This window comes from Nostoc sp. DedSLP04, from assembly GCF_034530775.1.
In the GTDB taxonomy this organism is placed as follows: Bacteria; Cyanobacteriota; Cyanobacteriia; order Cyanobacteriales; family Nostocaceae; genus Nostoc.
Genome location: NZ_JAVRCL010000070.1, coordinates 1 through 41397 on the forward strand (window position 1 = coordinate 1; position 41397 = coordinate 41397).

The window sequence follows — 41397 nt, forward strand, 5'->3', positions numbered from 1 at the left end:
AATGACCAATGACCAATGACCAATGACCAATGACCAATGACCAATGACCAATGACTAATGACTATAAATAAGAAATCCAATCACTCCAGCTACCAGCATAAAGTTTACCCTTGCTAATACCAGCTAATTCTAAAGAAAGTAAATTCACACAAGCAGTAACGCCAGAACCACAATATACTAATATTTCTTCGGCTGTTTTTAGCTTTTCCCACCGACGGCGTTGTTCTTCTTGAGGAAGTAGGTAGCCGGAAGAATCTGTAACTTCTTGCCAGGGATAGTTGACTGCACCGGGAATATGTCCGGCAATGCGATCGATTGGCTCTCGTTCGCCTTGGTAGCGATCGCTCTCTCTTGAATCTACCAATACTACCTCGTGGCTATCTTTCCGGCTTTTCACCGCTGTAATATCTACCACCTTTTCTGTTTGTACTTGAGGGACAAACGTACCCATTTGGGGGGAAGGAATAACATCTGTAACAGAATAGCCAGCTTCTTGCCATCCAGCCAAGCCCCCATCTAGTACTGCTACTTGCTCATGTCCTAGATAGCGCAACAGCCACCATAGACGAGATGCAAAAGCAAAGCGCGAATCATCATAAGCTACAACTAAACTTTTTTGATAATTTACCCCAATCGCTGCCAATTTGTTAGCTATATCATTAGGGTTAGGTAAAGGATGTCTCCCACCATGCTTACCCACTGGACTGGAAAGATCCTGATTCAAATCTAAGTAATATGACCCATCTATGTGACTGGTTTGATACTGTTGCTGTCCTAGTTGTGGATCGGCTAAAGAAAAGCGACAATCCACAATAACGACTTGCGGATCTTCTAGATGTTCAAACAGCCAAGCTGGCGAAACAACAAATTGGGAATTGGGCATTAGTCATTATTTAGTTTTTTTGTAAGATGTCAGACTTAGAGAATTTTACACCTAAGTTAACAGCAGATGGTTCTTTTACCTTTGTCTCTCAAGAGTTTGGTGAATCCTTTCACAGCCATTATGGAGCTACGCAGGAAAGTTTTTGCAAGTTTGTAGAACCTACTCAACTGGCTACAGCAGCGCAAAAACCTGTCTTGCGACTATTGGATGTTTGTTATGGTCTGGGATATAACACAGCTGCTGCTTTGCAAACAATTTGGGACGTGAATCCTAGTTGTTGTGTTGAAATAATCGGTTTAGAACTGAATCCAGCAGTGCCACAAGCGGCGATCGCCCATCAGTTGTTCGACAATTGGAACTGTAACTATATTGAAATTTTGAAAAAGCTAGCTTTTGAGCATCAAGTACAAACACCTTGCTTGAAAGCGAAGTTACTGATTGGTGATGCTAGAACTACAATTGCGCTAGTACGTCAGTCGGGTTTCTGGGCAGATGCAATTTTCCTCGATCCCTTTTCACCACCACAGTGTCCTCAATTATGGACTGTTGAATTTATTAAACAACTCTCATTGTGTTTACATCCAGATGGTTTATTAGCCACCTATTCTTGTGCTGCTGCTGTACGTACAGCACTTTTGTCTGCTGGCTTGGTTATATCTTCTACCCCACCCGTAGGAAGGCGATCGCCTGGTACTGTGGCAACACATTCTCAAAATGCTGAGTCTAAAGACGACTCCCTATTCACTACCCTTTCAGAAGTTGAAAAAGAACACTTGCTAACTCGTGCTGCTATTCCCTATCGCGATCCTCAATTGAGCGATCCAACTGAAGTCATAGTCAGGCGGCGACAACAAGAGCAAGAAACCTCTTGCCTAGAACCTTCCTCTCATTGGCGAAAAAGGTGGTTATTGGGAACACAAGGTAGGGATTTTATGGGAACTAGTTTGTAGTTTGATTACAATATCATACAATATGCTACGTCTATGGACTGCAAGCCTAATTCAACGAGTTTTTACGAGTCAAATAGCTTAACTATATGTTAGTATTCAATATCACATCATATTTTACGGTACTAGATTATTCCTATAACTGAGTAAAAAAATTATATCTAAATGATTACTATAAAGACTTGAAACTCAAAATCCGATATTTTGATATAAATTGTTCAATTACAACGGTTTCTGACGCCACAAGGCTAAAAAATCTCCGTAAAAAACCTGATTTAACATTTGTGATAATTTATAATACTGGAATTAAAAGCAAAAAATTTGACAACAAGATACATCTTGTTCGTAACATAAAAGATACATGCTGCGAAAAATTCCATCCGCAGCTTGACATCATCCATAATCCATATCGAAATTCTGACTCAGATACAGTCAAATCTTAAATTTGTTTTTAAAATCTAACGCTGTTAACTAACTTGTGCAAAAACTTGGAGTGCCTTTGTGATTCAATGGAAATCCAACCATACAGGCTTTACAGAAAAAATTGTTAATGGGTCAAACCCCATTAGCACAGTGAAGAGTATCGGTTCAAATCATGCTGTAGAATCGCAAAATGCGGAGGGTTATTCTTTAGGCTTATCTCAAGGAGACCTTATGCTTGAAGATAGGCAAGCAATGTTTTCTTGGATAAAATCTGATGTTAATTGTGATGAAGATTCATTGGTCTCTAGAACACTACAAGCCAAAGGTTCTAAAGTGAATGGGTTTGATTTAGATCCGCCGAAGGTTTTAGTTGTTGACGATCATGCCGCCAGCCGGATGACTGCTGTTGCCCTCTTGGGGATGGAAGGATATGAGGTGATTGAGGCGGACACTGGGTCTATTGTTGTGGGATTGGTAACTCAAAAACAACCAGATTTGATTTTGCTGGATGTCATGATGCCAGGAATGGATGGATTTGAAGTGTGCCAATTGCTTAAACAAGATGAGCAGACTAGGCTAATCCCAGTAATTTTTATTACAGCGTTAAATGACAGGCGATCGCGCATTCGGGGAATTGAAGTTGGGGCAGATGATTTTCTCACTAAACCCTTCGATCGGGTGGAACTCGCAGCGCGTGTAAAGTCCTTGGTGCGGCAGAAGCGTATGAACGAAGATTTAGACCATGCCGAACAAGTACTGTTTTCCATTGCCATGTCTATCGAAAGTCGCGATCCCAATACAGGCAACCATTGCGAACGTCTAGTAAAACTGGGACAAGTTTTTGGTGAATACCTCAACCTCACACGCTATCAAATTCGAGATTTGATGTGGGGTGGTTATCTCCACGATATTGGTAAGGTGGGTATTCCCGATGCTGTGCTGCTAAAAAAAGGCAAACTCACCCCCGAAGATTGGCAAATTATGCAGCAGCACGTTTTGATTGGAGAAAAAATCTGCCAACCACTACGCAGTATGCGCGGTGTAATTCCGATTATTCGTCATCACCACGAACGTTGGGATGGTTCAGGCTACCCCGATCGACTCAAGGGAGATGATATTCCTTATCTTGCGCAAGTATTTCAGTTAATTGATATTTATGATGCCCTGACTAGTGAACGACCTTACAAAAGAGCTTTTACTTCAACAGAAGCCCTTTTAGTGATGCAAGAAGAAGCTGATTCTGGTTGGCGTAACCCCAAACTAATGCAGCAGTTTGCAGAGTTTATTTGCTCTTTTCAGGAAAATGGGAAGACTGAGGAATAGGGAGTAATGATTTGTAGCTGCTGTAATGAACGCTAATTTGCATTATTATAATCTCTGCTTTTTATGAGTAAAAGTTATACCGACTCCTGAATTCTGAATTTTTTGATATTTTCAGTCTTCTATGATTAGCTGGTATGATTTGAGCCGAGATTTTAAAGTACTAACAGCACTAATCACAATTTCACTGATAGCTGATAGCTAATTATGGTAGTTGTAGCAATTCTAGCGGCGGGACGCGGCACACGGATGAAATCACGCTTACCCAAGGTTTTACATTCTTTGGGTGGGCGATCGCTAGTAGAGAGAGTTCTCGAAAGTGTAGAACCACTTTCGCCCTCACGGCGAATCGTGATTGTGGGATATCAATCTGAGGAAGTCCAAGCCGCCATGCATTCAATTCCCAGTTTGGAGTTTGTCGAACAGACTGTGCAATTGGGGACAGGTCATGCTATCCAGCAATTACTTCCTCACTTGGAAAATTACACAGGAGATTTACTGGTACTTAACGGCGATTTACCGTTAATACGCAGCGAAACTCTTAAGCAGATGTTACAAACTCACGTCCAAAATCAAAACTCTGCCACTATTCTCACCTCGCACCTACCCGACCCCACAGGCTACGGGCGCGTTTTTTGTAATGATCAAAATATTGTGCAGGAAATGGTCGAACACAAGGATTGTACGGCTGCTCAACGAGAAAATCAGCGAATTAACGCTGGAGTTTACTGCTTTCGCTGGCCAGATTTGGCAAAGGTGCTTCCCCATCTCCAGGCAAACAATGCCCAAAAAGAATACTATCTTACCGATGCTGTAACTCAGGTAGGACAAGTAATGGCAGTGGATGTGGAAGATTATCAAGAAATTCTTGGTATCAACGATCGCTTGCAACTGGCAGCAGCATCCGAAATTTTGCAAAAACGAGTCAAGGAAAAATGGATGCTGGCGGGTGTCACTCTCATCGACCCTACAAGCATCACCATTGATGAAACAGTGGAATTGCAAGCGGATGTAATTATTGAACCCCAAACTCACCTGCGGGGAAATACGGTAATCCAAACAGGAAGTCGGATTGGGCCGGGGAGTTTAATTGAAAATAGTCAGTTAAGTGAAAATGTCACGGTGCAATATTCAGTAGTTATAAATAGCACCGTGCAGGCCGGAAGCCGAATTGGCCCTTATACTCATTTGCGCGGTCAGGTACAGGTGGGTGCTGGTTGCCGTGTGGGAAATTTTGTGGAGTTGAAAAATACGCAATTAGGCGATCGCACCAATGCAGCCCATTTGTCATATATAGGTGATACTGTTGTCGGTAATCAGGTGAATATTGGTGCTGGTACAATTACTGCCAACTATGACGGCGTAAAGAAACATCGTACCAAAATAGGCGATCGCACAAAAACTGGCGCCAATAGCGTTTTAGTGGCTCCACTCACTTTGGGAGATGATGTCTACATTGCAGCTGGTTCTACTGTGACAGAAGATGTGCCTGATGATTCTCTGGTAATTGCCCGTAGTCGTCAGGTGGTGAAACCAGCTTGGCAAAGGAAAAATGTTGAAAATGAAACCACAGATCGACATAAATAATTCATCGGTGTTAATCGCGCTCGATCTGTGGCTTTAGACTATAAACCACAATTTTTGCTAGATGTCTAATCTAGCTAGATTAGTAATATAGCCAAAATCTCAACATATAACATGCATGGAAGAACTGCTAGAACTTAGGCAATTTCTAGAACAAGGCAAAATCCATGAGGCGTTGCTGTTGGTGGATGAGTTAGAAGAAATGAGCCTCAATGACAAAATCAATAAAATTGATAGTTATGGTGTGATTCTGCTCATCCATTTAATTAAACAAAAGGCCGAAAAACGTTCTACTCGCTCTTGGGATGTTTCAATAGAAAATACAGTGCGGGAAATCAACAAAATAAACAAGCGCCGCAAATCCGGTGGCTTTTACTTGAATCAGGCAGAATTAATCGATATTCTGGAACAAGGATATCAAGTGGCACTGAAAAGAGCGGCGCTAGAAGTTTTTGAGGGGCGTTATGAAGCCCAAGAATTGGCCGCAATGGTTGACCAGCAAGAAACTTTAGCCGAAGCCCTGAAACTGATTCAACAATAGCCAATCAGTTCGTTGCCAGTCCATTCCAAAGTGTCACCAACTTTTTCGCCATCGTGGTAGGCGGCGAGTAAGATTTCGCTAGTTTTCCCCCAAGCGATCGCTCCACTAGCATCTAAGGCGATCGCTCCCAAATCGCGTTTGTTCTCGTGAGCTTCCCCAAAGGAACGCTGCATCGCCTCCTTCAGTGACATCCCATCAGTGACACGCACTACAATCCGTGCGGCTAAACACTCATCGATGATATCTTCACCAATGCCAGTACAGCTAACACCAGCATTACTAGTAGCATAATTACCTGCTGGCATCGCCGAATCACTTACCCTGCCAATCCGCTCAAATCCCTTACCACCAGTAGAAGTGCCAGCAGCTAACTTACCAGATGCATCTAAAGCTACTACACCGATGGTACCGCGTCCGCTATTGCTGGTTTCGAGCAGTTCGGGTTCTGCTACTACGCCAGCCATTGCGCTTTTAAAATTATCCTGGCGCTCTTGTATCCACTCTTGTAACCGCAAATCAGTTAAAGCGTTATAGCTGGGAATTTGCATTTCTCGCGCCAACTCAGCCGAACCGAAATCTGATAGCACTCGGTCTGGGGAGCTTTGTAAAAATTGCGCTAAATCAATCGGATTTTTCACCCGCGAGATATTAATCACACCACTAAACCGCCCTGATGCACCATCCATCAGGGAAGCACTCATACGGATTTGTCCATCAGATTGCAATACTGAACCAGTACCAGCATTAAAACGGGGGTTGTCTTCGAGCATTAGGCAACCCCGCACCACTGCCTCAGAGGCAGTTGCTCCTGACAATAGCAGAGAATAAACTTCTTCTATTACTGTATGGAGCGATCGGCGCACCGCCTCTAATCCGCCTTTACCGTGGAGAGAACTACCAGCCCCACCATGAATAATTAATTTAGGTTGCACCTGTAACTCCATTAATCTCTTGCGCTATTTGCGTCTGTATCGCGGTTGGTTTCATTTTGAGCTTCAGAACGGCGACGACGACAACGTTCTGAGCAGTATTTCACATCGTCCCAGCAATCTTGCCACTTTTTACGCCATGTGAAAGGACGTTGACATACCGGACAGATTTTTGTAGGTAGGTCAGATTTAGAACGAACACGTCCCATATAAATACTGTGTAAATGAGAATTTAATTTCTGAGGGAGATGGAAGATAATTATAACTAGTTTGCTATGAAGGCAGGATAAATTCGACGAACAAATATATTGTCAATCTATCCTTAGAGTTATTTGCAATATCTATTCTAAAAAGAGAGAGGCTTTAAATCTTACTATCCTTCTCTTTTAAGGACTTGCAAAAAATAAATTATCCCCAACTATTTTTAGATTTGTAGAGGTGCAAGGACTTACATTGGTGTCAACTTAAGGTTAAAGCTTTTAGCGGTTTATCTCATTGCCTGTCGGAGCAGGGGAATGTTTAATGGGAGGCAGTATTTCTAGCCTCTGACTGGAAACGAGATATTAAAGGAGTTTTAGCTTAAGTTTACTGATACCAATAAAGGACATGAAAGACCCCTGACGACGTTAGGGCAAGGAAAGCTGTTTCATGTCCTAAAAGGTGCTGATTTACAAGCGTTTCAAGCAAAAAATCAGGTGAATAAAAAATCTGATTGCACAAGAAAATAGTGATGCCCTCTCCTGTCAAAGACGCTTTGCGTAGCTTGCTTCCCCGTAGAGGTACGGCAAGGCTTCTCTACGAGAGGCTACGCCAACGCTAACGCACTGAAATTGACTCTTTGAGATAGTAATTTTTCGATTACTAACTTCCCCGCATTTACTGTCTATGTTGTTGACAATATCCTTAATAGATCGAATGAAATAGACTTGGAGGTTAGGGGAATTAAAAGTCCTTAAACTCATATCGAAACACATTTAAAACAACCTCTAAATACTAGACGTTGTAAATAACTTGATAGTACATAGCAAAGTACTTTTCAAACAATTTTTAAATACTATATAGGGTCAGTAACTTGATAGTAGAATGTTTTTTCCTTCATAAAAGAAAATTTACGTAAAACTACTGTTCATCGAATTCTAATAGTGCTATTCTTTGTATGCCACTAAAAAACAAGTTGTAGTGGCACGACAACAAACCAGTTGACCTTACTAATTCTTAGGAAAGTAAAATCATGATTATCAACGATCTTTCTCATGTAGAAACCGTTCTTGAAAATGACAATGTTCAAGGTGGAATAGCTTTTGCAGATGCTAATTCAAAAGCATTCGCTTTTGGTAAAAACATCGCTATCACCAGCATTGCTACTAGCACCGTTGCTGTCTCCAAGAAATACAGCCTATCTGCTAGTGTCGGTTCATCTAGTTCTTCTGCCGGCTAAATATGCCTTAGTCCTACAGTGTACTACAGTGCATTTTAGATAGAAAAATTGCTGAAAGTTATCAAAAACTTTCAGCAATACATTCGTTTTTCAAAGAGAGCTTTTTTATGGAACGATTAAGAATTTCCGATCTCAGTTTTTGTGAAGATGAAACTTCCGATCTTAGTCAAGTACAAGGGGGAGTTGCATCTGCTTACGCACGTAGCTATTCTACTGCTAAGAAAAGCAGTTATAAAGTAGACAAATTCGGTATTTCCGCTGAGATTTCAGGTGCTCTTGCTGGTGCTCTTGCTGGCGCTATTACTGATGGTGATAAAGCTATTGCATCTGCCAATACATCTGCAACAGCTTCCTAAAGCTTGCATAACCACATTGTAGGTAACTTTTATGGGCAATGTCCATAAAAGCTTCTTATAAATATTTCTATACCTCTATCTTATACCACATAGTAGTATAAGACAGTAGGTAAAAGTGACACTTCAACGTCGCTCACTGACCATGCTTGTTTTTGAGTTCAAAGCTTATGAAAAGTCAGCCCAGATAACAGCAGTAGATAATGCAATTCTGCCTGTAAAAATTCATTAAAAATAGCTGTATTTGGCTATAGATTAATGTTAAAAATACAGCTAAAAAAGATTTGCATAAATTCTTGAATTGATTGTGCTGTATTTGCAGCTAACTTTCCTTTTACTAATGAACTTAACTCAATGGTAAGACTTACCAGTGGAAAACAAGCATGGTCTTTCTTCTATCTCTTGGTTTTATGACAACTGTAAAGAGGGTACTCTGGGTTTCAAACCACTCATTTTTATAGCTATTTATTTGTATTTATTTAATGCTTATCTGTCAGGGTGCAAAATCACAAAATCATTTGCATACCTAATGACTTAAGGTTTCCATAAATCAATTTTGTACCGATCTGAGTGGAATACTTAAGTAGGCGAGAAACCCGAAGAAATAAAACCTCGTTCTGCCAGAACTCGATCGATTTGATTTGTGATAGTAAGGGTAACTATTACTTGCCCCATTTGCTTACCCTGAGGACTTGGTAGTATCAGCTTACCCGTTTCAGCAAACTCCTGAAAACAAAATATTTTTGAGAGATGCATTAAAACACAAAGACGCAAAAGCACTCTTTGCGCCTTTGCGTCTCTGCGTAATATATTCCCTACTACACCATCTCAGACGAAGCCTGCACTACCGGTTGCGGCTGTGGCTGGAACATGAACAACGAGTAAACAACGTCTCGGCGGATGTTAACCATCATATCCAAGAACAATTCATACCCTTCGCTCTTGTATTCAATGAGCGGGTCTTTTTGCCCATAACCACGTAATCCCACCGATTCGCGCAAGGCATCCATTTGTTGCAGGTGTTCCCGCCACAAGGTATCAATGCGTTGCAAGATAAAGAAACGTTCCGCTTGGCGCATAAGTCCCGGTTGAACTTGGTCAATCTGCGCTTCTTTGAGGTCGTAAGCAATTCGTACCTGTTCGTGGAGGAAGGCTTTAATCTCGCTGACTGTAATATCTTCTAATTGACTAGCTTGTAAATCCGCTAGCAGATAGACGAATTCTTTGACTTTCTCAACCAACTTTTCTAACTCCCACTCTTCCGAGGGTAAGTCTACGTTGATGTAGAAGTCAACGATGTCATCCATCGTTTTTTCAGCGTATTTAATCACCTGTTCTTTCAAGTCTTGACCTTCTAAAACTCGGCGGCGTTCAGCATAAATAGCACGACGTTGATTATTCATCACCTCGTCATACTCAAATACCTGCTTCCGAATGTCATAGTAGTAGGTTTCAACTTTTTTCTGTGCACCTTCCAAACTCCGGGTAAGCATCCCAGATTCGATGGGCATATCTTCTTCCACTTGGAAGGCATTCATTAACCCAGCGACGCGATCGCCACCAAAAATCCGCAATAGGTTATCCTCTAAACTGAGGAAGAATCTCGTGGTTCCAGGGTCGCCTTGTCTTCCTGCACGTCCGCGCAACTGGTTATCAATCCGCCGTGATTCGTGGCGTTCTGTACCAATGACGTGCAAACCGCCGATACCCACTACCTCTTCATGTTCGCGGGTAGTAAATTGTTCGTATTCCTGTTTGACGCGGTTGTAAGCTTCCCGCAATTTCTGAATTACAGGGTCATCAATGGGGGCTTTTTCTGCGGCTACAGCTACCTTTTCTTCAGCTTCCAATTCTGGTAAACTGCGATCGCCATACTCACGCACGGCAATTTCTACTGCATCTTTGAGTAGTTTTTCTGTTTCTTTTGTCAATTGAGTCGGGAAAATTTCTGGCGAAGCCCGCCAAGTTTTGACTTTTTTACCAGGGACAAAGCCTTGACCACCACCATGTCCTGTAGGCAATCCAGTTGCTCTTTGCACGCCAAAGGCGTCTTCATCTTCTGGCATGACAATTCGGGGCATGAAGTATTCCCGCAGCTTCAGACGTGCCATGTATTCGGAGTTACCACCCAAAATGATGTCTGTACCTCTACCAGCCATGTTAGTAGCAATGGTAACAGCACCTTTTCGTCCAGCTTGGGCGACAATTTCCGCCTCACGCTCGACGTTTTCCGGTCGGGCGTTGAGTAATTCGTGAGGAATCTTCAAATCCTTCAATAGGCGGCTGAGAAGTTCGGATTTTTCTACACTAGTGGTTCCTACTAAGACAGGTCTGCCGAGTTGGTGCATTTCGGCACATTCTCCGGCGATCGCCCCCCACTTGCCTGCTTCTGTCTTAAACACCATATCAGACAAATCTTCGCGTCTGCGATCGCGGTTGGTGGGAATTACCGCAACTTCGAGTTTGTAAATTTTTTCAAATTCTGGTTCTTCGGTTTTTGCCGTTCCTGTCATTCCACCGAGTTTTGGATACAACAAGAACATATTTTGATAAGTAATGGTCGCTAGAGTTTGAGTTTCTGGCTGAATCTCTACGCGTTCTTTCGCTTCAATGGCCTGGTGTAATCCATCACTCCAACGCCGACCGGCTAGCACCCGACCAGTAAATTCATCCACAATTACTACTTCACCATTGCGGACGATGTAATTTACATCTTTGAGGAAAAGTTCCTTAGCTTTAATTGCATTGAAAATGAAGTGCGCCCAAGGATCTTCTGGGTCAAATAAATCTGTAACTCCCAAAAGATTTTCTGATTCCGCAAACCCTTCATCTGTCAATAGAACGTTGCGAGCTTTTTCATCCACATCGTAATGCTCGTCTTTTTTGAGTGTGAATGCTATTTCAGCGGCTTGCAGATATTTTTCTGTAGGTCTTTCCACCTGCCCAGAAATAATCAGTGGTGTCCGCGCCTCATCAACTAAAATCGAGTCCACCTCGTCAATTACGCAATAATTAAACGGGCGTTGTACCACATCTGCCATTGATGTCGCCATGTTATCCCGCAGATAGTCGAAGCCGACCTCGCTGTTGGTAACATAAGTGATATCGCAGTCGTAGTTTTTCTGACGTTCACTAGGAGTCATGCTTGACTGAATTAGCCCCACACTCAGCCCCAAGAAGCGATGCACCTGTCCCATCCATTCAGCGTCTCGACGAGCTAGGTAATCGTTTACGGTGATGACGTGTACACCTTTACCAGTAAGGGCGTTTAAGTAACTTGGCAAGGTAGCGACTAGTGTTTTACCTTCACCAGTTTTCATCTCGGCAATTTGCCCCACGTGCAAAATAATACCACCAAGGAGTTGGACATCAAAATGCCGCAAGCCTAATACTCGCCGTGCTGCTTCCCGAACAACGGCGTAAGCTTCTGGCAATATGTCATCTAGGGTTTCGCCTTTAGCGAGCCGTTGTTTAAATTCGACGGTTTTACCTTTTAACTCATCATCGGAAAGAACCTTAATTTCTTCCTCTAAAAGGTTAATTTCAGTAACAGAAGGTTGGTATTTTTTAAGCTTACGAGCGTTGGGGTCGCCCAACAAAAGTTTTAGCATGGCAGGTTATAGAACTGAATCAAGGGGGATGAGAATTAAAGGATCGGCATTGATTATAAACATTTAACCCAGCCCAAACGTCTTGGTCGTGGATGGGTGTGAAATGAGAATTACCTCAAAAGCGGGATAAAAACTAGCCAATCATTTAATAAACTGATTGGTTTTAACTCTTATCTTATATTTACTCTTTCTTCATAGTATCATTTTGCCCCCAGATGGGGCCAGAGAGGGTGTGGGGGAATAGAGTTAGGAGTTAAGAGTTAGGAGTTATGAGTTATAAGTTATGAATTTTTCAACTCCTCACTTCTCACTCCTCACTCCTCACTTCCACTCTGCTGTCAGGCGGCGGAAATTGTAATCATTAGCACTGGGATGACAGCTGACACAGCTGCCAATCTGGACGGGACGTGATAACTCAACTCCTGGATGCAAAGCTTTGAAATAACGCGAGTTGTTGAGGCGATATGGTGTTTCTTCGTCATCTAGCTGCACGCGGGAGAAAGTCGAAAGATATTTCCACACCAAGATGCGTTGCGGATCGACTAAAGGCTGGAGTTGTGCGCCGTAGTGCTGCGAGTCTTGCAGGATATTTTTCCAAGTTTGGGTAGGTAAAACGGCTGGCGGTATGGCAATGTGACATTTGGAGCAGTTTTCTAAATAAAGTTCTTGCCCCAATTGGTATTGTGCAGGTACTACATCAACAGTGCCAATTTCAGCGGGAGGAGTTGCACTTTGGGCGTTAGTTGCCAAGGCTAGAAGCCAACCCATAGCTAAACTCCACGTTATAATTACCAGAAGTAAACCGAAAAATTGGCGTTTGAACTCACGTTCGGCGCTTGGCTGTAGCGCTTGGCGTTGGCGTAGCCCGCCGTAGGCATCGCGGATTTTCCCCTTAACAAAAATTGACATTCCTCACATTCCCAAATATTTAAAAGTGGCGCTTGTGCTAATCATAAGACTTACGCAGTATTGACAGTGTTTCAAATTTTGTGTAAGTAGTTTTGTCAGCAACACATCTTTTATATTGACAACAGTAATATAAATATCTATTCAGCACACCACTGACTATGCAAGGAAAAGTATTCTAGTAGTTTTAACCTGACTCACTATAAAAATCAGCCACAATATCTCCGATTTCATTTGCACCAATATCTTTTCGGACAGATTTGGAATAAATCGTTAGTAGCAAAATGCTTGTAGGTGACTTAACTTGATAAATCAATCGGTATCCAGCACTCTTACCTTTTTGGATACTACTGTTACGAACTCTCACCTTATAAACAACATACTCCTCACCAATGCCCGCAATTCTATCTCCTACAATATTTCCTTATTGTAATTGCTCAATAATTGGTTGAACATCAGAGCGAATATTGCGAAATTTTTTTGAAAGGTCACGCAAGTTTTATTTATATTCAGGAGTTAAATCGATGAATACCGATAGCTGTTCATTCGGCATCAATTCCCTCCCACATTTGAGATAATGGCAAGCGTTGCCCTGTTTTGGCTTGCTGCAACGCTCTCCTCAAACTAGCTTTAATCTCCTCAACGGGCGTATCATCAGGGTCAAGCTCTTCTGCTTCTGCTTGTTCTGGAACCAACACAATCACCCGAACCTGATGAGGATAAGTGTTTCCCTGAATCGGCTCATCTAAAATTAGGTTTCCTTGAGAATCAATTTTGCCAGTAACTTCGATCGCTTTCATCTGTTATCCACCTTTTTTGTAAGAGATTTTAACACGCCCAAATTCCGGCAGGTTCAAGAAACTTAAGTTCATTCAAGTATGACTATTATGAGGTATTTACTAAAATGAAAAATATTTTTCCCAGCAAGAAATGCAGTTACCGCTACCTTGGATAGCTGTTTTTTAGATCGTTGAAGTCACTTTGCATTAAGGAATAGAAACCGATCGCAATAATCGCTCAACAACAGTTCTTGAATTGCGCCCTCCTCTAGGAATAAGTCGATGGCACAGAACATAAGGGACAAGAAATTTCACATCATCGGGAATGGCATAATCACGCCCTAATAGAAAAGCTAAGGCTTGAGCAGCCCGTTGTAATGCTAATGTGCCACGGGGACTGACACCAAGGGCGATTTCCTCGTCTTGACGTGTTGCCCGTACCAATTCGAGAATGTATTGTTGCAAGGAAGTTGCTACTTTTACTTGAGAGCAGAGATAACGCAATTCCTGCACTTCTGCCAAGGTAATACAAGGCTGCAAATTAGCAACTTTGATACCATTTTGGAGATTTTGTAGCATCAGGAGTTCTTCTGCCTCAGAAGGATAGCCCAAACTCAGCGACAACATAAACCGATCCATTTGCGCTTCTGGCAGAGGAAAAGTACCTTGATACTCGATAGGGTTTTGAGTAGCAATTACAAAGAAGGGCTGAGGAACTGCACGAGAGACACCATCAACTGTTACCTGATGTTCCTCCATAACTTCCAATAAAGCTGACTGAGTGCGAGGTGTGGCGCGGTTAATTTCATCAGCTAATAACACATTGGTAAAGACTGGCCCAGGCAAAAAAGTAAATTCGCCGCTTTTTGGGTTCCAGATGTTGGTGCCGGTAATATCAGTTGGCAGTAAATCGGGAGTGCATTGTAGCCGTTGAAACTTGCCATCCAGCGAGCGAGCTAAGGATTTAGCGAGTAGGGTTTTACCAACACCAGGAACATCTTCTAAGAGAGCATGACCACCACCTAGCAATGCTACTAGCACTAAGCGTATTGCCTCAGCTTTGCCAACGATGGTAAGAGCCAGATTTTGTGTTAAAGCGTCGATTTTTTCTCTCATGCGTTGTGGGGAGTGAGGAGTGTGTAATGGGGAGTTGGGAGTTAGGAGTTAGGAGTTAGGAGTTAGGAGTTATAAGAATTCTTCCCTAATGCCCAATGCTCAATTTTCCTAAATACATTGTTCCCACTTAGAACTCGTAACTCTGCCAATTTTAGATTTTGAATTTTGAATTTTGGATTGAAATAAAAATCTAAAATCTAAAATCCAAAATTGAATGACTCCAAACTCCTAACTCTTAACTCCTAACTTTTAACTTTCCGCTCCAGCACTCAAAACTTCTCTAGCAACAACGCAGTCAAGTTGAATTTGTGTTTTCAGGGCTTCGAGAGAAGGAAATTTTTGTTCGGGGCGCAAAAATTTAACTAGTTGCACAACCAGTTTTTTGCCATACAAATCGCCAGACCAATCGAATAAATGTACTTCCGCAGATGAATAAGTACCGTTTATAGTTGGACGATTACCGATATTCATGACACCCAAGTTCTCACTAGGAGCGGTATCTGTTGTTTCATTGAGAGTGAAAACACGGACAGCGTAGACTCCTTGGCGGGGCAAAAACTTTTCTTTTGGTAGTTGGAGGTTAGCGGTGGGAAAGCCAATTGTTCTGCCCAATTGTTGACCTTGAACGACATCACCAAGAAGGGCGTAAGGGCGTCCTAGTAACAGATTTGCGTTTTCGATGTCTCCCTGCTCAAGGGTTTGGCGGATCAATGAAGTGCTAATGCGAGCATCCTGAGTCGGAGTAGTACTGACGCAACTGGTTTGGGTGGACGAATCACCTGTATAAGTTTGTAAAGGAACGATGGTAACGGGAATATTGTGCTTGGCGGCGAGTAATTGCAAATCTTGAGCAGTACCACTGCGCTTTTCGCCAAAACAAAAATCCTGTCCAATGCTAATTCGTTCGCATCGTAGTTGTTGCACGAGAATTTTTTCGACAAATTCTTCGGGGGTCAACGCAGACAATTCTTTGTCAAAGGGTAGTAATACCAGTTGTTCTACCCCAAGCGATCGCAATTGTTGGACTTTTTCATCCAGTGGCGTTAACAAAGTCCTGGGTTGCCCTGTAAAAAACTCCTGTGGATGGGGGTCAAAGGTGACAACTGTTGAATAAGTATATTCTTGATTTGTCAGTTGATTTTCCTTTGAGTGCGGACTACTAGCTACTGATAAGTGACCACCAGCGTGCAAGACTGGTTGAATTACCCTTTGATGACCAAGATGAACGCCATCAAACTTGCCAAGGGCAACAGCAGTCGGCGTTAGTAGCCCAACGCTAGAAAAAGCAACCCGCACAGAACACCCATTTTTAGACAAATTTAGCACGTGGATTCTGAGATTTTAGGTTTATTTTAGCTCTCAGCAGGAAGCTACCCTATGGTAAACCGCCTTCAGGAGCGCTGAAAGCCTCTGATCACCAATCTAATCTAAAATCTCCAATTCCTCCGATCGCAATCTTTAGGTAGAAAACTTGCTAACAGGAAAAGATTCTGATAAGACAACTGAGGTCGGAACCTGAAGTACCAATCCTTCCCGTGCCATAATCGCACCAGGAAATTTTTCAGCGGCTTCTTTGCCGACACGATCCAAAAAGTCGTCATCGTGCGCCGGATCGTGGTGGTAAATCACTAAAGTTTTGACGTTAGCGGCTTGTGCCACTTTTACAGCTTCTTGCCAGGTAGAATGTCCCCAGCCAATTTTCGGGGATTTTGGCGAGTGGTATTCCTCGTCTGTGTAGGTAGAATCGTAAACCAGAATGTCAGCATTACGAGCTAACCACAACACATTGTCATCGAGTCGATCGGGAAAATGTTCGGTATCAGTGATGTAAGTAGCTGCACCACCACGCCAGTTGACGCGGTATCCAACAGCTTCACCTGGATGGTTTAAAGGTGCTGTTTCTACGGTAAGGTCATCAATGTGGATTGGTTGCCCTGGACGAATGTCGTAGAAATTTAAATTAGCTTGCATAATCTGCAAGGGTACGGGAAAGTTCGGGTGCAACATTTGATCGTTGAGGCGCTGTTCTATGGTAGAACCATCAGGTGCGATCGCGCCGTAAATATGAAAGTCATTCCCCTTTACAAACCCTGGCGTAAAGAAGGGAAAACCTTGCATGTGATCCCAGTGAGAGTGGGTAAAAAATATGTGAGCTTCTAACGGCATTTGGCGCAACAGAGATTGCCCCAAAACATGTAGTCCCGTGCCAGCATCGAAAACTAAGCGTTTATCGCCCGCTTGCATTGATATGCAAGGGGTATTACCGCCGTAACGAACAGTGTGTGGCCCAGGGCTGGGGATGCTGCCACGAACGCCCCAAAATTGTACGGTAAATTGATTCTCTATCCTAGACATGGGTGTTGCTTGCTGGACTGAGCGGGCGATAAATGAAAGAATTGTTACTTCTTTTGTTGAAGTTTATGCTGTCTCACTGATTTTGCTTGAGGAAGGATTTCTTGGTAAAACAGCATATCCTGTTTCTGGCTGATTGTGTAAATGTGAATGAAAGACGTCAGTTAGAACTTTTTAGGTTTGGGGGTGAATGTGTATCGCTTATTTCAAGAGTGCCCCTACGTTATAGCCTACATTTTTCGTGATGTATTTGAATAACCCCATTTTTGTCCTGATAAATCAAATGATTCCAGGAAAATTGAATTCCCAATCTGATAATTTATCTAATCCAGTTGCGTAAGTAAGATTGTATTGTAATGGAGTAATACTGATGTAGTTTTTACGTACAACTTCCACATCTGTAGGTACATTTTGAGGCAGATTTAATCCGCTTGGGAGTTCCACATCCTCAACTACCTCTCCGGTTAACCAGTAGTACGTTTTTCCACGAGGATCGACTCGTTTATTAAACACATCAATGTAATGCCGTAGGCCTTGACGGGTGAGAGCAACTCCGGCAATTTCTTCCCATTTGACCGCAGGAATATTGACGTTGAGCAACATTAAATCTGGCAGCGGTTTTTGGGCTAACTGGTCTACGAGAACTGTGGCAAACTTAGCAGCAGCTTGAAAATCTTTAGATGTGTGACTCATCAGACTCAGCGCTACGCTGGGTATGCCTTCAATTAGACCTTCCATTGCCGCAGAAACAGTGCCAGAATACAGAATTTCAGTTCCCAAATTCGCACCTTGATTAATACCAGAGAGAACTAAATCCGGGGGAGTTTCCAGCAAAGCCCACAGCGCCAATTTGACGCAATCTGAAGGCGTGCCATCACAAGCCCAAGCTTTGACAGTAGGATGAAAAATCTCTTCAACAATTTCGGCGCGAATCGGTTGGTGTAAAGTTAACCCGTGTCCAGTTGCCGATCGCTCTCGATCGGGACAAACTACACTCACATCATGACCAGCCTCTGCCAAATAGTTGGCTAGGGTACGAATCCCCAAGGCAGAAACGCCATCATCGTTGCTAATTAGTAATTTCATGGTCATTAGTCATTGGTCATTGGTCATTGGTCATTAGTCATCGATCATTAGTTATTAGTTATTTGTTATTAGCCATTTGTCAATGTCTGAGGTCACAATCAGCAAAAAAATATTTATACTCACTAGAGTGTGTGGCAAAATTTTGCCTACTTTTAAGACAAGTTGCTCAATCTCTAAGTCTGGTTAAGTGAGATGTTAGCTGGATTTACACGACCGCTGTACTAGCCCAATCGTCTATAACTGATAAACAGAGGTTTGGTTTCAACCCTCACCTTTAGCTGATGTTAATGCTATGACTGTAAGTTTATTTATCGACCAGTTCACAGCTTTTGACTATAGACTAATGACTAATGACCAATGACTAATAACTAATGACTAGCAATTTAGAAGCTCAACTTTTAGCACTGCGGCAAGAAGGAGAAAAAGCGATCGCAGCCGCCGACACCTTAGAACGTCTGGAGGAACTCAGAGTTAACTATCTGGGTAAAAAAGGCGAATTGGGGGCACTGTTGCGAAGTATGGGGCAGATGAGTGCAGAGGAACGACCAAAAATTGGAGCGATCGCCAATACAGTCAAAGAATCCCTGCAAACTAGTCTAGACCAGCAACGTGCTGCCTTAGAAGCTGCGCAAATTCAAGCTTTGCTAGAGGCGGAAACTCTGGATGTAACTATGCCGGGAATTTACAGCCCCCAAGGTCGGATTCATCCTCTCAATGGAATTATCGACCGGGCGCTGGATATCTTTGTCGGTATGGGCTATACCGTGGCTCAAGGGCCAGAGATGGAAACAGATTACTATAATTTCGAGGCTCTCAACACCCCGCCTGACCATCCCGCCCGTGATATGCAGGATACCTTCTATCTGCCAGATGGGAATCTTTTACGGACTCATACCTCATCAGTGCAAATTCGTTACATGGAAAGAGAAGAACCACCGATTCGGGTTGTGGCTCCAGGGCGAGTTTATCGGCGAGATAATGTAGACGCGACTCACTCAGCAGTTTTCCATCAAATAGAACTTTTAGCCATTGATGAGGGACTAACTTTTACAGACCTCAAAGGCACAATTAAGGTATTTTTACAAGCAATATTTGGCGATTTACCAATTCGCTTCCGCGCCAGTTATTTCCCGTTTACCGAACCTTCGGCTGAAGTAGATTTGCAGTGGAATGGGCGCTGGCTGGAGGTGATGGGCTGCGGTATGGTCGATCCAAATGTACTTAAGTCTGTGGGTTATGACCCAGAAGTTTATACAGGGTTTGCTGCCGGTTTTGGTGTAGAACGCTTTGCAATGGTGTTACATCAAATCGATGATATTCGTCGGTTGTATGCTAGTGATTTGCGGTTTTTGCAGCAATTTTAGGCATACGTAATAGTTATGTACTGCAAACAAGGTAAGAATAAATAATGACTTCAGTTTCCAGGTTAGATCAAGTTCTAGAAAGCATCGAAGACTTATCAGTAGATGAACAAGAAACATTAATTGATCTGATAAGTCATAGGTTGGCAGAACGGCGGCGATCTGAAATTGCTGCTAATATCGCTCAAGCACAAGTAGAATACCAGTCGGGAAAAGTGTTCCGTGGTACAGTTACTCAAATAATGGATGAGTTACGCAAGTGATAACTGTAGTTTTGGCATCATCGTTTAAACGAGCATTTAAGCGATTGGTACGACGACAGCCAGAATTACAAGAGCGGATTGGAGAGCGGTTAGCACTACTAACCGCCGATCCATTTGATCCATTGTTGCAGACTCATAAACTTAAAGGCAAACTGTCTGGAGCTTGGGCGTGTTCAGTGGACTATGATTGTCGCATTGTCTTTAACTTCGTGCAAAATATAGAATCTGGGGAAGAGGAAATTTTGCTAATTGATATTGGCACTCATGACGAAGTGTACTGAGTTTTAAATGCTGTTCTAGTATTTTCCTACTGACAAATTTTGGATTTAGGATTGAATAATTCAATGACTGCGATCGCTGGCAAAGGTCTAACGCTTGAGGAATATTTGAAGTGTGATGATGGCACGGATAGCCAATATGAACTTGTGGCAGGTGAGTTAGTTGCAATACCACCCGAAAGCCCAAAAAATGCCCAGATATCTCTCTTTTTGCTGATCAATTTCCTCAAGTTTGTCCCAGTTAATCAGTTAAGTAACAAAGTTGAAATTGTTGTTGCTGGTTCTCGCGCGACAACTCGCATTCCTGACTTAGTTGTGCTGACGGATGAACTTGCAACAGCCTTAGAAGGTGCAACGCGATCTACAATCACTTTGGATATGCCTCCTCCAGCATTAGTTGTCGAAGTTGTTTCTCCTGGCAAAGCTAATGAAGATCGAGACTATCGCTACAAACGTTCCGAGTATGCCGCAAGGGGAATTGCTGAATATTGGATTGTCGATCCACAAATAAATGTAGTTACCGTACTGATATTAGTTGACGGGTTTTATGAAGAAACCAGATTTACAGGAAACAGTGCGATCGCTTCTACTATTTTCCCAGAATTACAATTAACCGCAGAGCAAGTACTCAACGCTGGAGAAAGCAATGCGGGTAATGCCATTTCTTAGTTTAAATGTAAAAGGCAGACAGAATAAATGATTTTAGAGGTGCGATTTCGCAGTTTTCTTACTTAGTTGCGGCTGAAGGAGCTACTTTATTGTACAAAAACCTTGCTTGAGTACAGTTACTCCATTCATTAACTGCAATTACGATTGCTTTCATCTCGATTTCAAGGCAACATATCTTATAGTAAGTTATGTAATCCTAAAATACTAAAGATGAATAGCAAAGATTTAATAGCTAGAGGATATTTCCCAAAAGAACTGCCTCCTCCTTTTAATACTATTTCCCTCGCTGACTTTGCTACATCTGGAAAAATAGATTTTCCACGTTACCCTAAGAGAACTGCAAAAATTTATAGTCACAATCATGTTAGATACAACTCATTAAGAAGAAACTTAGGTATTCCAAACCCAGTATTTTTCTTAGAAATTTCTAATTTATTAGATACTAATTGGTCTACAGTTAATCAAATAATCAAACGTTCTAATTTTTCAAAAAGTAAGCCTACTCATACTCCTCATCCACAACGTGAACGTTCTATTTCGCCTGTACTTGATTTCTACTTAATTCCTGTTGAAAGAGCTAAAAATAGAATAGCTGGGCGATATATATTACATACAGATATTTCTCGATTTTATCAATCTATTTACACTCACAGTATTCCCTGGGCAATACATGGAAAATCATTAGCTAAACAACAGAGAAATGATATGAATCTTATGGGAAATAATCTTGATAAAATTTTGAGAAATAGTCAAGATGGTCAAACACTAGGTATCCCTATAGGCCCAGATACTTCATTAGTCATTGCCGAACTGATACTTTGTACAACAGATATAGAACTAGAAAAGCGATTAAAAAATACTTGTAACTATCCATTTAAAGGCTTTCGTTATAGTGATGATTATGAGTTTGTATTTCAAAATATTTCAGATGCTGAATCAGCTTTAAGCCAAATTCAACAGGTACTTTCAGAGTTTGAATTAACTATTAACTTTGAGAAAACCAAAATTCTTGAGTTACCATGTTCTTTGGATTCAATATGGGTTTTAGAACTATCTGACTATAAATTTAGCGAAAATGGGCTTGCACAAATGCAAGATATTATTCGTTATTTTGATAAAGCATTTCAACTTAGAAATGAATTCCCTGGGGAACCAGTACTTAAATATGCAGTTGCGCGAATTAGTAATATTAGCAATCTTGATATAAATAATTGGTCTCTTCTTGAAAGTCTTCTTTTACAGTCAATTACTATTGAGCCTAGTACTTTACGTGATTCTCTTTCAATAATTCAAGAAAAGAAGATAAACAAATATAACATTAACTTATCCTTGCTTGAAGAAGTTATTAACTTTCAAATCTACAGAAATGCAATACTTGGACATAGCAGTGAAGTTGCTTGGGCTATATGGTCAGCAATGGTTTTTAACTTATCAATTAACAAGCTAGCTACAGAGTCTATTTCTAAAATGGAAGATTCTATAGTAGCAATTTTAGCTTTAAATGCACGAAAGCAAGGGCAGATTAAAGAAAGTTTAGATACAAGTACATGGGAACAATTTTTAAATGAAGATGAACTTTATGGTGAGCAATGGCTCCTTTGTTATGAAGCTAATCTACAAGGGCATTTATCTAAAAAAGTCGATTATGTATCAAAAGATCCTTGGTTTTCTCTACTCAAGGATAATGGTATTACTTTTTATGGAAGTAAGACTCCTTTAGTTATTCCGCCAAACTCTACTAGTGGCCCCTCTGGTAGATTCTGACTTTGGCAATTTAATTTAACCTGTTAAAACTAGTATTTGGCGAGAAAATCTTCTGCGATCGCAAAAAAGTGCAAGCGATTTTCTGGTCTGGCAAAACCATGTCCTTCATCTGTATAAAGTGCATATTGCACAGGTAAACCAGCTTGCTGCATTGCGTTGACAATTTGATCGCTTTCTGATTGTTTCACTCGCGGATCGTTTGCACCTTGACCGATAAGTAAAGGTTTTTGAATCCGGTCGACAAAGAATAAAGGCGATCGCTGTTTCTTGACGGGTATCTAAGTCAGGGGAGCAGGGGAAACAAAAAAGGACTTTGCACAACAGTGGGATGAATTGGGGCAAGTTCTTGAAACTGGCGTTGTAGGGGGGAATTTTAGAAGTTGCCAAATCATCCCGCTTTTGTAGTTGCGGTTTATAACCGTCCTTTTAACTTAGCGGCAATTGTCGCAATGTCCGCAACGCAGGTTAGCTGCTTCTTTATCAAAACCAAAGGCATTTAACAAAAACTGCCAACGACACTGCTTAGTTGTTAGGTATTGCTGCATCTGTTTAGCAGCGTGTAATTGCGTCGGTGGCTGATTTCCGGCTTTTTGCCCAATGCTGTAATGGAAAGGATCGAGCCAGTTTAGCTGACCATTGCTATGGAGTAAAGCTAGCGCCGTTGCACCTTCGGGAAATTGTCGAGTTACTGCATTCACTTCTCCCTGTTTTGGTAATTTTTTCACAAGTTGCTGCGCTATTTGTTGTTGCGATCGCATTTGTTCTTGAAAAAACTCCTGTCTTTGCTTATCCCCTGAATCTAACCACCCTGTAGGTTCACTCACCAATGTCAACGCTTCTGCTGGTTTCCCATCCCTTCCAGCGCGGCCAATTTCTTGCACATATTCAGATAGCAGATGCGGCGCGTGAAAATGTGCTACCCAGCGAACATCGCTTTTATTTATCCCCATGCCAAACGCACAGGTACATACAACAAAGGGAATTTTGCCACTTAACCAGCTTGCTTCTACTTCACGGCGTTCTGTTGCACCCAATCCCGCATGATAACTAGCTGTAGCGTAACCCATCTCTGCTAACCATTGGGCTAAATCTTCGCTATCTCTCCGAGTGCGAACATAAACTAATCCCGATTGTTGCGGTCTATTTTGAATAAACTTTAATAATTGTTGTTTCCTACCTCGTGGTGTCCAAGCGATGCGAACGCTGGGATGCAAATTCGGACGGTAAGGATTCAAGCGGAAAATCTCTGGTTGCTGTAATTGTAAAACTGTTTGAATAGTTTTTTGGGCTGAGGGATCAGCAGTAGCAGTAAAAGCGGCGATACTAATTTTTGTTCCTGGTGGTTTTGATTTGAGCAATGCCGGACGCACCGCCCCTAATCTGCGATAAGCTGGGCGAAAAGTATCACCCCACTGCACTAAACAATGAGCTTCATCTAAAATCAAACCATTAATTTGCAATTGCGGGTGGCATAATCTTTCCCACACTGGGACACTGAGCAAAGTTTCGGGCGATAAATAAAGTAATCTTAGCTGTTGACGTTCTAAAGCTTGCAGAGTTGCACGGCGTTGAGATGAAGACAATTCACTATGTAAAAGCGCTGCTTTTTGGTGGCTTTGTAGTAGTTCCTGAACTTGATTTTCCATCAACGCCACCAAGGGCGAAACTACCAAGGTTAATCCTGTTTGTAGCAGTGCGGGAAGTTGAAAACAAATCGACTTACCGCCACCTGTAGGCATAATAATCAGCGCATCTTTTTGTGACAATAAACTGCTGACAATTTCTCCCTGTGGTGGACGGAAATCTTCATAACCCCAGATTCTTTTAAAAGCAGCGCGGACTTCTTGCCAAGATTTTGTTGTAAGCTGATTCATAATCAATAACTATATGCACCCATATCCTTGAATGCTGAATATAGCTTTTGTTATCCAGCTAATGGTTCAGTAATTTCATCATTTTAACTGAACTGTATTGAGGTAGAAAGCGGGTTTCTCCTGTCTTCTGAACTATTTATTATATCTCCACTGATAATCCTGGATTAAAGTAATTATTTGGTTCATCTGGATAACCACGCGGATTACAAATAACGCGAGTCAAACCGATTTGATAATCTAATTGATTGTGAATGTGGCCATGAATCCATAATAATGCTCCAGACTCCTCAACTAAGGTATCAAGATTTGAAGCATAAGCAGCACTTAAAATATCTTCTTTATATTGAAAAGGTATAGACTTTGCACTAGGAGCATGATGACTGATAATTACATTTTTATTAGACAAGCCAGATAATGTATTTTTTAACCAATTAACTGAGTTTTTACAAATTATGGCTGTGTCAGTTGTTCTTAATTTTGAGTATTGAGGACTTAATCTAATTTTTTTGTAATCGTTCATGACTTGACTAGCTTCTACACCTGCCATACGTGGTTCACCAAACAGTTTAAAATCAGTCCATAAGGTACAACCTAAAAAATTTACATCTTCAATGGTAACTAAATCATTCTCTAGAACATGAACATTAGTTCCTAATGAATAATCTTTCAGTTTCTCAACAAGTCTTGGATAAGCACTTCCATAGTATTCATGATTACCTAATACATATATCACTGGTTTATTGGGAATATTTTGAATTGCCCATTTTATTCCTCTTTCTCTTAAATCAATATCTCCAGCTAAAACAACAATATCCGCATTTATATCAGGAGTATTAAAGGGTTTAAATTCAAGATGCAAATCACTTAATATGTGAATTTTCATGCTAATTCTATAATTGCATTGACAGAACGAAAGAAAATCATGATGCGTTTAAATCCCAATGCTATAGCAGCAGTCAGTAATTTTGTGACCATTACAAGAGTGGTTGATTTGGTAAGGCTTTATAATCTCCCGTGCTGACTTTTCGTTGAAGCCAAAGGTTGATTGTATTTCGACTGATTTGAAAAACTTGAGCCGCTTTACTCTTGTTCATCCCGTCTAACTCAATTGCCTGAATTACCTTCTGACGTAAGTCGTAACTGTAGGGTTTTGGCACGATCTGTTCTTGTACTGAATGTTTAGTCAGTATCCAATCGTACTTTAATCAGAGATTATACCGTTTGTCCTAACCATCTTGGCGGTTGCTATACCTCTACTTTCTGCAAAATTGAAAATCTAAAATTCGGTAATGACAAAATCAAATAATTGATGCGCCATTTCTAATTTAGAACAAGGTGCAATTTTTACCTGATTTCCTTGACTATCTAAAAATATCGCTTGATTATTATCGCTACCAAAACCACTATCAGCTCGATCGATAGGATTGGCAACAATAGCATCGAGTTTTTTATTGTGTAACTTTTCTAATGCCGGTTTGACAATATCGCCAGTTTGTGCAGCAAAACCAATTAATCTTTGATGCGGCTGTTTGAGTTGTGCTAACTGGGCAACTATATCCGGTACTGCTTCCAAAGGTAAAGCTTGGGGAAGCGATCGCTTGGGCAATTTCTCTGTACTATAATCTCGTGGCTTCACATCTGCCACGGCTGCTGACATCACAATGACATCAGCATTGGGCAAACATTCCACCATGACGTGCTGCATTTGCTCGGCATTAACAACAGGAATCGCTTGTACTCCCAATGGTACATTCCAATTAGCTGGGCCATGTACCAGAGTGACGTTTGCGCCTCGATGAAATGCGGCTTGCGCTAAAGCTAATCCCATTTTACCTGTAGAAGGATTACCAATAAACCTCACTGGATCGAAAAACTCTCGCGTTCCCCCAGCACTAATTAAGACTCGTTTACCTACTAAATCTCGTTTGCCTTGAGTGTGTAACAGCGATTGGATGTGAGCCAAAATTTCTGGAGGTTCTGCTAATCTACCAGCACCAACGCGATCGCACGCTAACAATCCTGATGCTGTATTCATCCCATGATATCGGCTATCGATTAATAGCTGTTGCCAATTTCGCTGCACCGATCGCTGTTCCCACATATCAGTATTCATTGCGGGTGCTAACAGCACCGGACAAGTAGAAGCCAGCACAGTATTTGTGAGTAAATTATCTGCCATCCCGTAGGCTAGCTTTGCTAATGTATTAGCTGTCAAAGGGGCAATTACCATAATATCTGCCCATTCACCCAACTCAATATGCAACGGACGAGAGTGAGTTGGTTGCCAAAAATCATCATCTGTGTAAGCGGGATGACGAGATAGGGTGGATATTGTCAGAGGCGTGATAAATTTTTGCGCCGAACGGGTGAGGATGACTCGGATTTCCACCCCAGTTTTAAACAGTGTCGAAACCAATTCACAGATTTTGTAGGCGGCGATACCGCCACCTACACCAATGAGAACCCTGTTCAATTTTAGATTTTGGATTTTGGATTTTGGATTTAAAGGAGATTGCATTGGTACTTTCGGATTAAGCAAGTGAGACATTAACCCCTGATAATCTCTGATTGTAGCCAGTTGACCCCAATCTAAAATCTAAAATTTAAAATCCAAAATTGTTACGCTTCATCGTAGGGTTCCAAGTCTAAGAGGTAGATATAGGGTTCAACTAACTCTGGACGCTGAAATGCGATCGCTCGCAATAGATGCCAATCATTTAAACCCTCAAAAGCATTACTATAATTATCCAGTTCCAGACGTGTAGCTAGTTCTTCTACTTCTACTGCACTCATGGCAGCAATTTCTTTTTGGGAAATGCTTAGAGTTGTCATAATACTTGCCCCTCCCTTATGCAGCACTCGCCTTCAGCATGGGTTAAGTTGCGCTCTTTCGCAGCCACCCAATATATATTACTCATTAGAAGTCATTAAGTTCGTGAAAATTGTCAGAATTTGTACCAGAATTTATAAAAAATTCGTAATCCTGACTAAGCAATTGTATTTACAACGAAATTTCGTAGCACCTCTAACGTTTTTGGATCTATTTCATGCCCCATATCAAATTCGTGGTATTCTACCGCCACTCCAAGAGACTTGAGAGTTTCTCGTGCCTTCAAAGCAGCTTGCAGGGGCACAACTTCATCATATTTACCGTGAGTGATTAAAGTCGGCCCAATCCCACTTTTAGCTGCCGTTAGCGCGTCAGGATGTAAATACCCACTCATGACAACTAAACCTGCTAAGGGCAATTTTGAGCCGACATCTAAAGTCATTGCTCCGCCTTGAGAAAATCCACTCAAAATGGTACGTGACAAAGGTATGCCAGTGGTACTTTCTAAAGATTCCAAGAAATCTGTTAGCAGTTGCCGACTTTCTGCCAAACCTTGATACATATTTTCCCCCCGCAGCTCATACCATGCCCTCCCTATCGGGGAATAGGGATAAGGATAAGGTGCATTGGGCAATACAAACTGGTAATCGGGTAAGTTGAGCAATGGTAACAAAGATGCTACATCCTCAGCATTAGCACCCCAACCATGCAAAGTGACAATTAAGCCTGCTGCGGGTTGAGAAGTTGCTGTGGGAACGGTAATGGCTTGTAAAGACAGAGGTTTACTCCTAAAATTCTACTTTTATACATAGATCCTATCTCTTTAAGCAGACTTAGTATTTAGTGGCATTTGCTGCTTTACATTAACTATTTGTTCTCTGCTTCATCTTCAAGTAGGATCGTATTGAGAAGATTCAGTTCGCTAGATGCCATAAAGTAGCGATCGCTAAAAACTGTTGATTCCTAATGAAACTTTAGGGATTTAATCCAGCTTGTTGAAAGATTGCATGAGGCGTAATTTCCAATTCAGGTAGTAAATCATTAGTAATTATTTGATGAGATCGATAAGTAATCGGTAAGGAAGATGGCGCAAATACAGTTACAGTTCTAGCTTTTGTATCAACCACCCAAACACGAGAAACACCAGCTTTCAGATAATCAGTCGCTTTTTCGGCAATTTCACCAAAAGTTTGACCAGGTGAAATGATTTCGATAACTAATTCAGGTGCGACAGGACAAACTTCGTCTAATAGCCAATCAGCAGGAAGACGGTTATGAGAAATATAGGTCAGATCGGCTACAGGCATCCAATCTTGTTGATTTCGTGTTAGTTTAATTGCCCATTCAATCACAACTCGACCCTTTGCTTGTGCCCACGCAGACAGTAGTATAAATAAAGCACCAGTAGTCGAGCCATGAAAAAATTTTGGTGACATCTCATTATCTTTATATTTAGGTACAGCTTCACCATTAACAAACTCGTATGTAATATCTCCTTCGGGAAGTGCGAGAAATTCTTCTAAGGTGAGGCGTTGATTAGAAGACTGAACCATAGGTGTTATGTAGGGAAAAGATGCTTACTTTTAGTTTAGGCGATCGCAAATATTAGAGACTAAGCCTACTTAGTCCTTATTTCCAGCATTTTCGACAGTGCTAACTGGGGGGGATGTAAGCAGATAAATTACACGAGTCAATATTATTCCTCATGGTCTTGAAGTGAACCAAGGCTTATGCAAAACTTGAGATCCTTCGCTTCTAGCCTACTTTTAAGGAATCGATCAATGGCGCGTCTAGCCCTGCTGAGTGTATCTAACAAAACTGGTTTAATTGACCTCGCCCGTAGCTTGGTTGAAGAATTCGACTTTGATTTAATCAGCAGTGGGGGAACAGCCCAAGCACTCAAAGATGCTGGACTCCCAGTTACTAAGGTTGCTGATTATACAGGTTCGCCAGAAATTTTAGGTGGTCGAGTTAAAACGCTACATCCCCGAATTCATGGCGGAATTTTGGCACGGCGGGATGTTCCTCAAGATATTACAGATTTGGAAAATAACCAAATTCGCCCGATTGATTTAGTGGTGGTGAATCTTTATCCTTTTGAGGAAACGATCGCTAAACCAGGGGTAACATTATTAGAGGCTGTTGAACAAATTGATATCGGTGGCCCGGCTATGCTACGGGCATCATCGAAAAATTTCGCCCATTTGGCTGTATTATGCGATCCCGCACAGTATGACGAGTATTTAGAGGAATTGCGGCAAAATAACGGCGAAGCATCCCTAGAGTTTCGGCAAAAGGCGGCATTAAAAGGATTCTCGCACACTGCTAGCTACGATCGCGCGATCGCATCTTACCTCGCAGAGGCACAGCAGTACACCCTTAGCGGCACACAATTGCAATCTCTGCGTTACGGCGAAAACCCTCATCAACCCGCCAGCTGGTATCAAACTGGTACTACCCCAACAGGATGGGCAGCTGCTACAAAATTGCAAGGCAAAGAACTTAGTTACAATAATTTAGTTGATTTAGAAGCTGCACGCCAAATTATTGCGGAATTCACTGATACCCCAGCAGCAACGATTATCAAACATACAAATCCCTGTGGTACGGCATTGGGAAGTACTATTTCCGAAGCGTATCAAAAAGCTTTCAACGCCGATTCTACTTCTGCCTTTGGTGGAATTGTCGCACTCAACCGTCCGATTGATGCGGCTACAGCTAGCGAGTTAACTAAAACATTTTTAGAGTGTGTGGTTGCACCAAGTTGTGAAGCTGAAGCTCAAGAAATCCTAGCAAAGAAATCTAACGTGCGGGTTTTAACTCTAGCTGATTTGAGCAGTGGCCCTAAGGATACAGTGAAAGCGATCGCAGGTGGTTTTCTTGTCCAAACTAGCGATGATATAATTGCTGACACCAGTCAATGGCAAATAGTTACCGAACGTCAACCCACACCCGACGAATTAGCGGAATTGCTGTTTGCGTGGAAAGTTTGCAAACACGTTAAATCGAATGCCATTGTTGTCACAAGCGATCGCACTACACTAGGAGTAGGTGCTGGTCAAATGAACCGCGTCGGCTCAGTTAAAATTGCTTTAGAACAAGCTGGAGAAAAAGCCAAAGGTGCGACTCTCGCCAGCGATGGATTTTTCCCCTTTGATGATTCAGTCAAAACAGCCGCAGCCGCAGGAATTACAGCCATTGTCCAACCTGGGGGAAGTTTGCGCGATAAAGATTCTATCATTGCTGCCAACGAACTGGGTTTACTGATGGTCTTAACTGGTGTACGTCACTTTTTACACTAAATCATTGCTTATTAGGTGTGCAGTTTACAAAGTGTCACACTAAATACTTTCTTTATAATTGAAGCAATGATATTATCTAATCGTGTGTGAGGAGCAAGTTAAAAATAAAAAGCGCCTGGGGTGGAAACACGGCAACACTCCCAAGCGCTTTTTAATTTGTCAAAAATTGGATTTCCTGTGGGGTTTTAGAATTGTCACTCAATATACTTGCCATTTGATAGAAGTAGTGATATTATCTATTTGTGTGTGAGGAGCAAGTTAAGAATAAAAAATGTCTGGGGTGGAAACACGGCAACACTCCCAGGCATTTTTTAATTTCTATATAAAAATTATAGAAATTAACGCTTCCAAAATAATTTCATATTTTTACTTCCAGTTAAAGACACGAATATTGTTAAAGTTAATCACGTCGACTTCTACACTCGGAAGATAATTTGCTAGCTTGAAGTCATCAGTTAGGACAAGATACTTACTTTTAGATAAAGTTAGGATTCCACTGTCAGTAAGTCCAAATTTGATAAATTTTTCAGTATTAACAGCATCTAAACTCTTTATATAGTATTCATCCAACATATCAGCATTTTGAACAAATAGAGCAAATATTGTAAAGCACTGAGAACGTTCAGGTTCAACAAGTTTATCGACAAAGTTAGAGACTTCAGTCAAAATATTTGGGGTTGTTACAAGTTTCCGAAATTTGCTAATGATTCCTACCAGAAGATCGTAATCTTCTGGTAGGAATTGCTGCGTTCGATTAAATCGGGTTATTCTTTCTCGATTGACCATCCCAACAAAGTAAAGAAGTAGGATATTTGTATCAATTAAAATTCCCTTTTGGTGATAACGACGAATTAGGGAATTAATCATATCTTTCATACTTGTCTAATTTTCATTGCTTCTACTTCGCCAGTTTGAGAATTCACTTTAAAAAGTTTATATTCTCGTTCATACAACACAGGGGTAGAAGCAAGAGAAGAAGGAATTAAGTCTTCCAATCGGCTTTTAGGAGCTTTTTTAGGAATATCAAACCCTAGAGTAATCAACCAGAAGCTTTTATCCTCAGAAAGTTCAACTTCTTCAAGTCTCAAATCTCCTAATGAAGAACCCATCATGTCTTGTATGGATTTTATGTATCCATAGGCAGCATTTACTGCTGTTTTGACATCAATCATAATTTGAGTTGCTCCCTACCATAATTTCCTAATTTCATACTTTATTATAGTAATTTAACCTTGGTTGATGTTACTCAATCGGTACATAATCAACAATATATACTTTACTTACTTTTCAGATATTTTTAATAAAAATCAATTGAATAAATCTGAATTGTGGGAAATATTTTGCAAAAACTCTCTAACTTCTATTGGTTTGCAGAGAATAATAACTTGCTGGTTCGGTGTTACTTGACTAAGTTTTTCTAAAATTCCAGGGCGATGAGTAATTGGGTATGACCAGATATACTTGAGAAATTCCCAATTCAATCTTTCAAGACAATCTGATGCCATATCAAATCGAGATTGTCCTGCATATATAAAGCGAGGTTTAATTACTCGCGATAAACATAAAAGCCGGGGAAAGTCCAAAAAAATTACCGTATCTGCAACCGACAAACGAAGGTCGAGAGTAGCGCCATAATTACCATCCATAATCCAAGATTCTCGTCGGGTTAGGTCTTGGATAATACTTTGTCATTCAGTTTTTGGAGTCTCAACCCAACCAGGATTCCAGTACCAAGCATCCAAGTGAATCACTTCTAAACTTAATATGGTTCCCAATTCGCGGGCTAGGGTAGATTTACCAGCACCTCCAGAACCAATGATTAAGATTTTCTTCACTTTAGATGTGCATCTCCCTTTTCAAGCCCAAAAGGTAAGCATTGCTCACCCAAATAACCGTCTTCAGAGCAACTCAATACGCCGCTACAATAGTACCACTACAAGGATTATACCCAAATTATTGATATTATGACCACTGCTACGACTGTAAAAACTGAGTATGAAGCGATTATTGGTCTAGAAACCCATTGTCAACTGAGTACCAATACCAAGATTTTCTCTAATAGCTCTACGGCATTCGGCTCTGACCCCAATACTAACATTGACCCGGTTTGTATGGGTTTACCTGGGGTTTTACCTGTACTCAATCAAAAAGTATTAGAATACGCCGTCAAAGCTGGTTTGGCACTAAATTGTCAAATCGCTAAATATAGCAAATTTGACCGTAAGCAGTATTTTTATCCAGATTTACCGAAAAATTACCAAATTTCTCAATATGACCTACCGATCGCAGAACACGGTTGGTTAGAAATTGAGTTGGTAGATGCTGAGGGTAATCCGATTCGCAAACGCATTGGTATCACGCGTCTGCACATGGAAGAAGATGCAGGAAAATTGGTACACGCAGGTAGCGATCGCCTCTCCGGTTCTTCCTATTCTCTGGTAGACTACAATCGCGCAGGTATCCCATTAGTAGAAATTGTTTCCGAACCCGATCTGCGTTCTGGACTAGAAGCGGCTGAATATGCCGAAGAATTGCGTCGGATTGTCCGGTATCTCGGCGTGAGTGACGGCAACATGGAACAAGGATCTCTGCGTTGCGATGTCAACATTTCTGTGCGTCCAGTGGGACGAAAGGAGTTTGGCACCAAGGTAGAAATTAAAAACATGAACTCCTTCAGCGCCATCCAACGGGCGATTGACTACGAAATTGAACGCCAAATCGCTGCCATCGAAGCAGGCGATCGCATTATCCAAGAAACTCGGCTGTGGCAAGAAGGCGCTCAATGCACAAGTAGTATGCGCGTGAAAGAAGGTTCTAGTGATTACCGCTACTTCCCCGAACCAGATTTAGCACCAATTGAGGTGTCAAATGCACAATTAGAGCAATGGCGTAGCGAACTACCAGAATTACCAGCCCAAAAACGCCATCATTATGAAAATGAGTTGGGGCTTTCCGCTTACGATGCGCGAGTGTTAACAGAAGATCGTTCAATAGCCGAATATTTTGAAACTGCGATCGCATCTGGAGCAAATCCCAAAGCTGCTGCCAACTGGATTACTCAAGATATTGCCGCACACCTCAATAAGCAAAAACTCACTATTAGTCAAATCGGGCTGACTCCCACCAATTTAGCAGATATTATCACTCGCATTGAAACGGGTAAAATTAGCAATGCTCAAGCTAAACAAAAGTTGCCAGATTTGCTTAGTGGTATTTCTCCTGAAAAAGCCTTTGCTGGTCTTGAGTTAATCACCGATCCTAGTGTACTGGAACCCATTGTCGATGAAGTCATAGCCGCCAATCCCAAAGAACTAGAAAAATATCGCAACGGTAATATCAATCTCAAAGGCTTCTTTGTCGGACAAGTTCTCAAAAAGACAGACAAACGTGCCGATCCTAAGCTGACTAACGAATTGGTCGAGAAAAAACTGAACGCTTAGAGTTTCGGTCAAGCTAGCTTTGCTGGGTGAGGAAGTAGGAGGAGCAGGGGAGCAGGGGAGCAGGGGAGAAGTTTCAGTAAGGTTTTTCCCCTCTGCCTCTTCTGCCAATCCCCCATGCCCAATTCCAAATTCCCCGACTAAGTATTTTCCCGGTCTTGCTTCACACAATCTTCATATAAAAGCTGGTGACAACCCTCATACGTAAAATGATATGCTGTGGTAAGTAGATGCACCCTGATGATCTGGAGAGCTGCCTAAGTAGCTCTCTTTTTTATTTTATTTTCGTGGTATTTACGGATAAATTTCAAAATTTTTAGAAATAGCCTCAATAAATAAGTATTAACCCTTAAAAAGTAAATGAGAGAGATTAGTAAGTAGATGTATCCTAACGATCTACAGAGCAACCCAAGTAACTCTCTTTTTTTTGTTTTAGTTTTTCGTCATAAGAAAGGTAAAAACAATTATGCCAATCGCCAACTGGTGCATTATTATTGCCATCAGCAAATAAACTCACAATAAAAAGGACTGGGGACTGGGGAAGTAGGGCAAAACTAATAACTCTTAACTCCTAACTCAGCACTGAGAACTTTTCCAAGGCACTTTTGTAAAGTACATATTGACCTATCTAACCTGATAGTTGTAAAGGAAGAATGATGGCAGATTGGCAAAAAATCACAGGTGGTATCACAGCACCAAGGGGGTATCAGGCGGCGGGAATTACCGCAGGGTTGAAACCTTCGGGGTTGCCAGATTTAGCTTTGATATTCTCAGAGGTGGAAGCGATCGCAGCTGGTGTATTTACCACCAGCCAAGTGAAAGCTGCCTGCGTAGAATATTGTCGCCAACGCTTGCAAGCCAAACAAAGCGCTCGTGCCATCCTCTGCAACGCTGGACAAGCAAACGCCGCGACAGGAACTCAAGGCAACCTTGATACCCTAGAATCTGCTCTAGCAGTAGCCCAAGCCCTGAACATCTCGTCTGAATCTGTGTTATTGGCTTCCACTGGTGTGATTGGTCAAAGAATTAAGATGGATGCTTTGCGAAGTGGAATTCCTAAAGTAGTAGCAGCACTATCAGCAACAGGTTCAGATGCTGCTGCTGGGGCGATTATCACTACAGACTTGGTAACAAAATCCATTGCTCTACAGACAACTATAAGCGATCGCCCGGTAAGAATTGGCGGCATTGCCAAAGGTTCCGGCATGATTCACCCTAATATGGCAACCATGCTGGCATTTGTGACTTGTGATGCCGTGGTTTCGCCTCATCTTTGGCAGCAGATGTTAGCAAGGGCAGCTGATAGAAGCTTTAATTCCATCACTGTGGATGGTGACACCAGCACCAATGACAGCTTAATTGCCTTGGCAAACGGTCAATCTCGCACCCCAGCAATTACAGAATGGGGCGCAGAAGCAGAGAAATTAGAGGCGATGTTAACAGCAGTTTGCCAGCATCTAGCCAAAGCGATCGCTCGTGATGGTGAAGGCGCAACCTGTCTCATTGAAGTAGAAGTGACTGGCGCTCATGACGAACTCTCAGCCCGACAAATAGCCAAAACCATCGCTGGTTCATCCTTAGTTAAATCTGCAATCTTTGGACGCGATCCAAATTGGGGACGCATCGCCGCCGCCGCCGGACGTGCAGGTGTGCCCTTTGAGCAAGAAAACCTGCAAATTAAGCTAGGGAATTTCTTAATGTTAGAAAATGGACAACCTCTGCAATTTGACCGTGCAGCAGCAAGTGCTTATTTGAAAAAAGCATCAGTGGGTGCTTATCTGCAACAGGATACAGTGTTAATCTCCGTTAATGTTGGCAATGGTTATGGTGTGGGTAAAGCTTGGGGTTGTGATTTGAGTTATGACTACGTAAAGATTAACGCCGAATACACTACCTGAACTACTCCAATTGTTTGCCTTGTAGAGACGCGATTCATCGCGTCTTTGGCCAAGGATGTGTTGCAATCATTAATTGAATTGGTATCAGAATAGTCTTACAGTCTCTTATGCTGTGGCTGGACGGGGAAAATGCTTAAGAAGCATATAGAACTTAGAAGGAAGAGATAGTTTCTTCGTGGTGTTTGGAAACGGCAGATAGTTGCGATCGCAAGATAATAAATACACCTATTTGGGGTATTTGCTTAGGTCTTCAACTTTCTCAGCCTTACCATCTTGCTCTCACCGCAGTGCGTTCCTAAATTATAGGGATAACATAATGGTTGTGATAAATAAAAACTTATATATGACAAATAACTATTAAAATTAAGTTACAAAAGAAGTGAAGACAGGAAATCATAAGGTAAACATAATACTCATCATAAATAAGAGTTTATATATTAGAAATTCTTCCTATAGTTAACTAAAATAGATAAACTTTTCCTTATACATCCAATCTAATATTTATTTAATAATCTCGACTCCAAGTTAACAATTTCGGCTTCAAAGGCTGTAAACTGATTTCAACAAGGTGAATGACACCTCTGCATCACACTAGAAAAGCAGAGCCAATAATTTAACCGAGTTTTTATATAGCTAGCTATTTCATTAATGAGATGGCTGCGATCGCTTGGCAAAATATAGCTTGATTAATCATGAATAATGCAAGAAACACAAGGTTTTTTGCCTAAATTGTCATAGCTATAAAAAATAACATTCACGTTTTCAGGAGATATTTATGACAGAATTTTTTAATCAAATTTCTCGCCGCAAATTCATCTTCACAGCCGGAGTATCTGCGAGTGCTGTATTGCTCAAAGGCTGTTTGGGTAATCCTCCTGAAAACCTGACTGGTGGAAGCTCTCAAGCACAGCCAACTGCTCAAACGGTTGCTAATATTAGCCCCGAACAAACACCAGAAACTACTACAGTTAAGTTAGGATATATTCCCATTGTAGAAGCGGCTCCTTTAATTATTGCTAAAGAAAAAGGCTTTTTTGCCAAGTATGGGATGACTAATGTTGACCTTTCCAAACAAGCTTCTTGGGGTGCAGCAAGGGACAACGTAGAAATTGGTTCTGCTGGTGGTGGTATAGATGGCGGTCAATGGCAGATGCCAATGCCACATTTAATTACAGAAGGTTTAATTACCAAGGGGAATCAAAAAATTCCCATGTATGTATTATGTCAATTAATTACGCATGGAAATGGAATTGCGATCGCAAACAAGCACCAAGGCAAAGGTATTAGTTTACAACTCGCCAGCGCTAAGTCTTTGCTTAAGGAATTAAAATCTTCAACACCCTTCACAGCTGCATTTACCTTTCCCCATGTCAACCAAGATTTGTGGATTCGCTACTGGTTAGCAGCAGGCGGCTTAGACCCGGATGCAGATGTCAAATTGCTCACAGTACCAGCAGCGCAAACTGTGGCCAACATGAAAACAGGAACAATGGATGCCTTTAGTACAGGCGACCCCTGGCCTTATCGTCTTGTTCAAGAAAAAATTGGCTATGTAGCAGCATTAACCGCAGAAATTTGGAAAAATCATCCTGAAGAATATGTTGCCATGAGAGGCGACTGGGTTGATAAAAATCCCAAGGCTACCAAAGCAATTTTAAAAGGAATCATGGAAGCCCAACAGTGGTTAGATAATTTTGACAACCGCAAAGAAGCGGCTGAAATTCTGGCTGGACGAAATTATTTCAATCTTTCGTCACCAGAAATACTGGCAGATCCATACCAAGGCAAGTATGACATGGGCGATGGTCGCAAAATTGATGATAAATCAATGGCTGCTTACTATTGGAAAGATGGAAAAGGTAATGTTTCTTATCCATATAAGAGTCACGATTTATGGTTTATCACTGAAAACGTTCGTTGGGGATTCTTGCCAAAAGATTACGTAGACAATAATGCTGCTAAGGCTAGAGAACTTATCAACAAAGTCAACCGTGAAGATATTTGGAAAGAAGCTGCCAAAGAAGCTGGTATTGCTACTGCTGATATTCCTACAAATACATCCCGTGGTGTAGAAGAGTTTTTTGATGGCATCAAATTTGACCCTGAAAAGCCAGAAGAATATTTAAAGAGTTTGAAAATCAAAAAGGTCAGTGTTTAGTCATTGGTCATTGGTCATTGGTCATTGGTCATTAGTCATTGGTCATTAGTCATTGGTCATTGGTAACTGGCAAAGGACAAAGGACAAATGACAAATAAAAAATAAAATTTCAGGAGAATACAGCATCATGACACTCGCCCAAAAACGCCCTGCAAGCCCTAGATTGAATAATAGCTTTATCTCCAGCCTGAAAAAGCAATTTCCTGACCTGATACCACCAACGATCGCGATCGCAATCTTCCTGATTATCTGGCAACTCTTCGCTTGGATTCCGGGAGCTACATTACCAGGGCCAATACAAGTTATCCAAGACACTTGGGTTCTAATTTTCTGGCCATTTTATGACCGAGGTGGCATTGATAAAGGTCTATTTTGGCAGATTCTCGCTAGTCTGCAACGAGTTGCCATCAGTTATACCTTAGCTGCGATCGTTGGTATTGCCTTGGGCATTTTGATTGGGGTGAATAAAACCATGTCCAAAGCTTTAGACCCCATCTTTCAACTACTGCGGACTGTACCACCTCTAGCTTGGGTTCCGATTTCTTTAGCAGCTTTACGACAAAACGAACCCGCAGCCTTATTCGTAATTTTCATCACCGCCATTTGGCCAATTTTAATTAACACTGCTGTCGGCGTTACCCAAATTCCCCAAGATTACAACAACGTCGCCAAAGTTCTCCAACTTAGCCGCAAAGAATATTTCACCAATATCTTGATTCCTGCGGCATTACCCTACATCTTTACTGGGTTGAGAATTGCGATCGGTTTAGCTTGGTTAGCGATTATCGCCGCCGAAATTGTCATGTCCGGTATTGTCGGCATCGGCTTTTTTATCTGGGATGCCTATCAAAATAACAACGTCAGCGAAGTAATTTTAGCTCTAGTTTATATCGGCGTTGTTGGGTTGCTTCTAGATAAAGCGATGGGCTGGCTGCAAAACAAGATTTTACCAGCAGAGCAAAAATAGTCATTAGTCATTAGTCATTAGTCATTGGTCATTTGTAAAAAACTAAGGACTAATGACCACATACCAAGGACAAAAGACTAATGACGAAAGACAAATGACAAATGACAAATGACAAAGGACAAATAAGTATGTTCGTAGCTGTCGATCAAATTGAAAAAGTTTTTGAATTAACTGGTGGTGGCAAATATATTGCTCTCAAAGGAATCGACCTCCAAATAAAAAAAGGAGAATTCATTTCTTTAATTGGTCACTCCGGTTGCGGTAAATCCACACTCTTAAATATGATTGCGGGTTTGGATTTGCCAACTGAGGGTATTGTCACTCTCGAAGGACAAAGAATCACCAAACCCGGCCCAGACAGAATGGTGGTGTTCCAAAATTATTCGCTATTACCTTGGCGGACGGTAAGAGAAAATATTGCCCTCGCTGTGGACTCAGTAATGAAAGGTTCACCCGCAGCCGAACGCCAAGCCATTGTCGAAAAACATATAAATATGGTGGGTTTGCGTCCCCATGCTGATAAACAACCGGGAATGTTATCTGGCGGACAAAAGCAGCGAGTTGCGATCGCCCGCGCTTTAGCGATTCGTCCTAAATTACTCTTGCTAGATGAACCATTTGGTGCATTAGATGCACTCACACGCGGTAATTTGCAAGAACAACTGATGCAAATTTGCGAAGAAAATCAAGTTACCGCCGTGATGGTAACACATGATGTCGATGAAGCAGTGCTGTTATCTGACAGAATCGTGATGTTAACCAACGGCCCCGAATCTAAAATTGGCGACATTTTAGAAGTGGATATTCCCAGACCCCGGAAGCGGATGGAAGTAGTAGAACATCCCAGCTACTACAGCTTGCGGAGTGAGATGATTTACTTCCTCAATCAGCAGAAACGGATCAAGAAAATTCGGGCGCGGAAAACTGCCGACGTTGCCCGTCATGGATTGGAAAAAGTTAACCTAGAAATTGGCTTTTTACCTCTGACAGCTTGCGCCCCCTTAGCAGTTGCTAAAGAAAAAGGCTTCTTTGTCAAGCATGGTTTAGATGAAGTTAACCTGGTACGAGAAAGTAGCTGGCGGGGTATAGAAGATGGCATCAGTGGCGGTTATTTAGATGCGGCGCAAATGCCTTCAGGGATGCCGATGTGGCTTTCTTTGGGAGGACATAATAACCAACCTCTACCCGTTGTCACTGCCCTTACCATGACTCGCAACGGTAACGCCATCACCTTAGCAAAACGCTTTTATGACCAAGGCGTGCAAACCTTATCAGACTTCAGAAATCATCTGATTCTCACCCACGAACAACGGCATACAATGGGCGTAGTGCATCCCGCATCGATGCACAACTTGCTGTTGCGTTACTGGCTAGCGGCTGGTGGAATTGACCCCGATAGCGATGTGGATATGAAAACCATTCCCCCAGCGCAGATGGTAGCTGATTTAAAAGCTGGAAGCATTGATGGTTACTGCGTCGGCGAACCTTGGAACTACCGCGCGGCTGTGGAAGGTGTCGGTTTTACCATCGCTACCGACTTAGAAGTTTGGCTGGGACACCCAGGTAAAGTTCTTGGTGTGCGGGAAGATTGGGCAGAAAATTATCCAAATACGCATATCGCCTTGACTAAAGCTTTGTTAGAAGCTTGTCAGTATTGTGCAAATCCCGAAAATACCGAAGAAATTCGGCAAATTTTAGCAGGGCGAGATTACGTCAGCACTGATTTAGAATACATTCAACTCGAAGATCCAGATAGTCTCACCTGTGACTTAGACCATCCGTTGCGGGATTATGCCCATCACCAGTTTTATTCTGAGTCCGCCATTAACCGCCCCAGCCGTACTGAGCAAATTTGGATTATGAGTCAATTGGCGCGTTGGGGTGATACTCCCTTCCCCAGAAATTGGGTAGAAGTTGTGGAACGGGTGTGTGGCGTGCGTGTTTTCAGTACCGCCGCACGAGAATTAGGTTTGGATATCAGCTATATTCGCCAACCGATCAAACTGTTCGATGGTACTCCCTTTAACGCCGACGATCCGATCGCTTATCTCAACAGCTTGAAAATTAAACGTGATTTTTCAGTCGCGGAAGTTGTTCTTGATGCACCCAGAAGGAGACTCGCCTCATAAAAAAATCGTGAGAGAAAGAGGGAGTGGGAGAAATAGGATATCATCCATGAACCTCTGAACTCCGTTAACGAGTATTTGAACTGGATGAATCCACCTTTTATCTCCGTTAATGAGTATTTGAACTGGATGAATCCACCTTTTATCTCCGTTAACGAGTGTTTGAACTGGATGAATCCACCTTTTATCTCCGTTAACGAGT

At 41.8% G+C, this 41397-nt stretch carries 38 protein-coding genes and 2 pseudogenes; 17 read left to right on the plus strand and 23 right to left on the minus strand.

What is annotated here, in order from left to right; genetic code table 11:
- Nucleotides 1–61 precede the first annotated feature (61 nt).
- Nucleotides 62–883 carry a sulfurtransferase gene (locus RMX89_RS29065; protein WP_322691367.1) on the minus strand — a complete coding sequence of 274 codons (822 nt, stop codon included), beginning with the start codon at nucleotides 881–883 and terminating at the stop codon, nucleotides 62–64.
- Nucleotides 884–909: 26 nt separating this feature from the next.
- On the opposite strand from RMX89_RS29065, the gene RMX89_RS29070 reads away from it, so the two are divergent.
- The 4 genes from RMX89_RS29070 to RMX89_RS29085 all read left to right on the plus strand — a co-directional run bounded on the left by RMX89_RS29070 (nucleotide 910) and on the right by RMX89_RS29085 (nucleotide 5698).
- Nucleotides 910–1833, plus strand: coding sequence for a tRNA (5-methylaminomethyl-2-thiouridine)(34)-methyltransferase MnmD (locus RMX89_RS29070; RefSeq protein WP_322691368.1), 924 nt, complete (start codon nucleotides 910–912; stop codon nucleotides 1831–1833).
- A gap of 498 nt (nucleotides 1834–2331) precedes the next feature.
- Nucleotides 2332–3576: a two-component system response regulator gene (locus tag RMX89_RS29075; RefSeq protein WP_322691369.1), complete on the plus strand. Its 1245-nt coding sequence runs from the start codon at nucleotides 2332–2334 to the stop codon at nucleotides 3574–3576.
- Nucleotides 3577–3780: 204 nt separating this feature from the next.
- Complete coding sequence (gene glmU, locus RMX89_RS29080) at nucleotides 3781–5160, plus strand: bifunctional UDP-N-acetylglucosamine diphosphorylase/glucosamine-1-phosphate N-acetyltransferase GlmU (RefSeq protein WP_322691370.1); 1380 nt, start codon at nucleotides 3781–3783, stop codon at nucleotides 5158–5160.
- Nucleotides 5161–5275: 115 nt separating this feature from the next.
- Nucleotides 5276–5698 (plus strand): DUF29 family protein, encoded by a 423-nt coding sequence (locus RMX89_RS29085; protein WP_322691371.1) that lies wholly within the window; start codon nucleotides 5276–5278, stop codon nucleotides 5696–5698.
- On the opposite strand, the gene RMX89_RS29090 is transcribed toward RMX89_RS29085, so the two are convergent.
- Both RMX89_RS29090 and RMX89_RS29095 read right to left on the minus strand, forming a co-directional pair.
- A complete protein-coding gene (locus RMX89_RS29090) occupies nucleotides 5689–6642 on the minus strand; it encodes an isoaspartyl peptidase/L-asparaginase (protein ID WP_322691372.1) in 954 nt (317 codons plus the stop codon). The genes RMX89_RS29085 and RMX89_RS29090 overlap by 10 nt on opposite strands.
- Nucleotides 6642–6836 (minus strand): DUF2256 domain-containing protein, encoded by a 195-nt coding sequence (locus tag RMX89_RS29095; RefSeq protein ID WP_289799005.1) that lies wholly within the window; start codon nucleotides 6834–6836, stop codon nucleotides 6642–6644. Before RMX89_RS29095 ends, RMX89_RS29090 begins: the two co-directional genes overlap by 1 nt.
- Nucleotides 6837–7858: 1022 nt before the next feature.
- On the opposite strand from RMX89_RS29095, the gene RMX89_RS29100 reads away from it, so the two are divergent.
- Nucleotides 7859–8065 carry a hypothetical protein gene (locus RMX89_RS29100; protein ID WP_322675266.1) on the plus strand — a complete coding sequence of 69 codons (207 nt, stop codon included), beginning with the start codon at nucleotides 7859–7861 and terminating at the stop codon, nucleotides 8063–8065.
- Between the two features lie 107 nt (nucleotides 8066–8172).
- Nucleotides 8173–8421: a hypothetical protein gene (locus RMX89_RS29105; protein WP_322675265.1), complete on the plus strand. Its 249-nt coding sequence runs from the start codon at nucleotides 8173–8175 to the stop codon at nucleotides 8419–8421.
- Nucleotides 8422–9236: 815 nt separating this feature from the next.
- On the opposite strand, the gene secA is transcribed toward RMX89_RS29105, so the two are convergent.
- The 8 genes and pseudogenes from secA to surE all read right to left on the minus strand — a co-directional run bounded on the left by secA (nucleotide 9237) and on the right by surE (nucleotide 18268).
- A complete protein-coding gene (secA, locus tag RMX89_RS29110; protein ID WP_322691373.1) occupies nucleotides 9237–12029 on the minus strand; it encodes a preprotein translocase subunit SecA in 2793 nt (930 codons plus the stop codon).
- A 321-nt stretch (nucleotides 12030–12350) separates the two neighbouring features.
- The gene (locus RMX89_RS29115; RefSeq protein ID WP_322691374.1) at nucleotides 12351–12938 is read right to left on the minus strand and encodes a cytochrome C; all 588 of its coding nucleotides are present in this window, start codon (nucleotides 12936–12938) and stop codon (nucleotides 12351–12353) included.
- A gap of 184 nt (nucleotides 12939–13122) precedes the next feature.
- Nucleotides 13123–13431 (minus strand): annotated as a pseudogene (locus RMX89_RS29120) (type II toxin-antitoxin system RelE/ParE family toxin).
- Between the two features lie 46 nt (nucleotides 13432–13477).
- Nucleotides 13478–13735: a hypothetical protein gene (locus RMX89_RS29125; RefSeq protein WP_322683978.1), complete on the minus strand. Its 258-nt coding sequence runs from the start codon at nucleotides 13733–13735 to the stop codon at nucleotides 13478–13480.
- A 186-nt stretch (nucleotides 13736–13921) separates the two neighbouring features.
- Nucleotides 13922–14830, minus strand: coding sequence for a MoxR family ATPase (locus tag RMX89_RS29130; RefSeq protein ID WP_322675261.1), 909 nt, complete (start codon nucleotides 14828–14830; stop codon nucleotides 13922–13924).
- 249 nt (nucleotides 14831–15079) lie between these two features.
- Nucleotides 15080–16156, minus strand: coding sequence for a bifunctional riboflavin kinase/FAD synthetase (locus RMX89_RS29135; RefSeq protein ID WP_322691375.1), 1077 nt, complete (start codon nucleotides 16154–16156; stop codon nucleotides 15080–15082).
- A gap of 132 nt (nucleotides 16157–16288) precedes the next feature.
- The gene (locus RMX89_RS29140) at nucleotides 16289–17185 is read right to left on the minus strand and encodes an MBL fold metallo-hydrolase (protein ID WP_322675259.1); all 897 of its coding nucleotides are present in this window, start codon (nucleotides 17183–17185) and stop codon (nucleotides 16289–16291) included.
- A gap of 276 nt (nucleotides 17186–17461) precedes the next feature.
- The gene (gene surE / locus RMX89_RS29145; protein ID WP_322683982.1) at nucleotides 17462–18268 is read right to left on the minus strand and encodes a 5'/3'-nucleotidase SurE; all 807 of its coding nucleotides are present in this window, start codon (nucleotides 18266–18268) and stop codon (nucleotides 17462–17464) included.
- A gap of 371 nt (nucleotides 18269–18639) precedes the next feature.
- Here surE and pheS point away from each other — a divergent pair, with 371 nt between their 5' ends.
- The 5 genes from pheS (at nucleotide 18640) to RMX89_RS29170 (ending at nucleotide 22603) form a co-directional block, all read left to right on the plus strand.
- A complete protein-coding gene (gene pheS / locus RMX89_RS29150; protein ID WP_229490194.1) occupies nucleotides 18640–19632 on the plus strand; it encodes a phenylalanine--tRNA ligase subunit alpha in 993 nt (330 codons plus the stop codon).
- A gap of 44 nt (nucleotides 19633–19676) precedes the next feature.
- Nucleotides 19677–19892: a hypothetical protein gene (locus RMX89_RS29155; protein ID WP_322675258.1), complete on the plus strand. Its 216-nt coding sequence runs from the start codon at nucleotides 19677–19679 to the stop codon at nucleotides 19890–19892.
- Nucleotides 19889–20173 (plus strand): type II toxin-antitoxin system YafQ family toxin, encoded by a 285-nt coding sequence (locus RMX89_RS29160; RefSeq protein ID WP_190730806.1) that lies wholly within the window; start codon nucleotides 19889–19891, stop codon nucleotides 20171–20173. The genes RMX89_RS29155 and RMX89_RS29160 overlap by 4 nt, the downstream gene beginning before the upstream one ends.
- Nucleotides 20174–20236: 63 nt before the next feature.
- Nucleotides 20237–20839: a Uma2 family endonuclease gene (locus tag RMX89_RS29165; protein WP_322691388.1), complete on the plus strand. Its 603-nt coding sequence runs from the start codon at nucleotides 20237–20239 to the stop codon at nucleotides 20837–20839.
- Between the two features lie 210 nt (nucleotides 20840–21049).
- The gene (locus RMX89_RS29170; protein WP_322691376.1) at nucleotides 21050–22603 is read left to right on the plus strand and encodes an RNA-directed DNA polymerase; all 1554 of its coding nucleotides are present in this window, start codon (nucleotides 21050–21052) and stop codon (nucleotides 22601–22603) included.
- 29 nt (nucleotides 22604–22632) lie between these two features.
- On the opposite strand, the gene RMX89_RS29175 is transcribed toward RMX89_RS29170, so the two are convergent.
- From RMX89_RS29175 to RMX89_RS29210, 8 genes and pseudogenes are all read right to left on the minus strand, one after another.
- Entirely contained in the window at nucleotides 22633–22881 is a 249-nt protein-coding gene (locus tag RMX89_RS29175; protein WP_322691389.1) for an alpha/beta hydrolase family protein, read from the minus strand.
- A 153-nt stretch (nucleotides 22882–23034) separates the two neighbouring features.
- Nucleotides 23035–24477: an ATP-dependent DNA helicase RecQ gene (locus tag RMX89_RS29180; protein WP_322691377.1), complete on the minus strand. Its 1443-nt coding sequence runs from the start codon at nucleotides 24475–24477 to the stop codon at nucleotides 23035–23037.
- Between the two features lie 139 nt (nucleotides 24478–24616).
- Nucleotides 24617–25360: a metallophosphoesterase gene (locus RMX89_RS29185; RefSeq protein WP_322691378.1), complete on the minus strand. Its 744-nt coding sequence runs from the start codon at nucleotides 25358–25360 to the stop codon at nucleotides 24617–24619.
- 72 nt (nucleotides 25361–25432) lie between these two features.
- Nucleotides 25433–25634, minus strand: a pseudogene (locus tag RMX89_RS29190) (IS630 transposase-related protein); the annotation flags it as partial.
- Nucleotides 25635–25753: 119 nt separating this feature from the next.
- Complete coding sequence (gene coaBC, locus RMX89_RS29195; RefSeq protein WP_322691379.1) at nucleotides 25754–26995, minus strand: bifunctional phosphopantothenoylcysteine decarboxylase/phosphopantothenate--cysteine ligase CoaBC; 1242 nt, start codon at nucleotides 26993–26995, stop codon at nucleotides 25754–25756.
- A 101-nt stretch (nucleotides 26996–27096) separates the two neighbouring features.
- Nucleotides 27097–27309: a DUF2555 domain-containing protein gene (locus RMX89_RS29200; protein ID WP_094351471.1), complete on the minus strand. Its 213-nt coding sequence runs from the start codon at nucleotides 27307–27309 to the stop codon at nucleotides 27097–27099.
- Between the two features lie 155 nt (nucleotides 27310–27464).
- Nucleotides 27465–28070: an alpha/beta hydrolase gene (locus RMX89_RS29205; protein ID WP_416211849.1), complete on the minus strand. Its 606-nt coding sequence runs from the start codon at nucleotides 28068–28070 to the stop codon at nucleotides 27465–27467.
- Between the two features lie 211 nt (nucleotides 28071–28281).
- On the minus strand, nucleotides 28282–28860 hold the full coding sequence (locus RMX89_RS29210; RefSeq protein WP_322691380.1) for a Uma2 family endonuclease: 579 nt from the start codon (nucleotides 28858–28860) through the stop codon (nucleotides 28282–28284).
- 228 nt (nucleotides 28861–29088) lie between these two features.
- Here RMX89_RS29210 and purH point away from each other — a divergent pair, with 228 nt between their 5' ends.
- Nucleotides 29089–30609, plus strand: a complete 1521-nt coding sequence (gene purH, locus RMX89_RS29215) for a bifunctional phosphoribosylaminoimidazolecarboxamide formyltransferase/IMP cyclohydrolase (protein WP_322691381.1) — start codon at nucleotides 29089–29091, stop codon at nucleotides 30607–30609.
- A 366-nt stretch (nucleotides 30610–30975) separates the two neighbouring features.
- Here purH and RMX89_RS29220 read toward each other — a convergent pair whose 3' ends face one another.
- The 4 genes from RMX89_RS29220 to RMX89_RS29235 form a co-directional block, all read right to left on the minus strand.
- A complete protein-coding gene (locus RMX89_RS29220; RefSeq protein WP_322691382.1) occupies nucleotides 30976–31476 on the minus strand; it encodes a PIN domain-containing protein in 501 nt (166 codons plus the stop codon).
- A gap of 5 nt (nucleotides 31477–31481) precedes the next feature.
- Entirely contained in the window at nucleotides 31482–31781 is a 300-nt protein-coding gene (locus RMX89_RS29225) for a hypothetical protein (protein WP_322675481.1), read from the minus strand.
- A 135-nt stretch (nucleotides 31782–31916) separates the two neighbouring features.
- A complete protein-coding gene (locus RMX89_RS29230; RefSeq protein ID WP_322691383.1) occupies nucleotides 31917–32255 on the minus strand; it encodes a hypothetical protein in 339 nt (112 codons plus the stop codon).
- A 42-nt stretch (nucleotides 32256–32297) separates the two neighbouring features.
- On the minus strand, nucleotides 32298–32444 hold the full coding sequence (locus RMX89_RS29235; RefSeq protein ID WP_322691384.1) for a hypothetical protein: 147 nt from the start codon (nucleotides 32442–32444) through the stop codon (nucleotides 32298–32300).
- A gap of 129 nt (nucleotides 32445–32573) precedes the next feature.
- Between RMX89_RS29235 and gatB the strand changes: the two genes are divergently transcribed.
- The 5 genes from gatB to RMX89_RS29260 all read left to right on the plus strand — a co-directional run bounded on the left by gatB (nucleotide 32574) and on the right by RMX89_RS29260 (nucleotide 41198).
- The gene (gene gatB, locus RMX89_RS29240) at nucleotides 32574–34049 is read left to right on the plus strand and encodes an Asp-tRNA(Asn)/Glu-tRNA(Gln) amidotransferase subunit GatB (protein WP_322691385.1); all 1476 of its coding nucleotides are present in this window, start codon (nucleotides 32574–32576) and stop codon (nucleotides 34047–34049) included.
- 653 nt (nucleotides 34050–34702) lie between these two features.
- The gene (gene argJ, locus RMX89_RS29245; protein WP_322691390.1) at nucleotides 34703–35944 is read left to right on the plus strand and encodes a bifunctional ornithine acetyltransferase/N-acetylglutamate synthase; all 1242 of its coding nucleotides are present in this window, start codon (nucleotides 34703–34705) and stop codon (nucleotides 35942–35944) included.
- Between the two features lie 775 nt (nucleotides 35945–36719).
- Nucleotides 36720–38102 (plus strand): CmpA/NrtA family ABC transporter substrate-binding protein, encoded by a 1383-nt coding sequence (locus RMX89_RS29250; RefSeq protein WP_322691386.1) that lies wholly within the window; start codon nucleotides 36720–36722, stop codon nucleotides 38100–38102.
- A 127-nt stretch (nucleotides 38103–38229) separates the two neighbouring features.
- Nucleotides 38230–39069 (plus strand): nitrate ABC transporter permease, encoded by an 840-nt coding sequence (gene ntrB / locus RMX89_RS29255; protein WP_322691387.1) that lies wholly within the window; start codon nucleotides 38230–38232, stop codon nucleotides 39067–39069.
- A 122-nt stretch (nucleotides 39070–39191) separates the two neighbouring features.
- Nucleotides 39192–41198, plus strand: coding sequence for a nitrate ABC transporter ATP-binding protein (locus tag RMX89_RS29260; protein ID WP_322691391.1), 2007 nt, complete (start codon nucleotides 39192–39194; stop codon nucleotides 41196–41198).
- Nucleotides 41199–41397: the final 199 nt, after the last annotated feature.

Excerpts from the sequence above, each read along its gene's own strand:
- RMX89_RS29140 (WP_322675259.1), bottom strand. The coding sequence starts at position 17,185 with ATGTCTAGGATAGAGAATCAATTTACCGTACAATTTTGGGGCGTTCGT.
- RMX89_RS29065 (WP_322691367.1), bottom strand. The coding sequence starts at position 883 with ATGCCCAATTCCCAATTTGTTGTTTCGCCAGCTTGGCTGTTTGAACAT.
- RMX89_RS29125 (WP_322683978.1), bottom strand. The coding sequence starts at position 13,735 with ATGAAAGCGATCGAAGTTACTGGCAAAATTGATTCTCAAGGAAACCTA.
- RMX89_RS29180 (WP_322691377.1), bottom strand. The coding sequence starts at position 24,477 with ATGAATCAGCTTACAACAAAATCTTGGCAAGAAGTCCGCGCTGCTTTT.
- gatB (WP_322691385.1), top strand. The coding sequence starts at position 32,574 with ATGACCACTGCTACGACTGTAAAAACTGAGTATGAAGCGATTATTGGT.
- RMX89_RS29165 (WP_322691388.1), top strand. The coding sequence starts at position 20,237 with ATGACTGCGATCGCTGGCAAAGGTCTAACGCTTGAGGAATATTTGAAG.
- purH (WP_322691381.1), top strand. The coding sequence starts at position 29,089 with ATGGCGCGTCTAGCCCTGCTGAGTGTATCTAACAAAACTGGTTTAATT.
- RMX89_RS29130 (WP_322675261.1), bottom strand. The coding sequence starts at position 14,830 with ATGAGAGAAAAAATCGACGCTTTAACACAAAATCTGGCTCTTACCATC.
- surE (WP_322683982.1), bottom strand. The coding sequence starts at position 18,268 with ATGAAATTACTAATTAGCAACGATGATGGCGTTTCTGCCTTGGGGATT.
- RMX89_RS29095 (WP_289799005.1), bottom strand. The coding sequence starts at position 6,836 with ATGGGACGTGTTCGTTCTAAATCTGACCTACCTACAAAAATCTGTCCG.
- RMX89_RS29250 (WP_322691386.1), top strand. The coding sequence starts at position 36,720 with ATGACAGAATTTTTTAATCAAATTTCTCGCCGCAAATTCATCTTCACA.
- argJ (WP_322691390.1), top strand. The coding sequence starts at position 34,703 with ATGGCAGATTGGCAAAAAATCACAGGTGGTATCACAGCACCAAGGGGG.
- RMX89_RS29185 (WP_322691378.1), bottom strand. The coding sequence starts at position 25,360 with ATGAAAATTCACATATTAAGTGATTTGCATCTTGAATTTAAACCCTTT.
- secA (WP_322691373.1), bottom strand. The coding sequence starts at position 12,029 with ATGCTAAAACTTTTGTTGGGCGACCCCAACGCTCGTAAGCTTAAAAAA.
- coaBC (WP_322691379.1), bottom strand. The coding sequence starts at position 26,995 with ATGCAATCTCCTTTAAATCCAAAATCCAAAATCCAAAATCTAAAATTG.
- RMX89_RS29100 (WP_322675266.1), top strand. The coding sequence starts at position 7,859 with ATGATTATCAACGATCTTTCTCATGTAGAAACCGTTCTTGAAAATGAC.
- RMX89_RS29155 (WP_322675258.1), top strand. The coding sequence starts at position 19,677 with ATGACTTCAGTTTCCAGGTTAGATCAAGTTCTAGAAAGCATCGAAGAC.
- pheS (WP_229490194.1), top strand. The coding sequence starts at position 18,640 with ATGACTAGCAATTTAGAAGCTCAACTTTTAGCACTGCGGCAAGAAGGA.
- RMX89_RS29070 (WP_322691368.1), top strand. The coding sequence starts at position 910 with ATGTCAGACTTAGAGAATTTTACACCTAAGTTAACAGCAGATGGTTCT.
- RMX89_RS29225 (WP_322675481.1), bottom strand. The coding sequence starts at position 31,781 with ATGATTGATGTCAAAACAGCAGTAAATGCTGCCTATGGATACATAAAA.
- RMX89_RS29085 (WP_322691371.1), top strand. The coding sequence starts at position 5,276 with ATGGAAGAACTGCTAGAACTTAGGCAATTTCTAGAACAAGGCAAAATC.
- RMX89_RS29105 (WP_322675265.1), top strand. The coding sequence starts at position 8,173 with ATGGAACGATTAAGAATTTCCGATCTCAGTTTTTGTGAAGATGAAACT.
- RMX89_RS29200 (WP_094351471.1), bottom strand. The coding sequence starts at position 27,309 with ATGACAACTCTAAGCATTTCCCAAAAAGAAATTGCTGCCATGAGTGCA.
- RMX89_RS29230 (WP_322691383.1), bottom strand. The coding sequence starts at position 32,255 with ATGGATGGTAATTATGGCGCTACTCTCGACCTTCGTTTGTCGGTTGCA.
- RMX89_RS29090 (WP_322691372.1), bottom strand. The coding sequence starts at position 6,642 with ATGGAGTTACAGGTGCAACCTAAATTAATTATTCATGGTGGGGCTGGT.
- RMX89_RS29210 (WP_322691380.1), bottom strand. The coding sequence starts at position 28,860 with ATGGTTCAGTCTTCTAATCAACGCCTCACCTTAGAAGAATTTCTCGCA.
- RMX89_RS29170 (WP_322691376.1), top strand. The coding sequence starts at position 21,050 with ATGAATAGCAAAGATTTAATAGCTAGAGGATATTTCCCAAAAGAACTG.
- RMX89_RS29220 (WP_322691382.1), bottom strand. The coding sequence starts at position 31,476 with ATGATTAATTCCCTAATTCGTCGTTATCACCAAAAGGGAATTTTAATT.
- RMX89_RS29115 (WP_322691374.1), bottom strand. The coding sequence starts at position 12,938 with ATGTCAATTTTTGTTAAGGGGAAAATCCGCGATGCCTACGGCGGGCTA.
- ntrB (WP_322691387.1), top strand. The coding sequence starts at position 38,230 with ATGACACTCGCCCAAAAACGCCCTGCAAGCCCTAGATTGAATAATAGC.
- glmU (WP_322691370.1), top strand. The coding sequence starts at position 3,781 with ATGGTAGTTGTAGCAATTCTAGCGGCGGGACGCGGCACACGGATGAAA.